Below are 57,671 nucleotides of genomic sequence, written 5' to 3'. Positions count from 1 at the left end.
AATGCGGCGGCCGCACCGCGCGCCAGAGCTACCCGGCGGTGTCCCCGTACGTGATCGCCGTCGGCGGCACCACGCTGTCCACCAGCGGCAAGACCGGCTACCTGTCGGAAAGCACCTGGAACGGCGGCGGCGGCGGCCCCAGCTACACCGAGAACGCTCCGGCCTGGCAGACCAACGCCGGCGTGCTGACCATCTCCAAGACCAAGCGCGGCGTGCCCGACGTCTCCTTCGACGCCGACCCCAACAGCGGCGCGCTGGTGCTGGTCAACGGCGGCCTCTCGCAAATCGGCGGCACCAGCCTGGCGGCGCCGCTGTTCACCGGCTTCTGGGCGCGGATAGAATCGGCCAACGGCAACAACATCAACTCGCCGGCGCCTTCCATCTACAAATACTTCAAGGCCAACCCAGCGCTGTACCACGACGTCACCAGCGGCAGCAACGGCGCCTACAGCGCCGCCAAGGGCTGGGACTACACCACCGGCTGGGGCAGTCTGAACATCGCCAATCTGAACGCCTTCATCGCGCGGACACCTGGTTTTTAAAGCAGCGCCCTCTCGCCTTGAGCCCCGGCCCGCCGGGGCTTTTTTGCGCCCGCCGCCGCCGGCGGCTAAGATGGGACCACTTCGCGCCAAAGATAAATCGCCATGAAAATCCCGCCCGCCGCCGCCATCCATCTGCTGCACCGCTGCGTCCACGCCAGCCTGGCCAGCCACAGCACCCAACTGGCCGGCTACCCCTACGCCACGCCGATACCCTGCGTGCCCGACGCCCTCCACCGGCCCACGCTCTGCCTCAGCGCGCTGGCCGAGCACAGCAAGAACCTGCAAGCCGATCCGCGCTGCAGCGTGGCGCTGCTGGACCCAGAGGCCGCGTCCAGCCAGAGCGGCTCGCGCCTGACCCTGCTGGGCGACATGGAGCCCTTCCAGCCCACGCCGCTGGAGCTGGCCCGCCACCTGCGCTACCAGCCGGAGGCCGAAGACTGGCTGCGGCTGGACTTCGCCTTCTACCGGCTGCGGCCGCAACGGCTGCGCTATATCGAGGGCTTCGGCCGCATGGGCTGGCTGGAGGCGGAACAGTGGCTGGACGGTCCGACGCTGGAGCCGGAACGGGAAGCGGAACTGCTGGATCGGGCCGCCGCGCTGCCCGCCGGCGTCCGGCTGCTGGGCGCCGACTGCCACGGCATCGACTACGAGAGCGCCGCCGCGCGCCGGCGCCTGGCCTTCCCCGCCGCGCTGGAAAGCGACGAACTGGCCGCCCGCTGGCCGGAACTGATCGCCGCGCTGGCATGAAAAACGGGAGCCGCCGGCTCCCGTTCCCTCATCCCTGGCGGCGCCGTTCCGGCGCGGCCGCTCACTTGAACAACATATGGCCCAGCTTGCTGGCCTTGGTGTCCAGATAACGGTCGTTGTGCGGATTGCGCCCCACCTCCAGCGGCACCCGTTCCACCACGTCGATGCCGGCGCTGCGCAGGGTTTCGATCTTGCGCGGATTATTGGTCATCACCCGCACCCGCGACACGCCCAGCTGTTCCAGCATGTGGCGGGCGATGCGGAAATCGCGCATGTCGGCGGGAAAACCCAGACGCTCGTTGGCTTCCACGGTGTCGGCGCCGCCGTCCTGCAGCTGGTAGGCGCGGATCTTGTTGATCAGGCCGATGCCGCGGCCTTCCTGACGCAGATACAGCAAGGCGCCGCGGCCTTCGGCGGCGATGGCGGACAAGGCCGCCTCCAGTTGGAAACCGCAGTCGCAGCGCAGCGAAAACAGCGCGTCTCCGGTCAGACACTCCGAATGCAGGCGCGACAGCACCGGCTCGCCGTCGTCTATCGTGCCCAGAGTCAGCGCGACATGCTCGCGGCCGCCCTCCTCCTCAAAACCATGCATGGTGAACTCGCCCCAGGGGGTGGGCAGCTTGCAACTGGCTATGTATTCCATCCTCGGCTCATCCGCGCTGAGCTCGACAGCAGGCAATGACATTGTTTCTCCACTAGATTTAGCGCCTGTCGCGGCTGAAAACCCGCGTCCACAGGCCCTAATGAGCGCACCTGAATCCGCGCGCGATAATCTTGATTAACTGTGGTCGGCTTCCGGATTTTCAAGCGCCAGCGGCAAGGCGGCGAAGGGCTCGGCCAGCACGATGGCCAGCGCGGTCAGCCACACCAGCCGCTCCGGCGTGAAGAAGCCGGCGCTGGAGGCCTCGGCGTCCAGAATGCCCAGCACATTGTCGTCCTGGCCCAGCACCGGCAGGCAGACCTCGCTCATCACCTTGGGGTCGCACTCGTAATAGCCGCCGCCCTCGGCACGCCAGGCTTTGACGTCCTCGATCAACACCGCCCAACCGGTCAGGCCCACCCGGCTGTTGTTGCTGTATTCGGCGAAGGCCTCGGTCAGCGGAAACTCGGCGCGGCTGGGCACGCCCTGATAGGCCAACTTGACCAGCTTGGCCTGCTGGCCCTTGCCTATCTTGCGGTAGACGCCCAACCAGTCCGCGCCCACCTTGTGGTTCACCGACTCCACCAGCGCGTGCAGATTGCGCAGCGCCGTCGCCGCCTCCGGGCTTTCGCCGCCGAACAGCGGCGCCAGGTCGTAAGGCTCGTCGGCCAGTTCCTCGAACAGGGAGCAGCTGCCGTCCTCGCTCAATTTGGGCACCCGGTAGCGGTACAAATCCTGGCGCGCCGCCGGCTTGTCCGCGTTCAACACCGCGGACAGGGTCAGCACCGCGATCTGCAACTCGGTGCGATCCAGTGCCAGGCTCTGCTCGCGCAGATAGTCGGCCAGTTGGCTTACGGGTATCATGACTGTGCTCCTGAAGGCGGCCGCGCCGCCCGATGCGAATGAATATCGAAACCCAGCAGGATACCAAAAACCGCCCCGCGCTGGCCAACCCCAGTCCAGAATACGACACCATGCCCGCCATCCATATCCCTTACCCGCCCCTCGTGATCAAAGCCGGCGCGCACGCGCGCAAGCTGCTGGCCAGCCAGGGCCTGCCCGCCGCCAGCGTGGCCACCCTGCCCGGCGCAGCCGGCGGCCCCAAGGCGATAGGCATCACCGGCCTGGACCAGGCGGTGTTCGAATGGCTGAACCGCAGCCCGCGCCGGCGCGAGCTGGTCGGCGCCTCCATCGGCGGCTGGCGCTTCGCCTGCGCGATGCAGGCCGACCCGCGCCAGGCGCTGGCCCGGCTGGCGGAGCGCTACACCGCGGAAACCTACGCCGCCGACATCGGCGTGGCCGACATCACCCGCCAGACCCGGCTGATGCTGGACGAGGTGCTGCCGCCAGCGGCGCGCGCCGAGCTGATCGATCACCCGCGCTATCAGCTTAGCCTGTTGCTGGTGCGTTCCCACGGCCTGCTCGCCAGCGAGGCGCGGGCGGCGCTGCTGGGCGGCCTGGCCTTGAGCGCCGCGCTCAACACCGTGTCGCGCGGCCTGCTGCGCCACGCCTTCAGCCGGGTGATCTGCCACGATCCGCGCAGCGCCTTGCGCTTCAAGCCCGAAGACGACATCCCCACGCTGTGCCAGCCGCTGGGAACGGACAATCTGGACGCCGCGCTGATGGGCACCATCGCCATTCCCGGCGTGCTCAACGGCGTACAGCTGCCGGGCGCGCCGGCGGCCACTTACCGCGACGGCGGCCTGACCGACTACCATCTGGACTTCCCCTTCGCCCAGGGCGACGACATCGTGCTCTACCCGCATTTCACCGATCGCATCGTGCCTGGCTGGTTCGACAAATTCCTGCCCTGGCGCCGGTCCAGTCCGGCCCACCACGCCAACACCGTGCTGATCGCGCCGTCGCGCGACTACCTGGCGCGGCTGCCCGGCGGCAAACTGCCGGACCGCAAGGACTTCCACCGCTACCTGGGCCGGGACGAGCAACGCCAGCGCTTCTGGCGCCAGGCCACCGCCGAGAGCCAAAGACTGGGCGACGCCTTCATGGCGTGGCTGGAGCGGCCGGATCCGGGCCAGGTTCAAGCGCTCTAAGAACGTGTTTACGATCTCGCGAGCAAGAGCGAGACAAGGCGAAAACGACCGAAAAAGCGGAGTGTACGGTTGGTACATGAGCATTTTGAGGGTGTTTTCAACGCTGTATCGCCGAAGCGCAGCAGATCGTAAACAGGTTCTAAAACAAAAAGAGCCGGGAATCTCCCGGCTCTTTTCATTCATACCTCAGACACGCCTCAACCGGCGCGAGCCCAGCACTCCTCTTCCGACATATTCACCGGCGTCGCCAGCAACTGCACCACCACGTCCCGCGTTTGCGCGCCCTTGCGCACGCGCACGGTGATCTGGTCGGCCACGCCCGGCTGGTCCTGATCGCGGCGGTAGTTGAACGCGCCGTGGTCGGCCATGATGGCGCGGCCCAGCTTGGGACCGGTCACCAGGCTATAGCCGTCCGGCGCGCCCACGCCTTGCAGCTGGCCGCGCAGGCAGCGCACAGGGCTGGAATAGCTGAGCTTGGCCAAACCCAGTTGCGCGTCTCCGCCGCCCGGTTGCGAAGGCTGCGACGCGGCCGGACCCAACGGGCCTTCGCAGCGCAGCGCGGCGCGCTTGGCCTTGAAGTCGTAGTCGGTGGCCGCGCAGTTGAGCGCCATCATATTGTTGATGCCGCTGCCGCGCAGCAGGCTCTGCAAGGCGGAGTCCAGGGTCTTGTCCAGTTCCTGGCGCGCCAGCGTGGCGGTGCCGGAACGCAGCGGCAACGCGCCGTCGCATTCGAAGCGGCGCAGCGCGCTGCGCTCGCCGTCGGCCCAGACGCGGCACGCCACCGGCAGATGGCGGCGCATCGCGCCTTCGATCGCGCCGACGTCGCCGGCCTGCCATTGCGCCTGCTTCAGCCAGTCCACGCCCTGCTCGGTCGAAGTATTGCCCAGCTGGCCGGCGCGCTGCGCCTCCACCTGACGGCCCACATAGTCATGGAAGCCCTGCACCAGGCCGGCGTCGCGGCCCATTTCCGCCACCAGCGCGTCGAAGCGCTTGACGTCGTCGGCGCGCAGCGCGGCCAGGATCTCGGCGATGCGGCCCGGCTGTTGCTGGTTCAGATAGTAGAACCACAGGGCGGAATGGCTGTAGAAGTCCCAGCCGTCGCTATAGCTGGAGCGCATGATGCGGGACGGTTCCAGATAGCTTTGCGGCCAGCCATTGGCCACCACGTCCACCACGTGGCCGCGCACCTTGATGCCGTCGCGCGAAGTGCTCCAGGCCATGAACTCGGCGAAGCCCTCGTCGTACCAGGCCATGCGGCGGTCGTCGCGGTAGAACTCGGAGCTGCCCCACATGCCGGGCTGGATGAAGCGGCCGGACAGATAGTGCACGTACTCGTGGCGCACCAGCTCTTCCAGGCTCAGATAGCTCTCGCGCGGCACTTCGCGCTGGAAGGTGTAGAAGGTGCCGTCCTTCTCGATGTAGATGCCGCCGTTGTCGGTGGACAATTCATTGAGCAGGCCCTGGAAGCGCTGGTAGGCGGTCTTGCTGCCGTAGATCACCATGCGCAGCTTGGCGTTGCTGTCGCCCGTCACCGGCTGGCTGATGCCGCTGACCCGGCCCAGTTGCGCCTGCACCTGCTTCATCGCGTAGTACAGCGGTTCCACCTCGGCCAGCGCCAGCGGGGTTTCGAACACCAGATTGCCGTTGTCGAAGCTCCAGCTGTGCGGGAACAGATGCGTTTTCAGCTCCTGCTCGGCCTGGCAGATGCCGTAGCGCTCGCACGGCACCTTGCCCAGCTTCTTCAAGGCGTACACCGCTTCCGCCCACGAGGCGCCGAACTTCTCGCCGCCCAGCAAGCCGGCCACCGCGTCTTCCGCCAGCTTGGCGGTGCGCGGGTATTGCATGAAGCGGCCGGTTTCGCGCACGGTGTTCAGATACATTTGTTCATCGGCGAAGGCCGGCTGGCCGGCGCGGGTCAGCCCTGCCAGGCTGCTCGCCAGCGCGTCCAGTTGACCGGCGCCCGCCTTGTCGGCGAAGCCCTCGGTGTAATGCATATTGAACAGCGTGGTCTGCATCGGATGCAGCGCGATGCGCGCCCAGTTGTTCTTAGCCGCGGCGTTGTAGCGGCCGAAGAAGCGCTGCAGCAGCGGCAGCGCGTATTCCTGCTTGCGCACCGAATCCGCCAGGATCATGGTTTCCGCCACCGACTGGCGCAGATCGGTCGCCAGATACCAGGCGTCTTGATCGCCGCTGCCGTCGCGCACAGGTTCACTCCACAGCGCCGGATTCTCTGCCAGCGCGCTCACCGCCTGCATCACCGGCTCGTCCACCGGACGGCCGTAGTCGCCCACTTCCGCGGCGTGGCTGTACTGGGTGAAGTAGCCGGCCTTCAGGAACACCGCCAGCGGCCACAAGCCGTTGGCGCTCTTGCCGTCCCAGTTTTGCGCGCGGGCGCGGGCTTCGGCCGCCACTTCGCGCATATTCGCCGGCGACACCACTCGGTAGGTGAAGGCGTCCGCCTGGAACAGGCGGTTCATGCAGCTGCCCTGCACGCTGGCGACATAACGCGCCAGCGCCGCGCCGGACAACTGGCCCAGCTTGGCTTCCTCGCAGGCGGCGTATTGCGGCGCGGCCGCGGCAACCTTGGCGCGCCGCGCGCCGGTCTGCTGCATCGGCCCTTGCGGCTTGGCGCCGGGGCCGGCGCCGTCGGCCGGTGCGCCGGGCGGCAGGCCGTGCGGGTAGGACGGTTTCTCCGACAGCGCCGGAGAATGCGAGGAGTGGCCGGCCTGCGGCAGATTGGCCTGCGGCGCCGGCTGGTTGACCGTTGTTTTTTCGGAATCGCTGACGCAACCGGCCAATAAGGCGGCGGCCATCACGGAAAGACTCAGTGCGCGCACGCCGCTGAGCGAAGCTGTTTTTATCATGACGCTATCCAAGACATTAATAATGTCGCATCAATATTCAGATGCGCATTTCAAATCATATAGAATAGCCATCGTCATGAGAATTCAGTTTAAAATAAAACCGCCAATTTAAACCATAATTACAACATTGGTATTTTTACCCTGTTTTTCGCCGAAAAAAGGGCGTAAAAAAAGCCGCGCAGGCGGCTTCCATAAAGTTTGTTGCCAAACCGACTAATGCATCAATGCCTGGCTTCGCGCGCGGCGGCCATCACGTCGTAATCGAACAGACGGTTGGCGTCTTCCTCGTCATAGACGTAATGCTGGTTGCAGTAGTCGCAAACGATTTCCACGCTGCCCTGCTCCAGCAATACCTCGCCCACCTCCTGGCCGCCCAGCATCTTCAGCATGTCGCCGACGCGCTCGCGGCTGCAATTGCAGGCGAAGCTCACCGTTTCCTGATCGAACACCCGCACCGTTTCCTCATGGAACAGCCTATGCAGCACGTCCTCGGCCGGCAGGCCCAGCAGTTCGTCCGCTCTCAGCGTGGCGCCCAGCATCTGGATGCGCTCCCAGCCCTCCGGATCGCCGTGGCCTTCCGGCAGCTTCTGCAACAGCATGCCGGCGGCGGTTTCGTCGCTGGAGGCCAGAATCAGCCGGGTTTCCAGCTGCTCGGAGCGCAACATGTAGTTCTCCAGCATCTCGCCTATGCTGTCGCCTTCCAGCGCCACGATGCCCTGCCAGGTTTGCGCCTTGTCCACGCGCGGCTCCAGCGTCACCACGAAGCGGCCGTGCGCGCCCAGCAAGGACTGGATGGAGGCGTCGTCGGCAATGCCTTCGTCCCACTTGGCGGTGGCGCGGATGGTGCGGTCGTTGTTGCACTCCACCACCGCCAGCTTCAGGGCGCCGGCGCCGTGAAGCTGCAGGATCAGCGCGCCGTCGAACTTGAGATTGGCGGCCATCAGCTCGGCCGCCGCCATCATCTCGCCGACGATCTTCTTCAAGGCCGGCGGATAGCTGCGGCGGGCCAGCACCTGCTGCCAGGCGCCGTCCAGTCTCACCAGCGCGCCGCGCACCGGCGCGCCGTCGAACAAAAATCGTTGCAATCTGTCTTGTGTGCTCATGCTGTGTCTTTCTTATCCTTGTCCGCCGCCAGTTCTACGGTATAGACCGTCATCGGCATCGAAGAACTGACGTCGAATTCGCAGCCGGCGCGCACGCCGATTTCGGCGATCTCGCGCGCGCTCAGCGCCTGGTCGTACACCGCGTACATCGCGCCCATCGCGAACTTGCGGCCGGAGCCTATCGCCCAGATGCGGGAGAACTCGTAGATCTCGCGCATCGGGTAAACCCCGAAAATGCCGTGACGGTTGGCGATCACCACCATCATCTGGCTGGATTCGTACGGATCTTCCTCATCCTCTTCCGGACGCAGGTAGAAACCGTCCTTCAGCTTGGGATGCAGCTTGCGGAAGGTCTCGAAAATGCCCTGGCGGCTGCTCAGGTCCTTCTTCTTCAATTCCTTCAGCGCGCCTTGCAGCACCAGATCGTGGGCGGCCGAGCCGGAGATGGCCAAATAGCTGTCCCCGTGCTGGAAAATCTTGTTGTGGAAACAATCATAGCCGGCCAGCAGCTTCTGGTCGTCGCCAAAAGTGGTCTGGCTGTCGGCTGCGATCGCGATCTGATCGCCCTTTCTTACCGCCACGATGGTAGTCATCCCTGCGCCTTTTTCGTCGATGGCGGCCCCGGGGTCGACGGCCGCGCAAAACCGCCTATTGTATCGGCTTACGCCCGGCAACCCAAGCCTTGCGCCCACGGCCGGTCCGGAAAAAGGTGGGGATCTCCGGCGCGAATCTCAAGACCGCTTCGCGGCCGCGACGGGATGACAAAGCGGGTTTTTATCGATACAATGATATTGATTCTCATTTACAAAATAGCCATGCAATTCCACGCTCAAGACTTTCCCATCGTCTGGCTGGATCGCCGCCGCCCGGATGGACAGCAGCCCACCGACATCTTCGCCACGCTGGACCAGCTGCTGCTTCAGCAGCGCCCCTTCGTCTTCATCGCCAGGGAACCGGCCCCGACCGAACTGGACCTGCACGCGCGCATCATCCGCAAAATGGCGGCGCTGTGGGTCAAGGACAACCGGCTGCAGATCCGCCAATTGATACGGGGCACCATCGTGATCGCCCCGCAGGCCGATCAACAGCTGTATCTGGACGAGTTCGCGCCGCGCTTCGAAAAGTTCTGGGGCTATCCGCTGCGTCACCGGCCGGACTGCGACGCGGCCATTAGCCTGGCGGCGGAACTGCTGGCCGGTCCGCCCGTCGCCGGTCAGGCGCTCAGGCGTCGCGCAATTCGAAATCGTGGCTGATATCGGCGGTCTTGCCCAGCATGATGGAGGCGGAACAGTACTTCTCCGCCGACAGCCTGATCGCCCGCTCCACCGCGTCGGCCTTCAACTCATGGCCGGTCACCACAAAATGGAAATGGATGCGGGTGAACACCTTGGGCTCCTCCTCGGCGCGCTCGGCCTCGATCTCCACCCAGCAGTCGCTGACCCGCTGCCGCGACTTCTTCAAAATGGTGATCACGTCGTAACTGGTGCAGCCGGCGGTGCCCAGCAACAACAGTTCCATCGGCCGCGGCCCCAGATTCCTGCCGCCGCCCTCCGGCGCGCCGTCCATCACCACCGCGTGGCCGCTGCCGCTCTCGCCCAGGAAACACACGCCGTCCACCCACTTCAGCCTGGCTTTCATCGCTCCCACCTTTCACCGTCAAGCTATCGAAAACGGCTAGCCTAACATCCCGATTTGGGCGAACAAAGATTCACCGGTAAAATAGAAAGATTGTCCCGCTATATTCCGAGCTGCGCCCAAACATGCTGGTACTAGGTATTGAATCTTCCTGCGACGAAACCGGAGTCGCGCTGTACGACACAGACGGCGGCCTGCTGGCCCACCAACTGCACACCCAGATGGCCATGCACGCCGAATACGGCGGCGTGGTGCCGGAGCTGGCCAGCCGCGACCACATCCGCCGCGCCATTCCGCTGACCGAGGCCTGCCTGGCCGAAGCCGGCAAGACCCTGGCCGACCTCGACGCCATCGCCTACACCCAGGGCCCGGGCCTGGGCGGCGCGCTGCTGGTGGGCGCCAGCGTGGCCAACGCGCTGGCCTTCGGCCTGAACATCCCGGTGCTGGGCGTCCACCACCTGGAAGGCCATCTGCTGTCGCCGCTGCTGGCCGAGCCCAAACCGGAGTTTCCTTTCCTGGCCCTGCTGGTTTCCGGCGGCCACACGCAGTTGATGGCGGTGCGCGGCGTCGGCGACTACCAGATCCTGGGCGAAACCCTGGACGACGCCGCCGGCGAAGCCTTCGACAAGACCGCCAAGCTGCTGGGCCTGCCCTATCCCGGCGGCCCGCTGCTGTCGCGGCTGGCCGAGGAAGGCGACCCTGCCCGCTTCACCCTGCCGCGGCCGATGCTGAATTCCGGCGATCTGGACATGAGCTTCTCCGGCCTGAAAACCGCGGTGCTGACGCTGAGCAAGCAAGTGGCGGACGCCGACGGCCAGATCGACGAACAGACGCGCAAGGACATCTGCCGCGCCTTTCAGGAAGCCATCGTCGAAGTGCTGACCAAGAAATCGCTGGCCGCGCTCAAGCAGTGCGGCATGAAACGGCTGGTGGTGGCCGGCGGCGTCGGCGCCAACAAGCAACTGCGCGCCGCGCTGGACGAGGCCGCGCGCCGCCGCCGCTTCGACGTGTTCTATCCGCCGCTGGCGCTGTGCACCGACAACGGCGCGATGATCGCCTTCGCCGGCGCCATGCGGCTGCAATACGCGCAAGCCCCCGGCAGCTACTCGATCAAGCCGCGCTGGGACCTGTCCAGCCTGCCGGCGGTTTGAACCTGAAAATCTTATCGCCGCGAAACGACGCGAACGACATCAAGCATTGCGGCCAGCCTGGCCTGGCCTCGCCGGCTTTTGCCTTTGCTGACGTTTCGCGGGTTTCGCGGCCAAAACAACCATGATCCAGCTCAAGAACCTCAATCTGCGCCGCGGCCTGAAAGAATTGCTGCTAGGCGCCAATCTGACCCTCAACCCCGGTTACAAGACCGGCCTGACCGGCGCCAACGGCGCCGGCAAGTCCAGCCTGTTCGCGCTCCTGATGGGCGAACTGCACGCCGACAGCGGCGACGCGCTGCTGCCGCCGCACTGGACCATCGCCCACGTGGCGCAGGAAACGCCGGCGCTGGAACGCTCGGCGCTGGACTACGTGCTGGACGGCGACCATGAGCTGCGCCAGCTGGAGCAAGGGTTGCTGGACGCCGAAGCGCGCCACGACGGCAACGCCATCGGCCATCTGCACGGCGAGCTGGCGCGCATCGACGCCTACGCCGCGCCGGCGCGCGCCGGCAAGCTGCTGACCGGCCTGGGCTTCGACGTCGACGCCCAGCAACGGCCGGTGGCCAGCTTCTCCGGCGGCTGGCGCATGCGCCTGAACCTGGCGCAGGCGCTGATGTGCCGTTCCGACCTGCTGCTGCTGGACGAGCCCACCAACCACCTGGACCTGGAAACCGTGCTGTGGCTGGAGGACTGGCTGCAAGGCTATCCAGGCACCCTGCTGATGATTTCCCACGACCGCGACTTCCTGGACAGCGTTTGCGACCACATCGTCGAAGTCGCCAACCAGGATCTGACGCTGTACACCGGCAATTACAGCCAGTTCGAAGTGATGCGCGCGGAAAAGCTGGCGCGCCAGCAAGGCGAATACGAAAAGCAGCAACGCCAGATCGCCCACCTGGAATCCTTCGTCAACCGCTTCAAGGCCAAGGCCTCCAAGGCGCGCCAGGCGCAGAGCCGGGTCAAGGCGCTGGAAAAGCTGGAGCGCATCGCGCCGGCCCACGTGGCCTCGCCGTTCGACTTCCACTTCGACAGCCCGGACAACCTGCCCAACCCGCTGCTGAAGCTGGAACAGGCCGATGTCGGCTACGGCGACGCCACCATACTCGGCGGGCTCAACCTATCGGTGGAGGCCGGCGCGCGCATCGGTCTGCTGGGCGTCAACGGCGCCGGCAAGTCCACCCTGGTCAAACTCTTGTCCGGCGACCTCCCCCCGCTGCGCGGCGAAGTCGTCAACGCGCAAACGCTGAAGATAGGCTATTTCGCCCAGCACACGCTGGAAACCCTGCGCGAAGACGAAACGCCGCTGCAACACATGCAAAGACTGGCGCCCACCACGCGCGAACTGGAGCTGCGCAGCTTCCTCGGCGGTTTCAACTTCCGCGGCGACGCCGCCACCGACCCGGTGGGCCCGATGTCCGGCGGCGAGAAGGCGCGGCTGGCGCTGGCGATGATAGTCTGGCAAAAGCCCAATCTGCTGCTGCTGGACGAACCCACCAACCACCTGGACCTGGAAATGCGCCACGCGCTGACCATGGCGCTGCAGGACTTCAGCGGCGCGCTGATCGTGGTGTCCCACGACCGCAGCCTGCTGGAAGCCACCACCGACGTTTTCTGGCTGGTCAGCCACGGCAAGGTGCAAGCCTTCGACGGCGACCTGGAAGACTATCGCCAATGGCGGCTGACCCTGCTGGCCGACGCCGGCAAGCCCTCGTCCGGCGACGCCCAGGGCCTGAACCGCAAGGAACAGAAGCGCCAGGAAGCGGAAGCCCGCCAGCGGCTGTCCCAGCTGCGCAAACCGCTGCAGAACAAGCTGAACAAGCTGGAAAAGGAGTTGGACCAGCTCAGCGCGGCCAAAGCCGAGCTGGACGGTTTCATGGCTTCCGCCGACGCCTACGAGGACGCCAACCGGCAAAAGCTGGCCGACGCGGTGCGCCGCCAGGGCGAAGTGGCGACCCGGCTGGCCGAAGTGGAGGAAGCCTGGCTGGACGCCCAGGCCGAACTGGAGGCGCTGGAACAGGCGGAATGACGGCGGCGACGGCCCGGGTTTTCCACAGCAATCGCCGGATAACTTTGTGGATAACCCCGGCTGGACGCCAAAAAAACTTTTGCAATTAGCCACTTGCCTCTTACGCTTATAAAAAAGGCAAAACCCGGGAACTTTCCCACCTTGCCAATGGGCAAATCTGGTGACAGCATGTGGATAAAACCGGCAACTCCATGATTGCAAAACACAAATGACTGCCGCCCATTTTTTGAGCAAGACCGCGTTCCGCCTCCCCCGTCGCCACGCCCGCCTGTCGCCCATCCGGCTCGTTCTGCTCGCCGGCCTGCTGCTCGCCGGCGCAGCGGCCGCGGAAGCGCCCATCCGGCTCAACACTCACCAGCAAGCGCCGCTGTCCTTCCGCAAGGACGACGGCGACGCCGACGGCCTGGCGGTGCAAGTGGTGCAATGCGCGCTCAAGCAACTGCAGCGCCCCTACTCCATCGCCTTCCTGCCCTGGCCGCGCGCGCAATGGCAGGTGCAGCACCAGCAGGCCGACGCCTTCTTCACCGCCACGCCTTCGGCGGAGCGCGACGGCTACGCGGTGCTGTCCGCGCCCATCCTGCCCTACGAGCGACGCTGGTATCTGCTGAAGGACAATCCGCAGACCCCCACCAGCAACGACTTCAAGCGCCAGGGCCGCACCGCCGCCTTCAACGGCTCCAATATGGACGACTGGCTGCGCGAACACGGCTACCAGCTCACCTCCACCCCGCCCAATAGCGAGCAACTGGTGAAAATGCTGCTGAACCGCCGCGTCGACGCCATTCTCGGCAACGCCTACGTGGTGGACGCGCTGATCGTCAAGATGGGCGTGCAGGAACAGCTGCGCAGCGAGCTGGCGCAAAGCCTGCCCTTCGGCGTCTACTTCGGCAAAGCCTTCCTCGCCCGCGAATCGCCGCAGTTCCTGTCGCAATTCAACCGCGCGGTGCAGGCCTGCCGCGCCAAATGAAAAAGCCGCCAGAAATGGCGGCTTTTGTTGGCACCGGGTCTTGACGGATCAGACCGGCGCCGGCTCCTTCATCAGCAAGGCGCTCAACTCCGCCAGCTTGCGCTTCAGTTCGCGACGGTCCACCACCATGTCCACCGCGCCCTTGCTCAGCAGGAACTCGGCGCGCTGGAAGCCTTCCGGCAGCGTTTCGCGCACAGTCTGCTCGATCACGCGCGCGCCGGCGAAGCCGATGCGCGCCTTGGGCTCGGCCAGCACCACGTCGCCCAGGAAGGCGAAGGAAGCGGACACGCCGCCCATGGTCGGATCGGTCAGTACCGAGATGAACGGCAGTTTGGCGTCGGTCAGCAGCTGCAAGGCGGCGCTGGTCTTGGCCATCTGCATCAGCGAGTTCAGACCCTCCTGCATCCGCGCGCCGCCGGAAGCGGCCACGCAGACGAAGGGCGCCTTGGCTTCCACCGCGGCGCGCACGCCGCGCACGAAGCGCTCGCCCACCACCGAGCCCATGGAGCCGCCGATGAATTTGAATTCAAACGCGGCCACCACCACCGGCATCGATTCGATGCTGCCCTGCATCACCACCAGCGCGTCGTCCTCGCCGGTGTCGCCCTTGGCGGCGGTCAGGCGGTCCGGGTACTTCTTGCTATCCTTGAACTTCAGGATATCCACCGGCTTGACCTCTTCGCCCAGCTCGCGACGGCCTTCTTCGTCCAGCAGCAGGTTCAGACGTTCGCGCGCGGTCAGCGGGTGGTGGTGATTACACTTGGGACACACCTGCAGATTGCTCTCCAGATCGGTGTAATACAACACGGCTTCGCATTCCGGGCACTTGCTCCAAAGCCCCTCCGGTACCGCGGAAGGTTTGTCGGCGCGGTTGTCGCGCTTGATCTTCGGCGGCAGGAGCTTGTTCAACCAGCTCATGCTGACTCCTTGATTCTTGGGCCCGCCGCCAAACGGCGGGCACAGTAAAACGGGGGCTGAGCCCCCGCAGTGTTCTATCGGATGGCGGCCTTCAGTTCGGCCACCAGACGGGTTAACCGCTCTTTGGCGGTTTCGGGTGTCGCCGCCTCAATTTCCTGCACCAAACGGCTGCCCACCACCACCGCGTCAGCGGCGGCGGAGATAGCCTTGGCGGTCGCGCCGTCGCGAATGCCAAAGCCGACGCCGATCGGTACGGTCAAATATTCTCTAAGGGCAGCAATTTTACGCGCTACGTCGTCAATGTCCAGATGCCCGGCGCCGGTCACCCCCTTCAGAGACACATAATAGACGTATCCGCGCGCCAGTTTGGCGATTTCCGCCACACGTTGCGGCGGCGTGGTGGGCGCGATCAGGAACACCGGATCCAGGCCGTTGGCGATCAAGGCCGCCGACAGATCGGCGGATTCCTCCGGCGGGCTGTCCACGGTCAGCACCCCGTCGACGCCGGCGGCCTTGGCCGCGGCGGCGAAGTCCTGGTAGCCCATGGCGAACACCGGGTTCAGATAGCCCATCAGCACCACCGGGGTGCGGTCGTTGTCGCGGCGGAACTCCGCCACCAGCTGCAGCACCTGGCGCAAACCCACTTTGTGGACCAGCGCGCGCTCGGAGGCGCGCTGAATCACCGGGCCGTCGGCCATCGGATCGGAAAACGGCACCCCCAGCTCGATGATGTCGGCGCCGCCCTCCACCAGGCCGTGCATCAGCGACACGGTCAGCTGCGGCGACGGATCGCCGGCGGTGATGAAGGGAATCAGCGCCTTGCCGCCGGCCAGCGCTTCGAAACATTGGGCGATACGTGACATAGCGCCTCCTTACAGGGTGATGCCGGCGAGGCCGGCCACGGTGTTGATGTCCTTGTCGCCGCGGCCGGACAGATTGACCAGAATCACCTGGTCCTTGGCCATTTTCGGCGCTTCCTTGACGGCCCAGGCCAGCGCGTGGCTGGACTCCAGCGCCGGGATGATGCCCTCGAAGTGACAGCAGTCGTGGAAGGCGCGCAAAGCCTCGTCGTCGTTGATCGCCACGTAGTCCGCGCGGCCGATGTCCTTCAGATAGCTGTGCTCAGGCCCCACGCCCGGATAATCCAGGCCGGCGGACACCGAATGGGTTTCCACCACCTGACCGTTCTCGTCCTGCATCAGATAGCTCTTGGCGCCGTGCAGCACGCCCAGCGGCGCGCCGCCGGAAATCGGCGCCGCGTGCTTGCCGGAGGCCAGGCCCAGGCCGCCGGCCTCGACGCCGACCATGCGCACGCCGTCCACGCCGATGTACGGATAGAACATGCCGATGGCGTTGGAGCCGCCGCCGACGCAAGCCACCACCACATCCGGCTGCCGGCCGATGACTTCCGGCATCTGCACCTTGGCCTCTTCACCAATTACCGACACGAAATCGCGCACCAGCATCGGATAGGGGTGCGGGCCGGCCGCGGTGCCCAGGATGTAGAAGGTGCTGTCGATATTGGTCACCCAGTCGCGCATCGCCTCGTTCAGCGCGTCCTTCAGCGTCTTGGAGCCGGACTCCACCGGCACCACGGTGGCGCCCAGCAACTTCATGCGGAACACATTGGGCGACTGGCGCTTGATGTCCTCGGCGCCCATATACACCACGCACTCCATGCCGTAGCGCGCCGCCACGGTGGCGGAGGCCACGCCGTGTTGGCCGGCGCCGGTTTCGGCGATCACCCGCTTCTTGCCCATACGTCGCGCCAGCAGCGCCTGGCCGATGGCGTTGTTGATCTTGTGCGCGCCGGTGTGGTTCAGATCTTCGCGCTTCAAGTAAATCTGCGCGCCGCCCAGTTGCTCGGACCAGCGCTTGGCGTGGTAAACCGGGCTGGGGCGGCCAACGTAGTGCTTGAGCTCGTGGCGGAATTCTTCCCAGAACGACGGGTCGGCCTTGACGCGAGCGTACTCGTTTTTCAGCTCGTCCAGCGCCGCCATCAAGGTTTCGGCGACATAGACGCCGCCATGCGGGCCAAAATGGCCCTGGGCGTCCGGCAGGTCATAACGATCCATGTCTAACTCCTGATATGAATGCCGCCATTCTGGCGACATCTTTGATTCCTTTGGACGCCTCCACACCGCTGGAGACGTCGACCGCGGCCGGGCGCACCTGCGCCACCGCCGCCGCCACATTGCGTTCGTCCAGGCCACCGGACAAAATCAGCGGCAGAGGCAAGGCCTTCGGCAGCAAGCTCCAGTCGAAGGTGGCGCCGGTGCCCCCGTGCGCGCCTTCGACGAAGGCGTCGGTCAGCACCGCGCGCGCGTCCGGATATTGCGCGGCGATCTCGGCCAGGTCCATGCCCGGCCTCACCCGCACCGCTTTCAAATAAGGCCGCTGGAAGGAACGGCAAAAGGCCGCGTCTTCCTCGCCGTGGAACTGCAGCATGTCGATCGCGCATGCCGCCAGCACTTCTCGCACGTAGTCCGGCTCCGGATTGACGAACAAGGCCACCACGCTGACGAAGGGCGGCAGCGCCGCGATCACCGCGCGCGCCTGCTCGATGCCGACATGGCGCGGGCTTTTGGCGTAAAACACCAGGCCGATGGCGTCGGCGCCCAGCCGCGCGGCCTCGGCGCCGTCTTCCGGCCGGGTAATGCCGCAAATCTTGATTCGGGTCGTGCCGCCCACGCTTATCTCCACAAGGCCAGTCGCGCGGCGTCCGCCTGCGACGGCAAATCGTATGTTTCCGGGTAGCCCACGCCGGTCAGGTACAAGCCGTCCGGCATGAAGGTGGGCGGCGCGAAGGTGCGGTCTCGCGCCGCCAGCAAGCCCGCCATGTCCTCGGCGCGCAAAGCGCCCTTGCCGACGTAAACCAGCGCGCCGACGATATTGCGCACCATATGGTGCAGAAAAGCGTCCGCCAGCAGATCGAAGCGGATCAGGCCGTCCTGCTCGCTGATGTCCAGCCGCTGCAAATCCTTGAGCGGCGATTTGGCCTGGCATTCCGAAGCGCGGAAACTGGAAAAATCATGCCGCCCCAGCAAATGGGCGGCCGCTTCCCGCATCGCCGCCACGTCCAGCGCTTGATGAAACCAGCCCATCTTGCCGGCCAGCAGACAGGGCCGCACCGGACTGGTCAGCAGGAAATAGCTGTAACTGCGGGAAAACGCCGAAAAACGGGCGTGGAAATCTTCCGGCACCTCGCGCGCCCACACCACCGCCACCTCCGGCGGCAGCAAGGCGTTGACGCCGCGCACCCAGGCGTTCGGCGGCCGCTGCGCCGGGCTGTCGAAATGCACCACCTGCATCGCCGCGTGCACGCCGGCGTCGGTCCTGCCCGCGGCCACGGTGCCGATGTCGGCCGCGCCGGCGATCTGCGCGATCGCCTGATTCAATCTGTCCTGCACCGTATTGCCATGCGGCTGAGTCTGCCAGCCGGCGAACGCCCGACCGTCATACTCGATGCCGAGCGCTATCCTCATGCCCACACCTTCTTCATACACCGACGCGGCCCGCCGCGTCGTTTCAGCAATAAAGCACTCACTCTACCTTATCCTGCCCGGTTTGCGCCATGACCAAACGATGACGTTTGCTGCGAACGCACGAGAAAAGCGGCCAACCACGGCATAAGACGCCTTCGACGCAAAACAAAGGGGCCGGCTCGCGTCAAGCGCGCCGGCCCCTTCCTCTTTCGCGTGCGCGACGGACGCCTTAGCGGCCCGCCTCCTTCATCAAGGCGTCCGCGGTTTCCTTGTCGCCCATCTCCAGATACAGCTTGGCCAACTCCATCTTCTCCTCGTCCGGGCTCGCCGCGGCCGCCGGCGCAGGAGCGGCGGGCGCAGGCGGTGCGGCTACTGGCGCCGCTGCCGCAGGCGCTGGCGCTGGCGCGGGGGCGGCCGCAGGCTCGACCGCCGCGGGCGGCTGCGCCGGCGCTTCCGCCGCCGGTTCGGGCTTGGCCTGGGCGAACAGCGGGTGGCCGGGCGCGACGGTCTGGCCGATCTCGCACACCCTCATCCATAAGGTGCTGTCCTTGCCGAACACGCCCTTGGCGGTGGTGGCCTCGGCGATGAACATCTGCTTGTCCTGCTGAGTGGACAGCACTTCCAGCAGTTTGTAGCGCAGATCCTGCCGCATCGGCTCGTGAGCCAGTCCTTCGCGCAGGATTTCCAGCGCCTGGTCGTCGCGGCCGTAGGCCAGGTAGACATCGGCCTCCGCCACCCGGTCCACCGAGGACAAATCGATGCCGTCGCCCTTCTTCAAGGAGCTCATCAAGGTCGTCAACGGTCCCAGCATCGAAGCGCCGGTGGCCGTGCCGCTCAAGGCCGGCGCGGCGGGCTCGACCTTGCCGCCGCCCTTGCGCTTGCGCCGCGCCAGCAGCAGGGCCACCAGGCCCAGCGCCGCCGCCGCGCCGCCCAGCTTCCAGCGCATCGACTCGTCGGACAAGATCGCGCCCAATTCGTCCGTCCAGCTATCGGCCGCCGTCGTGGCCGGCGGGGCATGGCCTTCGGCGGGCTTGGCCGCCGGCGGCTCATGCGGCGCGGCGGGTTCGGCGTGCGGCTTCTCAGCGGGCTCCGGCATCGCCGCCTGCGGCGCAGAGGCCGCCGCGACCGGCATAGAACTGACCGCCGCCACCTTGGGTTCCGGCTTAGGCTCCGGCTTGGTCTCGACCTTGGGCTCCGGCGCGGCCTCGGGTCCGGGCTCTCTTTCCGCCGGTGCCGGCGCGGGAGCGGCGGCCTTGGCCGCCGCCTGACGCTGGTAATCCTGGATTTTCTGTTCCAGCGCCTTGGCTCGCTGTTCGGCTTGCTGCAAGGCTTGGTCCTGCCGCTGCAGCATCTGCTGCAAATTCCGCTCCTGCTGCGACGGCGCGGCCGCTGGCCGCGTGGTTTCTCCGGCCGGAGCCGGTTTGGACGCCTCTTTGGCGACAGGCGGATGCGCCGGCTGGAGCGGCGCGGCTGGTTTGGCCGTCGGCGCGGCCTCTATAGGCTTGTGTTCCTGCGCTTTGGGTTCCGGCTGCTTGTGCTCCTGCGGTTTGTGCTCCGGCCTCGCGGCCTCCGGCGGCTTGCGTTCCGGCGGCTTCTGCGCCGGAGGCTGATGTTCCTGCGGCGCGCGCGCCTGGGGTTTGCTTTCAGGCGGCGCGTTTTTCTGAACCACGTGAGCCTCGGGCGACGCGGCCGGCCGCTTTGGCTCCGCGGCCCGGACAACGCCCTGCCCGCGCAATTGCCATTCCGCCGGGTACTCCAGGGCCACGCCGGCGCGCAGGCGATTGGCGTCGCCGGAGATAAAGGCCTCGGGATTGTCCTCGAGCAACTGCTGCGCCACCGCGCCCGCCTCGCCGCCACCGCGCACGCGGCTGGCGATGCCGGACAGGGTGTCGCCTTTCAGCACCCGATACACTTTCAAACCCTGCGTTTTGGCGGCGGAAGCCGGTTTGACCGCCGAATGGGGGTCCAACAACACCGAATAGTTTTTCTGCGCCTTGAGCTTGCCCGCCGCCACTTCCAGCCGGAAGGCCAGCATCGGCTCCGTCACCGGCTGCTCGGTGCGCAGCTGCACATTGAAGCGGCCTTTGGCCACTTTTTCGACATGAGGCACGATGGAGGCCACCAAGCGCATCTGCTGAGCGCTGGGCTCCCCCTGGGCCGCCACCGCGAACAAGGCCAGACGCGGCGGCTCCGCCTGATCCAGGGCGCTGCCCTGCAAGGTCAGCTCCAACAGCAAGGGCTCGCCCAGACGCGAACGCAATCGGGCGTCGCTCAGCCCCAGCGAATCCAGCCGCGGCGAGACATCGACGCCGGCCAGCGGCTTCTTGCCCTCCTCCCGCGCCGGAGCGGGCTTGTTGCGCGGCCCGTCGCGGCGATAGTCCACCTCGAACTCGCGCACCAGCCGGCCCGCCGGCCAGCTCAGATCCACGGCGAAACGCAGCAGCGGCTCCGGATAGCTGGCGGCGCCCTTGACTTGGATTTTCTGAACATTGCCGTCCGGCTTGCGGACAATGGAGAACTGCAGGCTGCCGGCGGAATTGCTGTACGTGGACAGCAGCGGATAACGGTTGCGGTCGGCCAGCCCCACCAGCACATTGTCGGAAGGCTCCTCGTCCACCACAGGGATCTCCGCCAGGAAAGGCTCTCCATCGGCGGACAACACCCGGATCGGCCCCAAGCCGGCCGTAGCGGCCGCCGCCAGGCCCAGACCGGCCAGCAGCGACGCGATTTGACTCATGCGTGTCTTGAAAGACATGAACGAATTTCCCCACCCTCATTCTTCGAAGCCGTCGCGTCGCCGCTCACCAAGGCTGGCGACCGGATCGTAAACAGGCTCTTATAACGTTTTAATTATTGCAACGAAACAACACAACAGCCACTTAGCGAAGATAAATCGAGCATCCGCGCCTCATTGCATCCTACAGATGGCCAAAAAAGCCACACATTGACCTGTTTTTCGCCTAAAAACCACGCGGCGGCGCCGGATCGTCAAGCGGCGGGAGGAGTCGCCCCATCCCGCCGCGCATCGTCTCTGCCTGCCGCTCAGGCGCTGATCGTGGCCAGCAAGGCCTCGGCCTCGGCCTTGAGCGGGCCTTGCGCCTCCGCGATCAGGTCCTGCAACACCTCTTTGGCCCCGTCGCGGTCCCCCATGTCCAGGTAGACCTTGGCCAGATCCAGCTTGGTGGCCAGCGGATCGTCCAGCACCGACATGCCTTCGGCCTGCGCCGCCGGAGCCTCCGCTTCGGCGGCCGGCGTCTCCGCCAGCATGTCCTCGTACAGGGACTCGAACCCTGCCGGCTGGGCAGCCGGCGAGGCCGGCGCTTCGGCGGCCGCCGGCGCTTCCGCCGCCATGCCTTCCAGGTTGAAGTCGAAGTCCAGCAAATTGTTTTCCGCCGGCGCCGCTGGCGCGGCCTCCGCCTTGGCTTCCTCCGCCGGCGGCGTCATCTCCGCGTCCAGATCGAAGTTGAGCAGATTGGCTTCTTCCGCCTTCTTCTCCGCCTCGCCCTGGGGCTCGTCGAACAAGGCGGCCAAGGGGTCGTCCTGCGGCGCGGCCGCTTCCGGCGCGGCGGCCGGTTCGAACGGAAGATCCGGCTCCGGCGCCGCCGCCGGCTCGGACTCGCCGAACAGCTCCTTGTCCAGATCGATGCCGCCCGGATTGGACGCCGGCGCGGGCGCGGCCTCGATGTCCTCGCCCTCGCCGTCCGACAGATAGAGCGAGTTGGTCGGGTCTATGGAGCGCCCCATCGCCGCGGCCTTGGCCCATATCGGCCCATGGCCGTCGAAGGTGGCGTGCATTTCCCGCGCCAGCTTTTCAAAGCTGGCGACGTCCGGCCGCGCCGCGTAGATTTCCATCAGCTTCAGCCTCACCTCCTGGCGCGACGGATCTTTGGCCAGCGCGTCCTTGAGGATGTCCTCGGCCTGAACGTCGCGGCCGTAGGCGATGTAGACCTCGGCTTCCGCCACCGGATCGACCTCGGCCGCGTCGATGGCGCCGGCCGCCTGGGTGAAATTGCTCATGAAGGAATGGCCGCCGCCCACCGACGGCGGTTCCATGCCGGAAGACGCGCCGCGGCTCAAGGCGGCGCTGGTATTGTTGGCGGACAGCGACAAGGGCTTGCCGCCCTTGCGCCGGCGCGCCAGCAGCAGACCCAGCGCGCCCAACAGGCCCACGCCGGCCACGCCGCCGCCCACCAGCGGCAGGTGGTCGATGATTTTGTCCAGCAGCGAAGGCTCGGGAGGCGGCGGAGGCGGCGCCGCCGGCTTGGCCGCGGGTTTGTGTTCCGCCGGAGCGGGCTTGGCCGCGGGCGCCGGGGCCGGCGCGCTGGCGGCGTGCGCGGGAGCGCTGGCGGGCTCGGCCGCCGCCGCGGCCGGAGCGGAACTGGGACTGGCCGCCGGCAAGGGCTTGCCCGCCTGCAGGGCCTTCAGTTGCTCCTCCAGCGCGCTGATGCGCGCTTCCGCGTTCTTCAGCGCCTGCTCGCGGGCCGCCACTTGCTGTTCAAGATCGGTCAGCTTGCCGCCGCCCGCTTCGCTGGGCACCAGCTTCAGCACATCGGAGCCGGCCTTGGCTTCGCCCGCCGGCGCCGCGGGCTGGCCGCCCAGGATGCTGGCCACCTGAGCGGCGCTCAGGGATTTGATCTTGCGGCTGGTCGGCACTTTCAGCACCGCGCCCAGCTTGAGGCGGCTGACGTCGCCGTCGACGAAAGCGTCCGGATTGGCCTGGGCCAGAGCGGCCATGGTCTGGTCCAGCGTGGCGCCGCGCGGGCGCACCTTGCCGGCCAGGCCGCGCAGGGTGGAGCCGGACTTCACTTTGAGAATGCCGGGCTGCGGCCGCGCGATGGGCGCGGCGTTGCCGCGATAGCGGCTGGACAGATTGTTGTCGGCGTAACTGGGCACGTCCTGCACGATATTGGAGGACGGCGAGGCCATCGAGTAGTTGCTGGGATCCAGCAGCACCGTGTATTCGCGCACCGCGCGGCCGGAGGAGGTCTTGGCCTCCACCACGAAGCGCAGATAGGGATCGTTGATCGGCCCGGAAGAACTGATGCGTATCATCGCTCCGCGCGAGCTGGGCGCCACGCTGAAGCGCAGCGAGGACAACACCGTGGCGTAATCGACATTCAAATCCTGGAACGTGTCCGCCCCGGCCAGCCCTATTCTGGCGCTTTCCAGCTCCGCCGCCCGCACCCCGGTCAATTCGATATCGGCGCGAAACGGCTCGCCCAGATTGGACCTGACGTTGATTTTCCCCAGCCCTGCCCAGGCGCTGGCGGAGCAGGCCAAAGCCACCGCCAGAACGCCGATTCTGATTTTTGCCTGATGTGTCACTGTCAACCTTCCGGCACGGTTTATCTTGATTTTATTTGCGCTGGCCCCAGCGGGCGCAGACGGTAACTGTTGCAATCTTAGGCCCTGCCGCTGTTTTTAGCTAGATTTCATAATGACGCCGTTTGCGCGCGATTTCCGCCGCCGCCATGAAACAGGGCGGCACTCTCGCGAATGCCGCCCTCTGTCCGCGCCGCGCGCGGCTTCAGCCAAACAGCTGAAATCAGATCAAGCCATTCTGCCTTAACAGGGTTTCGGCGATATTCACGCAATTGAGCGCCGCGCCCGCTTTCACATTGTCGGCAGCCAGCCAGAAACTCAGCGTCCGGCCCTTGCCGCGCAAGCGGCTGACCCACACCGCCTCGTTGCCGGTGGCTTCCATCGGCGTCACATAGCCGCCCAGCTTGTCCGCGGCCACCACTTGCAAGCCTGCCGCAAGCAGGCGTTTGCGCGCTTGCTCCATGTCAAATTCATGTTCGAATGCCGCGTTCACCGCCCAGGCGTGGCCGAAGAACACCGGCACCCGCACGCAAGTGGCCTCCACTTGCAGCTGCGGCAGCGCCAACAGCCGCGTCAGTTCGCGCTCCAGCGAGCGCTCCTCTTCGGATACGCCGTCGGCGTCCAGCGCGCCGATCTGCGGCAACACGTTGAAGGCGATGCGCTTGTCGTAGACCCGGCTTTCGGCCTCGCGCTGGGAGAACAGCGCCGTGGTCTGGTCCGCCAGTTCCTCCATCGCCGCCTGGCCGCTGCCGGACACCGATTGATAGGTGGCCACCGAAACGCGCTGCAAGCCCAGCGGACGCAGCGCCGCCAGCGCCAGCGCCAGCGGCGTCACCGTGCAATTGGGCACCGCGGCCAGCGCGGCTTCGCCGGCGTCCGCCAGCAGCGCGCCGTTGATGGCGGGAATCACCAGCGGCACGCTGTCGTCTTCGCGGAAGGCGGAGCTGAAGTCCACCACCGCCGCGCCGGCCGCGCGCGCCTGCGGCGCGTATTCGCGCGCCAGTTCGCTGCCGGCGGCGAAGATGGCCAGCGCCACGTTTTCAAAGGAGAAACCGTCGATGGGATGCACGTCCAGCTCCAGGTTGCCGTAGGCGGCGGTTTCCCCTTCCTTGTCCGCCGCGTCCACGGCGAAGACGCGGGACACCGGCAACTGGCGCTGGGCCAGCAGTTCCAACACGGCCTGGCCCACCAGGCCGGTGGCGCCGACAACGGCAAGCTGAATAGAATTCGACATCGCTTTACTTTCTCAATCAATCATTTCAAACAGAATACCGCGCGCAAAAAAAGGGCACGTCTCAGTGCCCTTGTTCGCATCGCCGCGCGCTTGGCGCGCGGCTAGGCAGTAGGAACCCGTCAAAGCGGGCCCCAGGCTGCCGCCATTCTACCCTGTCAGCGCTCGATCAGGATACGCAACATGCGGCGCAGCGGCTCGGCCGCGCCCCACAACAGTTGGTCGCCCACGGTGAAGGCGGACAGGTATTCGCCGCCCATCGCCATCTTGCGCAGACGCCCCACCGGCGTGGCCAGCGTGCCGGTCACCGCCGCCGGGGTCAGCTCGGCCATCGAGGCCTCGCGGGTGTTGGGCACCACCTTGGCCCAGGGATTGGCGGCGGCCAGCATGGCTTCGATCTCGTCCAGCGGCACGTCGCGCTTGAGCTTGATGGTCAAGGCCTGGCTGTGGCAGCGCATCGCGCCCACGCGCACGCACAAGCCGTCCACCGGCACCGGATTGGCGGAGCGGCCCAGGATCTTGTTGGTTTCCACGCCGCCCTTCCATTCTTCCTTGGACTGACCGTTGCCCAGGTCCTTGTCTATCCACGGAATCAGGCTGCCGGCCAGCGGCACGCCGAAGTTCTGGCTGGGGAAATCGTCCGCGCGCAGGAAGTCCGACACTCTGCGGTCGATGTCGAGGATGGCGGAAGCCGGGTCCGCCAGCAGGCCGGACACCTGGGCGTTGATCGCGCCCATGCCGGACAGCAGTTCGCGCATATTCTGAGCGCCGGCGCCGGAGGCGGCCTGGTAGGTCATGGAGGTGGCCCACTCCACCAGATCGTTCTGGAACAAACCGCCCAGCGCCATCAGCATCAGCGACACGGTACAGTTGCCGCCGACGTAGTCCTTGACGCCGCGAGCCAGGCCCTGCTCGATCACCGCCTTGTTGACCGGATCCAGGATGATGATGGCCTTGTCTTCCATGCGCAGCGCGGAAGCCGCGTCCACCCAGTAACCGTTCCAGCCGGCGGCGCGCAGCTGCGGATAGACGGCATTGGTGTAATCGCCCCCCTGGCAGGTGACGATCACGTCCATGGACTTGAGTTCGGCGATGTCCTTCGCGTCTTTCAGCGCCGGGGTGTCGCGGCCGATGTCGGGGGCTTTGCCGCCCACATTGGAGGTGGTGAAGAACACCGGCTCGGCGATCACCGCAAAATCGTTCTCTTCGCGCATGCGCTGCATCAGCACGGAACCCACCATGCCGCGCCAGCCAACAAAACCTACTCTCACTGGGGTTTCTCCTGGTATCTGTCTGTCAAATCGTCGCGCCCGCCTGCGCGGCGGGCTGCTGTAATGTTGTCACCCCATTGTGCAGCGCGGGAAAGCGTCAGGCAATGGGGTATTTCGTTTTTATTGTATTCAAATCAGAACAGACGGTTCGCCAGGCTCCGGCCAAGCGATCCGTCCAGGCTTGGAGCCATCTTACAGCGCCGACACCACCGCATCCCCCATCGCCGAGCAGCTGACTTTTTCGCAGCCGGCCTCGTGGATGTCGGCGGTGCGCAGGCCGCGCGCCAGCACGGTCTTCACCGCGTTTTCCACCCGCAGCGCCGCGTCTTCCAGGCCGAAGGTGTAGCGCAGCATCATCGCCGCGGACAAGATGGTGGCCAGCGGATTGGCCAGGTTCTGGCCGGCGATGTCCGGCGCCGAGCCGTGCGAGGGCTCGTACAAGCCCTTGTTGTTTTCGTCCAGCGAGGCCGACGGCAGCATGCCGATGGAGCCGGTCAGCATCGAGGCCTCGTCCGACAGGATGTCGCCGAAGATATTGCCGGTCACCATCACGTCGAACTGCTTGGGATTGCGCACCAGCTGCATCGCCGCGTTGTCCACGTACATATGGGACAACTCCACCTGCGGATACTCCTTGGCCACGTCTATCATCACCTCTTTCCAGAACTCGGTGGTTTCCAGCACATTGGCCTTGTCCACCGAGCACAAGCGCTTGTCGCGCTTCATCGCGATGCCGAAGGCGACATGGGCGATGCGGCGCACCTCGCCCTCGCTGTAGCGCATGGTGTTGTAGGCCTCGCGCTCTCCCAGCTCGTTGACGGCAATGCCGCGCGGCTGGCCGAAGTAAATGTCGCCGGTCAGCTCCCGCACAATCATGATGTCCAGGCCGGACACCACCTCGGGCTTCAGCGTGGAAGCATTGGCCAGCTCCGGGTACAGGATGGCCGGGCGCAGGTTGGCGAACAGGTTCAAATCCTTGCGGATGGCCAGCAGGCCGCGCTCCGGCCGCAGCGGACGCTCCAGCTTGTCGTAGGCCGGGCCGCCCACCGCGCCCAGCAACACCGCGTCGGATTCGCGGCACAGCTTCTGGGTGAATTCCGGATACGGCTGGCCAAAGGCGTCGTAGCCTGCCCCGCCCAAGGGCGCCTGCTCGGTTTCGATCGGCAGGCCGTCCTTGCGCAGCACTTCCAGCACGCGTTGCGCCTGGGCGATGATTTCCGGACCGATGCCGTCACCCGGCAGAATGGCGATTTTCATGGTGTTTTCCTTTTCAGTCTTGATGACCGCGCCGGGTCAGCCGCTCAACCAGCGCCCGCTCGCAACATTTGAATACGATATAAGCCGCCATCGCGGCATAACCGGACGCCAGCAGTTCCAGCAACTGGCGCAGCGCGCCGTCCATCGCCGCCTGCCAACCGGCGTCCAGCCACAGCTTGAAATTCAATTGCAACAACAGCGCCAGATTGACCGTGCCCGCGCCGAACACCAGAAAGCTCAAGCCCAGCAGCACGAAAGCCCAGCAGGGATGGCGATGCAGCCAGGCCATCGCGCCACGCCGGTCCTCGCCGCGGGCGGCGCTCATGTTCTGGCCCACAGCACCATCACGTCGGAACTGAAGCTGCCGTCCGCCTCAATGGTGAAGTAATCGCGCACCTCGCTGCCCATCCGCTGTTGCAGCAGGCGGATGGCAGCAGCCATCTCCGGCGGCGTGCGCATGCGCGCGGTCCAGGCGTCGAAGGCCAGCCGCAGCCGCTGACGGCGCAGGCTGTCTACCGCGAAGCCGGCCTCGGCCAGCATCGTCAGCCATTCGCCAGCGCTGTAATTGCGCACATGGCTGGAGTCACGTAACACTTCCACCGCCTGCAAATGCGTGTCCAGCAAGGGCTGCCCCGGCGACATCACGTCTATCAGCGCCAGCCGACCGCCCGGCTTCAACACCCGCCGCGCCTCGCGCAGCGCCAGGCCAACGTCGCTCCAGTGGTGGGCGGAATAGCGGCTGAACACCAGGTCGAAGTCGCCGTCGGCGAAGGGCAGGCGCTCCGCTGCGCCCTGGCGCGTGCTCAGATTGTCCAGCCCGCGCCGGGCCGCTTCCGCCGCCACCACCTCCAACATGGCGGCCGACAAATCGTAAGCCACCACTTCCCGCGCCGCCCCCGCCACCTGGAAGCCGACATGACCGGCGCCGCAGCCCAGGTCCAGCACCCGCGCCGCGCCATGCTCCGCCGCCGCTTGGCGCAATTCGGCAAACTCCGCGCCTTCCGCATGCACCTGGCTGCTCAGATAGGCGGCGGCCTGGCCGCCGAACTGCTGCTCGACGTGCTGTCTATGTCCGTGACCGCCCTGCTGTAGCGTGCTCATCCAGCCTCCTCCGCTCCCGTCGTTCAGGCGAACAGCCACGGCTGCTCGCCGCGGCGCTTGGCTTCGAAAGCCTTGATCTCGTCCGCGTGCCGCAAGGTCAGGCCGATCTCGTCCAGGCCGCCCAGCAGGCAATGTTTGCGGTGTTCGGTGATGTCGAAGGAGAACAGCTGCCCGGCCGGCGTGCTCACCGTCTGCGCCGCCAGGTCCACCGTCAGCTGATAGCCCTCGGCTGCCGCGCATTCGCGGAACAGCTGATCCACCGCGTCCGCCGCCAGCACGATGGGCAGCAGGCCGTTCTTGTAGCAGTTGTTGAAGAAGATGTCGGCGAAGCTGGGCGCGATCACCACGCGGAAGCCCTGGTCGTCCAGCGCCCACGGCGCGTGCTCGCGGCTGGAGCCGCAGCCGAAGTTCTCGCGCGCCAGCAACACCTGCGCGCCCTGATAGCGCGGCAGGTTGAGCACGAAGTCCGGGTTCAGCGGCCGCTTGCTGTTGTCCATGCCCGGCTCGCCGTGGTCCAGATAACGCCATTCGTCGAACAGATTGGGGCCGAAGCCCGAGCGCTTGATCGATTTCAAGAACTGCTTGGGAATGATGGCGTCGGTATCCACATTGGCGCGGTCCAAGGGACAGGCCAAACCGGTCAGAGTGGTAAATGCTTTCATCGTCAATGCCGTTTCCGGGCGCTAGCGCCCGCCTTCATTAGAGAGTGCGAGGAGACAACCGCCCCGGCTGACGCCGGGGGCGGGCCGCCGCATCACATTTTGTTGGACACGTCCTTGGCGGCGTTTTCAATCGCCTGCCCGCCCTTGGACACGTCCTGGCCCACGCCCTTCACCGTATTGCAAGCGCTCAGGGTCAGCGCGGCCAGTACCAACAACAGCAGTTTTTGCATGATTCTCTCCTTGGAACGGTTACAACGAACGCACATCGACGAAATGACCGGTGACGGCGGCGGCCGCCGCCATCGCCGGGCTGACCAGATGCGTGCGGCCGCCCTGACCCTGGCGGCCCTCGAAATTGCGGTTGGACGTGGACGCGCAGCGCTCGCCCGGCAACAGGCGGTCCGCGTTCATCGCCAGGCACATCGAGCAGCCCGGCTCTCGCCACTCGAAACCGGCGGCCAGGAACACCTGGTCCAGGCCCTCGGCCTCCGCCTGCGCCTTCACCAGGCCGGAACCCGGCACCACCAGCACCTGCTTCACATTGGCGGCCTTGTGGCGGCCCTTGGCCACGCTGGCGGCCTCGCGCAAATCCTCGATGCGGCTATTGGTACAGGAGCCGATGAACACGATGTCCACCGCGATGTCGTGGATGGGGGTGTTGGCCTGCAAGCCCATATAGCTGAGCGCGCACTCGATGCCGCTCTTCTTCACCGGATCGCTTTCCCGCGCCGGGTCCGGCACCGCGCCGTCGATATCCACCACCATCTCCGGCGAAGTGCCCCAGGTCACCTGCGGCAGGATCTCCTCGGCGCGCAACACCACTTCCGCGTCGAAGGCCGCGCCCGGATCGGAACGCAAGGTGCGCCAATACGCCACCGCCTGCTCCCACTGCTCGCCCTTGGGCGCGAACGGCCGGCCCTTCACATAATCGATGGTCTTCTGATCCACCGCCACCATGCCCGAACGCGCGCCGGCCTCGATCGCCATATTGCACAAGCTCATGCGGCCTTCCATCGACAGGCTCTCGATGGCCTCGCCGGCGAACTCGATCGCATAGCCGGTGCCGCCGGCGGTGCCCATCTTGCCGATGATGGCCAGCGCCACATCCTTGCCGGTGATGCCGCGGCCCAGCTTGCCGTCCACCCGCACCAGCATATTCTTGGATTTCTTGGCCACCAGACACTGCGTGGCCATCACATGCTCCACCTCGGAGGTGCCGATGCCATGCGCCAGCGCGGCGAAAGCGCCGTGAGTGGACGTATGGCTGTCGCCGCACACCACCGTCATGCCCGGCAGCGTGGCGCCCTGCTCCGGCCCCATCACGTGCACAATGCCCTGGCCCTTGTCCTTGAACGGGAAATACGCCAGCGCGCCGAAGGCCTTGATATTGGCGTCCAGCGTTTCCACCTGCTGGCGCGAGATCGGGTCCTTGATGCCCTCGTCCCAATGATCGGTGGGCGTGTTGTGGTCCGCGGTGGACACCACCGAATCCACGCGCCACAGCGGGCGGCCCGCCAGCTTCAGCCCCTCGAACGCCTGCGGGCTGGTCACCTCGTGCACCAGGTGGCGGTCGATGTACAGCAAGGCCGTGCCGTCCGCCTCCTGGCGCACCACATGGCTGTTCCATAATTTGTCGTACAAGGTCTGTGCGGTCATGGTGTTTGCTCGAATCCGGTTATTCAACTTGAGACTGCCGCCGACGCCGCGGGTTTCCGCGCATCGGCCACAGGACTTTGTTCCGTGGACTTATCTTGGAGCCAAACTTTCCCGGCAACAAGCCAGTTGCTTATACTAGTAGCGATACTAATACCCAGAGCCCTGCCCCCATGACCGCCAGCAAAGACAGCGCGCCGCTGGGCCAATTCATCCGCGCCCACCGCGAACGGCTGAGCCCTGAACAAGCCGGCCTGCCACCCGGCCAGCGCCGCCGCGCCAAAGGCCTGCGCCGCGAAGAAGTGGCCGCGCTGTGCGACATCAGCACCACCTGGCTGACCTGGATAGAACAGGGCCGCACCCAATCCGTGTCCGCGCCCACCCTGGCCCGGCTGGCCGAGGCGCTGCGCCTGACCGCCGCCGAGCGCGACTACCTGTTCAACCTGGCAGGCCTCAAAGACCCGGAACCGGAATGGCGCGGCCCGTCCGAACAGGCCAAGGCGCTGTTAAAGCAGGCCACCGCCCATATCGACTCCCCGGCCTACGTGCTGGACGCCGAATGGCGCGCCGTGGCCTGGAACCCGCCGGCCCAAAGGCTGTTCCGCGACTGGCTGGGCCGGCCGGACTCCAGCCGCAGCCTGCTGGACTTCATCTTCCTGGCACCGGAAGCGCGCAGCTTCATCGACCAATGGGCGGAACGCGCCGGCCGCATCGTCGCCGAGTTGCGCGCCGATCTCAGCCCGCGGTTGAATCAGCCCGCCATGGCCGCGATGATTGCGGAGCTGGAAGCGAAAAGCCCGGAATTCCGCCAATACTGGCAACAGCAGGACGTCCAGGGCCGCGAGGGCGGCAGCCGCGTGTTCCACCACCCCAGCGCCGGCCGCATCGAGCACCAGCAGATCACCCTCAAGCTGGCCCAGGCGCCGGAGTACAAGCTGGTGATGCTGCTCTGAGTTCATGCCGGGGACATGGCCATTTCTTTATATTGAACGCTCCCGGGTTTGGGCACACTGCGCCGCACCAACAAAAAGGCGGCGCTAAACGCCGCCCATACCGCCTCAGGAGCGCTTATGAAAATTTCCGACCTATTGCTCAGCTGCATTCACCCGCGTGGTTCCGCGGACCCGGACACCCCGCCGCAAACCGCACTGGCCGGCGAACTCAAACGCGCGCAGAACAGCGACGCCAACGCCGCCCTGCTGCGCGCCGCGCCCAGCCCAAGCGCCGCCCGCTCCCGCGCCCACGACAGCGCGCTGAACCAGGCCAGACGCCGCTTCGCCACCGCCGCGCCCGCCGGCGTGGACCCGGCGTTCAAACCCGCCCAGCAACGCTTCGCCCACTGGCTGAACCAGCAACCGCTCAATACCTGGCGCCAACTGCTGCACAATCACCAAGCCCGCGAAGTGCACGCCTTCATCGACGCCCACACCGAAGACATGGTGCGCCGCGATCTGGCGAGGACGCCCGGTGCGGACGCCAAAGCCCTGATCCAGACTTACCGTGAAGCCATGATCGCCGCCGCCGCCCAGCTCCACCCGCAACAAGCCGAGCGCTTCCTCCAGGGCGGTGTCAGCACCCTCAGTCAGCAACTGGAGCAACTCAGCCAGCAGGCAGGGCTGGACTGCAGCAATAAACGCCCGCTGCAACAACAGGCGCTTCAGGAACTGATACACGCCACGGCGGACCAAATAGCCGACGCGCTGGAGCAGACCAAACCGCAACTGCTGCGCAAAGCGTTGGAGCAGGCCAGCAACGCCTACCAGGCGCACCCGGCCGCCACCCGCCGGCAAGCCGCTTGCCAGGCCGCCGCCCAGACCTTTGCCGGCGAACGCGAAGCCAATGACCAGAACACGCTGGGGCTGTCTCTGCGCCGCGCCGGCGGCACCCGCCTCAGCCGCCGTCATTACGACTCCATCCGCCTGAGCCGGGAAACCTTCGCCCAACGCCGGATCACCCTGGGCAAGCGCGCCAACTAAACCAGTCCTAAAGCCCCACCCAGCGCCCACCGCATCGCCGGCGGCTGGGACCGGGGCGGCTTGGCCGCAAGCCCAAGCCCAAAACTCGGCGGCCGCGCGCCCTTGACCCGCCCCGCCCGCGCCGCCACAATCGCCTGCGTGCCGATCCACATCCGGCACTGGGACTGGAACCCCATGTTTCTTTGAGAATAGGCATTGCCCGCAACAGGCAATGCCGATGAGACGCGCGCGCCAGTACGGCGGGGGCGGATCATAGGTGCGGCCAACGCCGTACCGGTTTCTTGAAGAGCCGGAGTTCCAGCCTGTGATCTCGCTCCCGCCACCCGACTGGAACCGGACAACGGGTCACTTAGCATCTTCAAGGAGATAGCAAATGTCTCATGAACTTCCCCCGCGCCGTCATTACCGGCCCAAGCCTCACGAAACCCAGGCCACGCAGCTGCCCTTCGTCCGCCACCTGCCGCAACGCGGCCAGCCCCACCATTGGCAGATGCCGCCCGCCGACGACTACGTGGACGCCTGCGCCTACGGCCGCGAATGCGCCGCCCATCTGGCCCAATACCTGAAAGACAATCCGGACCGCCACAACAAGGGCCTGCTCGGCAAGATCGCCTACGACATCGACTTCCGCGACCCTCACCATGCCCGCGGCTATTGGGTGGGCTTCTTCAACTACGCGGAGCAGTTGATGGTGCTGGGCGCGCTGCGCTGCGACGTCTTCCAGCACGTGGACAGCGTGCACGCGCTGCAACGCGCGCTAATCGCCAAAACCGAGCTGGAAGGCAAAACGCCCGGCCGCAATAGCTAAGGCGTAAAAAAGCGGCGCGCCGGATTGGCGCGCCGCTTTCAAATTCCCACCCATTAAAAAATCTTAACCCCAGCCATTCAAACCTCAAAACCATAAGATTTATATCTCACAAGAAACACAACCCAAAAGCAACATTTTCCTCACAAAATCAATCGCCGCAACATTAAAAATGGCGAACTCAAAGGAACGCCATTTTCAACGCACACCCAACACCTCAAAATCTAAGCAATCGGCCTACCTTGCAAATTCACGCCCCCAAAAAAGCCATCAACAATACTGACGAACAAAGAGGTCGTTAATCTCAGAATTATCCAAAATACTTTGAACCTCAAAGTCCACCACATCAGAAATACAAACAACACCCCTCAACTCAGCGGGCAGATCATCAATGGAGGAACTCACTGTCGGCGCTAGAAATTTAAAATAATCCCCCATCTCAACTTCGCCTTGGTAGCCAACGGGAAAATCTTCCCCCTGAAAACTACCCTCAACCGCATGATAAAGATAGAATCCATGCTTAATTGGAACACTCAAATCCGAGCCTTCCGGAACTCTGCCAAACGACTGCAATAGGCTTGCCTCTACCTGCCCCCTATCAGCCAACCCTTTATTGTTGCACTTAGAATAAAAAACCAATTCATAACTTGCTTCCGGGTGATGAAAGTCGTGCTGAAATCTCTCCGACTCGCCCCAAACCAATTCATTCAGTTCATCCAAACGACTTTCCACATCATCAAGTCGCAGCAAACTTCTAGGTAAGTTTCCAAACCCATTATTAACCATCATAGCTATTCGGCCATGCTTATCCATGCAGAACCAAGTAAATATCGAGCCAAACCCCGGTTCCCAATCACTATTCAGCGTCATTGCGCTCGCTCTCCTTTTGGCCAAGTTCTTTGACAATTTCCGCAAGTAGAAATAATCGCTTTTTCTTCCATAACACCTCCATTTTTCAAAATCGTCAGTGGACGAACAGCCTGGGTAAATTCAATACTTTCTGGCCGAACCCCCTGGCGGATCAGCTTATCTGCTGCAGATATTTCCGCGCAAGCACCCACCCTGTTCGAGCAAAGGCTTGTAAATTCTCCAATTGTAACACCAAGCCGCTCTTCCACATACTTTACTGTAAGCGGACTAAGATCCTCTGCCTTCCTAAAACCCGAGCTATAACCTATCGCAACCTTACCAGTCTCAGGATCAAATGCAGCAATCATTGTCGCTATTTTTGACGCTTGATTCTTAGACGGAATAGCATTTACTGCATCTAATAATTGTTGATTAGCATGGGCAGTTAGCTGAGACAACTTAGCGGTGTCTCCAGCCACACGCAGTCCAGCAATTTTCTTTACCGCATCTTCAAGAACTATAGCAGCTTCCGCTTTCTCTCCTGCAGCTTCCAAAGCCCTATACTTCTCAACCGATTTTATAAGTGCAGCTCCACCAACCCCTAATCCAGTAGGTAATGCATCGCCCGCAGCTACTTCTCCTAACGAGATAGCTAACTCATTTAGGCATAACGGATTGCTCATACACGCTCTAGCCGCTGCAATAGCTGCGGGAGTGCCTTGAGCCGTTAGGAAGGCGGCAGCCAGCACCAAGCCTTGGGAGCTGCCCTTCTGATTTGCTTTCTCAACTAATGCTCTGATTCCACGACTTTTCCCAGCATAGAGATACTGGTCTACAGTACTATCCCCAAACTGGTTATTTTCCAACTCCGTCTTCGCCGCATTCACCGTAGTCGCGGCGGTGTCCGCTCCGCCTATGGCGGCCGACAAACCCGCCAGCAAGCCGCTCACCAGGCTTTCTCGTTGCAACTTCTGTTCCGCCGTCATGGTGTCCGGGCTGGTTTTTTGCAATGCGTCCAAAGCATTGTTCAACGCCACCGCTGCGGCGGCCCCGGCGGCTCCCGCGCCGCAACTCTGCCCGCTGGCGCTGGCTCCGCCGCAGGCCAGCGCCGCATGCAGCACGGCGCGGACAATTTCGCCTTCCGGCGTTTTGGCGCCGCTCTCCATCCCGTCAACCAACGCTTTCACCTGCTGAGCGCCCAGCCCTTGCAGATAGGCGATGCCGGCGTTTTGCGCCATGCCGCCAAGGCCGTTGGCCACATTGCCGCCGATGCCGGCGGTGACCGCAGTGAGGATCTGGCTGTAGGCTCCGCCTGGCGCCCACTTGGCGGCATCGCCCGCCTTCGCTTGCAGGCGTTCCTTCTCCGCATCGCTCTTGGCCGGATCCTTTTGCGCTTTGTCCGCTTCCTCTTTCGCCGCCTTGGCCTCCGCGGCCTTGGCGGCGGTGAACACGCTGACCTGCTCGGTCAGCGCCTGCACCACGGCGAAGGTGGTTTGCAATTGCTGCTTGTCGAACTTGTCCTGCAGGGAATTTGCGCCGTCCCTGTCGCTGCTGACGTCACGGTTGAGCGCCGCGGCGGCTTGCTCCGCCGTCTGGCCGGTCAAGGCTTGCTGGCCGGCGCTGTCGGCGATGCTCAGTTTGCCGCCGCTGACGCCGGCGCGGGTGACGCTGTCCGCGCTCTCATGGGCTGCTATCGCGCCGAAGGCGTTGGCTCCGCCTCCGTTGCCGAATTGCTGAGCATGGATATCTTGCCCGCCCACAGCGTCCATGGAGCCAAACTTGACGTCTCCACCCTTCATGCTGCCGCTGCCACCCAGGCTGATGCTGCTGCCGCTGTAGTTGGCGTGGTTTTGCACATCGCCGACGGTCAGCGTGCCGGTGCTCAAACTATTCTTGCCGTCCGCCACCGCCTTGTCGCTGCTGGCGATGACGCCGCCCGTGAGATGGGTATTGCCTTTGACCGCCACTTGGAAGCCGCCGTCTCCGGCCTTGAGGCCGGACTGGTTCTGCACACTGGCGTAGTCGTTGTCCATCTTTTGCTGGCTGTAACTGCCGCTGGCGCTGAAGCCGAGTCCAACGGTGACGCTGCCGCCCAGGCTCTTTCCGCTGCTGTGGTACTGGTGCAGGTCTTGCTGGCTCTGGATGTCCAGATTGCCGCCGACATTGGCCACGATCTCCCGGCCACTCGCCTCCGCGCCCTTGAGCACGGCGTCCCCGCCGGATTGCAGGGTCAAGGTATTGCCGGCGTTTACCGTGGCGTGGCGTTGATCGACCGTGTCTCCGCTTTCGCGGCCGAAGGAGTGGTTGGCGTTGGCGGTGACGCCAACACTGAAGCCCCCCTGGCCGAAGGAAGCGCCGATGCCCACGCCCCAGCCGGAGCCGCTGTTCTCGCCGCGCAAGCTGCTGCTGTCCTGCGCCGACTGCAGCGCAACTTGATTGTCCGCCTTCAGCGTCGCGTTGCTGCCGGCCTGCAATTGACTGCCGACGATATCGATATTGGAGTCCTTGCCGCCGCCGCTGGCCTGTATCAGCAGATCTCGCCCCGCCTCCAGCCGGGTGTCGGTATGCGTGAGGGACTGGCTTTCCTGCTTGCTGTCGCTGCGGTTGGCGCCGATGGTGACGCTGGCGGACACCAGTTGACCATCAGCCGCCGCCTGAGCCGCTTTATACCCGTTGTACGCGGCCAATGCGGCGGTGCCCGTCGCCAAGGCGCGGGTGCGCGAATCGGCACTCTGCCCGCCCGCCGCCACCTGGCCCATCTTATCCACCGCATCCAGCGCGCTGAGCACAGGGCTGCTGACTCCGGCGGTGACGCCCCATTGGTCCATGTGATGGGTTTCGACGCGGCTATCCTGATCCACGCCGGGCCGGATTTGCACGGACTTGCCGCTCAAGGTCAAATCCTGCCCCGCCGCCAACTGGGCTCCGGCCACCCGCACCGCGTCGGCGGCGCTGAGCGCGACATTGCCTTGCAGGCTGGTGATCTGACTGAGGGCTGCGCTTTGCTGACTGCCGCTGCCCGACGCCTTGTCCTCTGTGTGCTGGACACCGACCGTGGCGGAGTGATTGCCGCCGCCGACATTGCCCAGGGTGAAGCCCTTGTTGTCCTGACTGAACTGGTAATGAGCGGTGGCGGCCAGCACGTTGACGCTGCCTTGATCCGCCGCCACGGTCACGTCCTTCACCCCCTGCAACGCAGAGCCCACCACATTGACGTCGCCGCCCAGACTGACCACCCGGATTTGCTCACCGCTAACCTGGCTGGGGTTGAGTTGCTGGTCGTTCTGCCTGCCGTTGCCGTCTTGCCGCGCCTGGTTGTACGGCGTGAGCGAGGTGCCACTATGGTTGGGCACGCCCTCCAGCGCGCGAACCAGATCGCCAAGCTGCGGCGTGTACAAAGAGGCGCGCGAAGCGTGGCTGTAGCTGCTGAAACTGTCTTGCCTGTCGTTGACGCCCGCCAGAATGTCGACATTGCCCTTGGCGAACAAGTCCACCTTGCCCCCGGCCTGCAGGCTGGAGCCGATGACGGACAAGTCTCCATTGCCCGGCAGTTGCTCCGGCTTGCCGCTGGCCAGCAGCTTGATGTCGCCGCCGGCCAGGATGGCGCTGCCCACGCTGCTGACGGTGCGGTTATGTTGCTGATAGCCCTGCTCCAGCGAGGAATAGGACATATCCTGGCTGCTGCTGGACAGCGCGAAGGCGGAGATCTCCGCGCCCACGCCCTTGACCAGACCAAAACCGTGGCGGGTGCTGACGATCTCTTTCAGGTTGTCGAAAGTGTCCTTCAGCGTATTGACGGTTTTCATGGAGAAGCCGCTTTGCTTCTCCACATGGCTGCGGTCCACCACCATGACGTCCCGGCCATCCTGCACCAGCACGGAGTTGGCCCCCACCGCCACGTCGCCGTTCAAGGCGCTCAGGCTGCTGCCCTGCACCAGCAGCTTGCCGCCGGCCTGCACCGTTAAATCGCCCTTCAAGCTGCCCACCAGGCTCTTGCTTTGACTCTGGGTGGTGCCTTGGGCGTTCATCGCGTCGCTCAGCTCTTTGCTGCCTATCATGAAGCCGCCCCAGCCCGTGCCGAAGAAACCGGACTTCTTCTCGTAGTGGTACTGGAAGCTTTGGCTGGCGTTGGTGCCGGCCTGGACGCGGATGTCGTTGCCCGCTTGCAGCGATGCCGTGTCCGTGCTCGCCACCTGACTGGCCTGGATGTCCAGATCTCGCCCGGCGCTGACGGCGACCTTGTCCGCCGACAGATTGCTGCCCACCTGGGTGGCGCTCTGATGAGAACTGATGTCCACCGTGGTTTTCTTGCGCATGAAGCCGCCGGACGAACGCACCGTCTTGCTGTAATCGCTGTGCAGATTCGCCACCGAACCCAAGCTGACGTCGCGTCTCGCCGCCAGCGTGGCTTCGCCGTCGCTGGACAGGCTGGCGGCCTGGGCTGCGATGTCCCGGCCTGCCAACAGCGTTAGCCCCGTCTCTCCCCGCAGCGCGCTGCCGTGCTGGGTGAGGTCGTAATTATTGTGGACATCCTGGCCCCAGCTGTTGTCGCTGCGGTTTTCCGTGGCCACCGCGCCCAGTTTGATGTCGTTGCCGGCGGACAGGCCCAGCTTGCCGCCGCTGAGCAGGCTGGCGCCGTTCAGCAAGGCGTCGCCGCCGGCTTGCAGTTGCAAGTCGTTCTTGCCGGAGAGACCGGCCACGGTCAGGGAGTCGGTTCGCCAGTTGTGACTGCTGCCCCCGCTGCTGCCGATATCTTGCTTGGTGTTGGCCTCGCTCTGTAGCGTCAGTTGCTTGCCTGCCAGCGCCAGCAGGCCGCCGCCGGCCTGGGCTTGGGAGCCGTTGAGGGCTAGATTGCCGCCGGCTTGCAGCAGCATATCGCCGCCGGCCTGCAGCTGGGTGGCATGGCGGATCTGGTCCAGCGTCGAGTACGCGCCCCAACCCCAGCCATTCCAGCTACCCTGGCCTTGCTTGCTGTCCAATGTGGATTGCAGGGTCAGCTCATTGCCGGCCACGGCCAGCAGCTTGCCGCCGGCCTTGACCTCCGCGCCGCTAAGCGTGAGATCGTGCCCAGCGTTGAAACCCAGGCTACCGCCCACTTGCAGCGTGCTGCCGACATGGTCGACCTGCTGGTAACTGTACTGGCTGCGGCCAGTGTTGCCCGCATGGCTGTAACGGTTTTCGCGGCTGGCGATGTCCAGATCGCGGCCAGCTTGCAGTTGCGCGTCGCCGCTGACCTGCAGCTGCGCGGCTTGCAGCTTCAAATCATTGCCAGCCTGCAGCTGCAAGCTGCCCGCCTGAATCACGCTGCCGGCCTGGCTGTGTTGCTTGTCGTCGCCAACAAGCAGATCGTGGCGAGCGCCAAGGCCCAGGTCGCCGCCCGCCAGCACTTTGCCGCCTTCGATGCGGATATCGTTCGCCTGCGCCAACAGGCTGTTGTCCGCCTTCAGCGTGCCGCTGTTGATCAGCGAGCCATCGGCCAGCAACGCCATATGGCTGCCGGCCAGCACCGCACCCTGGCCGCGCAGCGATTGCTCCTGCGCCTTGGCCAGATAGACCACCGGCACCAGCACGTCGTGGCCGTCGACATTCTGCTTGACCAGCCACACCATGTCCGCAGTAAGGCGGGACATCTGCTCCGCGGACAGCGCCACGCCCGGCGTCAATTGGAATTGCTTGGCGTATTCCGCGCCCTGGCTCATCAATTGCTGGTACTGCTGCGTCGCGTTGGCGTTGCCGCCGATAAAGCGCTTGCCGGTCAGCTCGGTCACCGCGCGGCTGACCAATTGCTGCTCGTAGAAACCATCGCCCAGGCGTTTTTCCACGCGGCTGGGGTCGTAGCCCAATTGTTTGAGCAGGTAGTCTGACGAGATGAAGTTGTTGTACTGGGTGAAGCGCGGGTCGGTTTCCACCAAGTAAGGTTGTTTCGGCGCCGGGCGCGTCTGGAACAGGCCGTTATTGGGCAGGCTGTAGCCGTCGGCCACCGGGTTGGCCGCCTTGGTGCCGGCGGACTCCAGCAACACTTGCTGCGGCAACACCGAGGTTTTGGTCCCGTCCCACTGCGCGCCGGCTTGGCTGCCCACAGCGGACTTTTGCAGCTCCACCGCCGCTTGCGCGCCAGTCGATTGCCCAGCCAACGCTTGCGCGGAGGCAAGGGCATCCAACGGCTTGCCGCCCAGCTTCTTGCCCGCGCTGGCCGCGTCGCCATCGGCTTGCGTCAAAACCTTGCCCGCCGCGGTATTTACCGCCGCCGCTGCGGGCTGGATATTGCCGGTAGTTAGAGAGATGTCGAGTTGCGAAGCCTTGCCATTGGAAATGGTGGGGGCTTGTAGCGTGAGTTTTTGGCTGGTGCTAATGGTAGCGTCCAGCGAGGCTATGACTTCAGTACGCGTTGCGACAGTTACAGCCCCCACTCTACCGGCAGGAAAAACAGCTTGAGTCGTTTCGGTTACTGTCTTCAACAGCTTCTGACCAACATTATTTACTTGATTCCCTGCTACCAAAATCAAGTCACCACCAGCTGAAATTGAACTATATTTATTTAAAACATCTGAAGACTGAATAGACAAATCACCCGCCACCGACAGCCTCGCCCCCGCCCCACTCCCAGTTGCCACATCAGTCTTAACTGAAACCGAATAATTCCTTGCCATTTCACCAGGAACACCAACCTCATCCCTACCAGCCACTGAAATAGGCAGCGGGTAAATATTTATTTTCTGCGCAGCTCCATAACCATCAACAACCCCACCAGACATAAATGACTCTGCCACACCATAGCCAAAAACCATTGGATCTAGGTTACCTGACAACAGCTGACGTGAAGTAGTCGGTAGAATATGTTTTTTAGGATCATAACCTGGCAAATAATAATAACCTGCCTGCCAACCACTCCCCACCTTTAGAAAATAAGGAATTGACACTGCCTTGGAACCGGCAGAACCCCTAACAGTAATATACTTTCTTTCCTCGTCAACCGACACCACTCCACTCAAAGAAACAAAGCCAACATAGGATATACTGCGGTCGCATTGACCAGCGCCATCCTTCCCACAGCTCACATGCTCATAAACTACAGAAGGAAGCAGATATAATGTCTTTCTATAGCTCTCAACACTTTCTTTACTTGGCAGCACTTCTATTGGATTCGCCTCATTACTCACTCGCCCCGCATCAATAAACATATTGCCATCGGACTGCAAAGTCGCCACATGATTAATCACCTGCCCTGCGGCCGCTCCGGCCTTGCCGATGCGCATATCACCCTGGCTATACAACCAGCTGCCGTCGTGATTATTCAGGGTTTGCCCGATATCCAGCGCCATATTGCCGGCAGAGGCGATCAGACCCTGGCTGCCGCCGTTGTCCAGGCTGGCGGCCTGGATGGAGATATCGCCGCCGGTGATGGAGTGGGTGTTCAACACGCTGGCGGCGTTCAGTTGCAAGGCGCCGGCGCTGAGCTTGCCGCTATTGCTCAGCGCCTGGCTCAGCGCAGCGCTGAGTTTGCCCCCGGCGTTGACCTCGCCGCTATTGGTCCAGCTGACGCCGTTCAAGACCAAATCGCCGCCGGCCTGCAACTGGCCGCTATTGATCAGATTGCCGCTGCTGCTGATGCTGAGCTTGCCATTGGCCTGCAACTTGCTGCCCGCAACATGGATGAAGTCGCTGGCCAGAGTCAGGCTCAAATCCTTGCCGGCCAGCAAGGAGCCGGAATTACCCAGGGTCACGGTGTCTATACCCAGGCTGCCCACGCTCAGCAGGCTGCCGCCGGCATTGTCCAGTCCTTGCGCCTTGATCCGCCAATCGCCGTTGCCGGCGATCTGGCCGCCGTTGCTCAATTGCCCGCTAAGCGTCACGCGGCTGTCGCCGCCGCCCAGCGCCAACAGCTTGCCCCCATGGTTGAACAAGCTGCCGCTGTCCAAGCTCAAGGTGTGGCCGGCCTGGATCAGGCCGCCGGCATTGTCCACGCTGGCGCTGTTCAACTTCAAAGCGCCGTTGCTGCCCAAAGCGCCCTGGCGATTGTCCAGCGCTCCGCTCGCGCTGAACTGCAAATCGCCCTGACTGCTGAGCGTGCCGCCGGCATTCAGCAAGTCCGCCGCCGTCACCTGCAGCTGGCCGTTGGACAGCACTTTGCCCTGCCGGCTATTGTCCAGCTGGCCGCTTAACTCCAGCTTGGCCGCGCTGTCACCGGCCTGGCTGAGCAGACCTTGCTGGTTGTTCAGCTCGGCGGCTTTCAGCTGCAGTTGCCCGGCCTGGATCTTGCCGCCCTGGTTCTGAGCCAGTTGCGCCACTTGCACGTCCAGCTTGGCCGCGCTTTGCAAAACGCCCTGGCGGTTGTCCAAGGCCAAGGCGCTCACCTCCAGACGGCCATTGCCGGCCAACAGGCCTTGAGCGGAGTTGTCCAGCGTCCCGCCGATGGTGACCTTGCCGTCGCCGGCTCCCAGCGCCTTGATGCTGCCGCCCTGATTGCCCAGGCTGACCGCGTGCAGTTGCAGGGATTCGGCCTGCACCGTGCCGCCTTGGTTGTTCAAGGCCGCGCCCAGCTGCAATTGCAGCCCCTGCCCGCTGACCAAGGCGCCGCCCTGATTGTCCAGGCCTTGGGCCAACTGTAATGATTGTGCGCCCAGGCTGCTCAACGAGCCCTGCTGATTGTTCAGCGATTGGGCCGCAAGCGTCAGGCCGCCGTTGCTGAACAAGGTGCCTTGCTGATTGTCGAGACGCTGGCGCACCTGCCATTGCGCCATGGACTGTCCCAAGTGGCGGATTTCGCCACCCTGGTTGCTGAGCCTGTCCGCTTTCAGATTCAGGTCTTTGGCGACGATGTGGCCGCCGTCGTTGTTCAAGCCGGCTTGTTTGCTCAGATTCAGCTGCGCGGCCGATTGCAAAGTGCCGCCGTGGTTGTCGATGTCGGTGGCGTTGATATCCAGCTGTGCATTGCCGGCGATCTTGCCCTGGTTGTTCAACTGGCCGCTGATCTCCAGGCTGCTGGCGGTGTCCTTGCCCAAGACCAGAATCTGGCCTTGGTCGGCGTTGTTGACGCTGGCCGCCGTCAGTTGCAGATCCTTGCCGGCCTGGATCAGGCCTGCGCCGTTCTCTAGTTGCCCAGCCGTCAGCTTGAGCTGGCCGTCGCTGCCCAGCAGGCCGTCGTTGCGCAGCACCTCGCTGGCGCTGAGAGTGAAGCCTTGCGAGCCGATCAGGCTGCCCTTGGTGTTGTTCAGCTGTCCCAGCTGGGCGTCCAGCTGTTGCTGAGCGAAAACTTCGCCGCCCTGGTTGCTGAGCGTGACCGCCTTCAGGCTCAGATCCTTGGCGACGATATGGCCGCCGTCATTGTTCAGGCCGGCTTGCTTGTTCAGATTCAGCTGCGCGGCCGATTGCAAAGTGCCGCCGTGGTTGTCGATGTCGGTGGCCTTGATATCCAGCTGTGCGTTGCCGGCGATCTTGCCCTGGTTGTTCAACTGGCCGCTGATCTCCAGGCTGCTGGCCACGTCCTTGCCCAAGGCCAGGATCTGGCCCTTGTCGGCGTTGTTGACGCTGGCCGCAGTCAGTTGCAGGTCCTTGCCCGCCTGGATCAGGCCGACGCCGTTCTCCAGCTGGCCGACCGTCAGCTTGAACGTGCCGTCGCTGCCCAGCAGCCCGTCGTTGCGCAGCACCTCGCTGGCGCTGAGGGTAAAGCCTTGCGAGCCGATCAGGCTGCCCTTGGCGTTGTTCAGTTGCCCCAGCTGGGCGTCCAGCTGCTGCTGGGCGAAGACTTCGCCGCCCTGGTTGCTGAGCGTGTCCGCCTTCAGGTCTAGGTCCTTGGCGACGATATGGCCGCCGTCATTGTTCAGGCCGGCTTGTTTGCTCAGATTCAGCTGCGCGGCCGATTGCAAAGCACCGCCGTGGTTGTCGATGTCGGCGGCCTTGATATCCAGCTGTGCGTTGCCGGCGATCTTGCCCTGGTTGTTCAACTGGCCGCTGATCTCCAGGCTACTGGCGGTGTCCTTGCCCAAGGCCAGAATCTGGCCTTTGTCGGCGTTGTTGACGCTGGCCGCCGTCAGTTGCAGATCCTTGCCGGCCTGGATCAGGCCTGCGCCGTTCTCCAGCTGGCCGACCGTCAGCTTGAACGTGCCATCGCTGCCCAGCAGGCCATCATTGCGCAGCACCTCGCTGGCGCTGAGAGTAAAGCCTTGCGAGCCGATCAGGCTGCCCTTGGCGTTGTTCAGTTGCCCCAGTTGGGCGTCCAGCTGCTGCTGGGCGAAGACTTCGCCACCCTGGTTGCTGAGCGTGACCGCCTTCAGGACCAGGTCCTTAGCGACGATGTGGCCGCCGTCATTGTTCAGACTGGCTTGCTTCGCCAGCTTCAACTCGCCGGCCGACTGCAGCGTGCCACCGTGGTTGTCGATGTCGGCGGCCTTGATATCCAGCTGTGCGTTGCCGGCGATCTTGCCCTGGTTGTTCAGCTGGCCGCTGATCTCCAAGCTGCTGGCGGTGTCCTTGCCCAAGGCCAGGATCTGTCCCTTGTCGGCGTTGTTGACGCTGGCCGCAGTCAGTTGCAGCTCCTTACCCGCCTGGATCAGGCCGACGCCGTTCTCCAGCTGGCCGACCGTCAGCTTGAACGTGTCGTCGCTGCCCAGCAGCCCGTCGTTGCGCAACACATCGCTGGAGCTGAGGATAAAGCCTTGCGAGCCGATCAGGCTGCCCTTGGCATTGTTCAGTTGCCGCAGCTGGGCGTCCAGCTGTTGCTGGGCGAAGACTTCGCCGCCCTGGTTGCTGAGCATGCCCGCCTTCAGGTTCAGATCCTTGGCGACGATGTGGCCGCCGTCGTTGTTCAAGCTGACTTGCTTCTCCAGCTTCAACTCGCCGGCCGACTGCAGCGTGCCGCCGTGATTGTCGATGTCGGCGGCGTTGACACTCAGCCCGGCATTGCCGGCGATCTTGCCCTGGTTGTTCAACTGGCCGCTGATTTCCAGGCTGCTGGCGGTGTCCTTACCCAAGGCCAGAATCTGACCTTTGTCGGCGTTGCTGACGCTGGCCGCCGTCAGTTGCAGGTCCTTGCCCGCCTGGATCAGGCCCGCGCCGTTGTCCAACTGGCCGGCCGTCAGCTTGAGCTGGCCGTCGCTGCCGAGCAGGCCGTCGTTGCGCAGCGCGCCGCTGGCGTTCAGCTCCAGGCCTTGCAAGGCGGTCAATCGCCCTTGCGCGTTGTCGAGCTCCGCCGTCTTGATCTCGGCTTTGGCGTCGCTGTGCAGCTTGCCTTGTTCGCGGTTGTCGATTTTGTCCGCGCTCACTCTCAGCGTATCCGCGCCGGCGTGGCTGATTTCGCCATGTCGGTTGTCGATGGCCGCCGCGTCCACGGTCAGCGTTTTGCCCTGGCTGGCGATCACGCCGTCGCGGTTGTCCAGCAGCCCTTGCACGTCCACCAAGCCGGCGGCCGCGCCGCTTTGCGCAATCAGGCCGCCGCGGTTGTCCAGCGTCTTCGCCTGCAGTTCTAGCTGTCCGGCGCTCAACGCGCCTTGCCGCAGCTGGATCCCCTCGCCGGCTTGCAAGCGAGCCAGGCCCTTAGCGCCCAGCTTGGCTTGCGAGGCGTTCAAATCCCCGTCCGCCGTTACCCGCAAATCGCCGTGGCTGGCGCCTACAACCGCGCCCTGCAACAGGGCCTTGCCCGCCTGAATGCTCGCATCGCCGCCGGCCAGCAATTCGCCATGGAAATCCAGACCCGCGCGGCTGCGCAGCGTCAGCGCGCCGGTCTCGCCCAATTTGCCGTCGACTTGGGCGCCGGCAGCCACGCTGCCCTTGCCCGCCACCGCGGCCGCTTCAATGTCGAGCGCGCCGCCCGCCGTCAGGCTGCCGTCCAGCTGGGCCGCGCCGACGGCGGCCACTTGCAGCGCGCCCTGACTGCGGGTCTGGCCGCCGTGCTCCAGCTTGCCGCCGCTATTGAGCTTCATATCTTGCTGACTGAAGGTCTTGCCCTTCAGCAACAAGTCGCCGGCGCTGGTCAACTGCAGATCGCCGGCGCGCGCGGCCATTTCGCCTTGTTGATTGACGCCCACCCCGGCCTCGGTGCCCACCAGGCGGATGGCGTTGGCGTACATGCCGCCCAGTTGCGCCACGTCCAGCGCGAAGGTCGGCGCGGCGGAGCCGTCGGCCGCCAATGGCCGCGCCTGCAGGGTGCCAGCGTCCACCTGATTGCGCCCCAGCACCAGATCCAGTTGCTTGGCGTGCAGCTCGGCATTGACTTGCAGCGCGCGGCTGATGATGGCGAATTTATCGACATTGCCGGCATTCAAGCCGGCGCCGCTGATGCTGACGGCGCCGCCGTTGACCTGGAAGCCGGTCAGCGCGCCCTGGGCGTTGAGTTGCGGCGCGCCGGTGCTCAGCATCGCTTGCTGGGTGTTGATGAAGCCGCAACCGCTGCAGCTGATGCCCCACGGGTTGGCCACCACCACTTGCGCGCGCTGGCCGGCCACTTCCAGATAGCCGTTCAACTGCGAGGGGTTGGCGTGGGTGACTTCGTTGAGGATGATGCGGGCGCTGCCGCCGGCCAGATTGGGATTGCCGCCGACATAGCCGGCCAACTGGGTATTGACGACTTGCGCGCTATTGTTGAGCACCACCCCTTTGGGGCCGACGTTGAACTGCTGGTACTGGTTGTGGGATACGCCAGCGGCGGTGGGCGCGGCGATCTGCACCACCGGCAGCCCGCTATTGGCCTGAATCACCGTCGGCCGCTTGCCGGCCGCCGCAGCCGGATCGGCCACGATGTCCGCCGCCAGCGCGACGCTGCCCAAACCGACGCCCACCCACAGCGCGCACAGTTTGAAGCCGAAGCCGCGCGCGGCGGCGAATCTCGCCCCCGCCGCAGTCTGGCCGCGGCCGCCGCCCTTGCCCTGCCCGCTTGCGGTTTCCTGCACCGCCATCAGTTGGCCGCGCGCTTGATTGAAGATGATGCGATAGAGTGTCTTGTTCATGATGGCGTCGTCGAAACGGGACAGGGCCCGGCCTTGAACGCACGCTCAAGGCCGGGGCTCGGCAAAACGGGCTTATTGCCAGAGCAGGGTCAGATTGAAATGGGTGATGGCGGGCCGGTTCCAGCCTTGCGGCTGGCGCATCGCGCGTTCGTGGCTGAGCTCGGCGCTGAGCTTGCCCGCCAACTGCGCGCGCAGGCCTGCGGCCCAGCCGGAAAGGCTGCGACTGGTATCGTCGGCGTAAGCCGGATGCGATACCCGGCCGGCGTCCAGGCCCAGATAGCCTTCCAGTTGCGCGCCGGCCGGGGCCGGCAGCGGCGCGCTCAGCTCATTGCGCCAGTACAGGCCGCCTCGGCCGCTGAGGCTGTTGCTGTTGAAGCCGCGCACGGTGTAACGGCTGCCGATGGAGAACTGCTCGGACGGCAGCAGCGGGTCGGCGCTGTACTGGCCGCGCAGCTCGCTGCTCCAGCGCCAGGTTTGGCCGCCCAGGCGCAGCGGCAGCTGCAAGGCCAGCCGGCTTTGGAACAGTTCATGGCGGGCGGTGAAACCGGCGGCGGCGGTTTGCGCCTCGTTTTGCGCGCCCCAGCCGCCGATGCCGCGCTGATAGCCCAGCGAGGCGTCCAGCACCGCTTCGCCCAGATAGCGGCGATGACTGAGCTCCAGGCCGGCGATGGTCAGATCGCGGCGTTGCGGCGCGATTTCCGCGTCCTCGATAAAACTGCGCGAGGCCTTGCGGGTCAGGCTGGCCTTGAGTTCGGTCTTGCTGCTCTGGTCTCGATGCAGCAAGCGCGCCAGCGACAGCTGGGTATTGCGGCTGTGGCCGCTGGAAGAGAAAGACTGGTTAACCGCCTGCACCGTTTGCCGGTAGGCGAACGCGCTATAGCTGGCGAACGCGGTCCAGTCGCCCCAGGGCAGCAGCCAGGACACGGTATGCGCCTGGCTCAGCGGATGGGCGATATGCTCGGCGTCCTGGCTCCAGGACAGGGACAGCAGGTCGTTGAAGCCGGTGGCGCCGCCCAGCAACAGGCTGGCGTTGCTCTGCAGCCTGCCGGTGGCGGGCTGGCCGCTGTCGTCCAGGCTCAGTTGCCCGGTCAGCTGGCGCGCACGGCTGCGGCTGACCGCCACATCGCTTTCGCCCGGCTGTTGTCCAGGCACGATTTCCATCGTCGCCTGCTGGGTGGGCACTCGCCCCAGTTGTTCCAAGCCCTGCTCCAGCGCGCGCACATTGAGGATGTCGCCGGCGCCCTGCGGAAAGGCGGAAGCCAGGCCGCGGTCGCCCGGCCCGTCCTTAAGCCGGATTTGATGGATGCGCCCCGGCACCACCGCCAGCCGCAAGCGGCCCTGCCCCAGGTTCTGCTCCGGCAGATACACCCGGCTGGTGACATAGCCGCGCTCCACCATCGCATTGCTCAGCTCCGCCACCACTTGGTCCAGCTGAACCAAGCCCAGGCATCGGCCTTGCCAGCGAGCCGCCGCCGCGGGCAGCCAGCCGCGCCAGGCGACGGGCATGCCCTCCAGCTCGATCCGCTTCACCTCGAAGCACGCCCCTTGATGCGGCTCAGCCACAGCGGGCGCGGCGACAGGATTGAGAGGGGATGGGGATTGCAGCACGTCAGGCCGCCGTTGCAGCTCTTCCCGTTGCTGCTCCAGCTGCTGTTGCTGATGCCGAAGAATTTGTTCGTCCAGCGCGGAAGCTCCGGCGGCGGGAACAAGAAAGCCGCCCAAAACGGCGGCCTGAATCAAGGTATGGTTCACGGAGGCTTAGAGTGATTATTTTAAATTATTTAAATGGTATTTATGTTCGCATTTTAAATAATGACAATCACAAGGTAACTACGTGAAAATACGTAATTCATGAAAAGAGGAAGCCGTTGTCTTGACCCTTGTCAACCGCACCTCAGGTGCATCGCCGTTCCATGCTTTCCACTCCACAGCGTCATGCCACGGATAACCGTGGCCGAATACGGCATCAAGGCTTTGCATTGTCGTCATACAAACGATGCCACATCCAACGCCACGTCATCGTGCGCTCTTCCGATGCCGGCATGCGGACAAATTCAGGAGCCGCGACCCAACGGCCATGAGCATCGGCACCGGCTATGTCATAACGAAAGAAGTAGTCCGGCTCAAACCCCATCCTTAAATCGGAAAGGATCAGCCGACGCGCGCCATCCTCGCGGCGCTGCGGACGCACTCCGACGAAGCCCTGTGTAAACCATAACAATCGTTGCAACTCTGGGACAGGACCCAGCTGCGCCAGGGCCCGCCTATCGCTGGCGTAATAAACAAACGACATCGGCCCTTGGTCTGCGAGCAGCGAGCGGTCGCCAATCCAATAGCCATCCGGCGCCATCACAATCACACGCCAAAGCAAGGTATTGAACGGCAACGGCGTGGAAAACCTAGGCGCATCTTGCAACCCCATGACGCTCAATCTTTGCGCCGCGACCCGATCGACCCAGCCTTTGGCAAGCACACTCCAGAGCAAATAGGAGGAGCTGAGAAACAGGCCAATCACCAGCCAACGGCGAGCGGGCAAACCGGAATACTCATCAATCCCCTGCTCCCCCGCCTTGCGGGGAGACAAGCGCCAGGCCGCGACCACACCAAGCAATAACGGGAACGTGTACAAGGGATCGATGATGAAAATCGTCGCCCACATCGTGGGAGGAACCGGCAAGGGCCACAGCAGCTGCGTGCCATAGACAGTGAATGCATCCAGCAACGGATGCGTCAGCAAGACCAGCCAAGTTGCCCACAGCCACCTCAAGGGAGCCCTTTGGAATAGCTGGCTGCGACGACGCAACCACCACCACAACCCAGCTCCAAATACCGTCAGCATCAAGAGAGAGTGCGATGGACCACGGTGCCAGGTCACCTCAGTAACAACATCGCGGGCCATCAGGCCCAAATAGATCACATCAAGGTCAGGCACAGTGGCAAGCACACCACCCACCAGCAAGGCTGGCCGCCGCTGGCTGGCTGGCGCAATCAGCGCGGCGATGCTGCTGCCCAGCATGATCTGAGTCAATGAGTCCATCACGCCCTCCCAGGCATCAAGCCAAGTGCGTACTTAGAGCGGCTAACAAAAATCAGTTCCTCGGCTGAGGCAAGGCGCGCCGACGCAGGCAGTACTTGAGTACGGCAAGTCGGCGCAACGCAGCATCAGGAATTTTGTTAGCCGCTCTTAGCCACGGCCGGCAGCCTGCTTCCTAAGCCATGGGTCATACAACCATTGCTCGGTCTTGCGGCGACCAAGAAGAAAAGACCACTCCAGATCGCGCTCGAACAATATGGGTTTCTCATCGCTGCCGACAACAAGCCAAAACCAGCGACCATCCACCAGGTTGCGGGCCTTGAACTTCATGCCGGAAAGCTGGACAGTTTCTTTGCGGCCCGCTCGTACAATGCCCATCGGTTCATCATGCGGAGCAATCGACGAAATTTGCATACTGCTTAGCAGCTCAGGCGCCAGCTCACGCAGAAACAATCTGGCAAGCTGTTCAGTGCGTTCGCGGGATGGCAAAGGTCTGCCCACGGGATCCAAGGAAATATTGGCAAAGCCCTTCAGCTTGCCGTTGACGGCAATCACCGTACTGAAATGCTCGCCCCCCAAGCCTGCATTTCGCCCATCGCGCCGCTCATAGCGGGTGAGTATGGCCGGTTCGCCATCCAGGCTCACCGTCCGGCGACTCGTTTGACGATGGGTTTCAGGCGCAGCCCCCATGCCACGCTCCAATGTGGCGGCCGATGCCTGCAACACGAGCGTCGACAGGACAAACGCCAAGACCGCGCAGAGTCTAGGTACCGGCCCCATAAGCAAATGCCTTGAATCGGACCAAACTGATAACGCGTAAGATCGCCCGACGTTCATGGATGTCTCCCGGATGAAGCCAGCGCCGCGCTACCCGCCACGCAGGTGGCGGCCACAAGCAAAGCTACCGCCAACCCAGTCAACAGCAGGGTGAAACTCCCAACCCACGCCGCAACGAGCGGCCCCATACTGGCGCCGATGAACAGGACAAAGCCGTTGAGCGCCATCCCTCCGGCGCGGTTGGGAACAGCCAAGGCGCCATACTGTGTAATCATCGATGGGACGGCCAGCGCAATTCCAATGACAAAAACCAGGCTGCTGATGGCGATGCCAAACAGGGAGTGCGCTAAGGCTGCTTCCAGCGCCAGTCCCGCGGCCGCCAGCGCATAGCCGATACCGGCGACAAGCGGCATGCCGACTCGGGCGGCCAGTGGCCCTGCCAACAGCGCCGCGAACATGCCAGGCAATCCAAATAAACGCAGCAGAATCACTTTACCCGGGTCGAGGCCAAGCATGCTCAAATGCGGCCCCAACGCCGTATACATGGCAACAAACGACAAGAGCAGCACTATGTGCGCGCAGGACAGCAGCAGCACCGCTGGCCGCCCGGCAATGCCCGCCAATGCCAAGAAGCGACGCCCCAAATGCCCCTCTACCGGAGGACGAACAGGCTCTTTGACCATCGCAGCAGTTAACGGAATCGCAACCGTCAGACAAGCTCCTGTCACTAAGAACACCCAGGCCCAACCCCAATGCCATGCCACCCAGGCCGCCAGCACCTGCCCAAAGATACCCGCCACAAGAAACGCCGTAGACATAGCGCCAATCACGAGTGCGCGGCGATGTACCGGCACAGACTCGGCAAGGTAAGCCAAAGCAACCGGGGAGAAACTAGAGGCCGCGAAACCTTGCACCGCCCTCAACACTGCCAGCCAGGACAATGATGGCGCGAGCACGCAAGCATAGGTGGCAACTAACAAGGCAGCCAAGCCGGCCAACATCACGGAACGGCGACCATACTGGTCCGACACCGGCCCCCAAATGAGGAAGCCGCCGGCGTAAGCCAAACTAAAACTTGTAGCCAGCGAAAACGTGACCGTTCCCGTCGTTGCCGCACTAAAATTCTGACCAACTTGCGCCAGCAGCGGAATCGCCAAATAAAGCTGGGTCAGTACGAGCAAAGCCGTCACCACAAGCAGCATGACGACGCCGGTAGTCGCGACTTGATCTTGCTCAAACGGAACCGGCATCCCATCAGGAACCGCCACCGCCGTCGCACAGCCGACTTGCTTACCCATGGCGCCGGCCCTCCTCAATCGGCAACACGCTGCCGCAGATCATCGAATGCGCCTGACGTGTTGTATGCAGCGCCCAGAATCGCTCGGCGATGTCCACCGGTGCAACCGTGTTGCTTTTGCCGGTTCCGCCCGGCGTTCCCGCGACGAAACCGTTAACGATAACTTCGCCCACGTGAATACCGCGTGGCGATAAGGCCTGAGCCAGAATGCCGGTGGCCTTATGCTGGGCGGCCACACTGATCGCCAGCGCTCCATAGTCAAAGGCGAAGGAATCGATCCAAGGTTCGTCCAGCGCCATGATGCCGCTGGTTGCAAGCACCGTGCCGCCACATGCTTCCAGATCCGCAAGACAGGCCCGGACAGCGGCGAGATAGCTAAGCACGCGGATGTCAAAACTCTTGCCAAGCTCCGCAAGCGGCGCGGACAGCAAGTCGCCTTCGGCATCGAGAAAGGCGTTCCAGTGCAAAACGCCAATCGGTCCCAGCGCCGTGCGTACCTCGCGGACAACATGACGCACCTTCTCCACATCACTCAAGTCGGCAACGAAGGACCGGGCCTGGATGCCCTCCCTCGCCAACTCCCGCTCCGCCGCCGCCAACCGTTGCGCGCTGCGCGCAAGCAACGCAACGGGATGCCCAGCCCTGCCAAAGCGGATGGCAACTGCATGGGAAATGCCTGGACCGTAGCCACAAATGACAATGACTCTCTTCATTGATCAGTCTCCAGTTAAAATCCAACCGCAACGTTGGAGTTGATCTTAGTATCATTCTCCGGAGAGCACAAGCAAAGGGAAGACATAAGCAATGGCATGGGATACCGAAGGGACAAAACGCAGGATTCTGGAAGCGGCAGTCACCGAGTTCGCCCGACTCGGCCCCGATGGCACAACGGTGGAGAGGATCGCCAAATCGGCCGGCGTGAACAAGGAACGCATCTACAACTATTTTGGCGACAAACGCGCGCTTTTTTCCGCAGTACTACGCTGTGAATTAGCCAAGGTGGCGCGTGCGGTACCGGTCACGTCCCTCACCGCTGAAGAAATCGGCGAGTATGCCGGCCGTGCTTATGACTATCATTGTGAGCACCCGGAGCTCAGCCGCCTCATGCGCTGGGAGGGCCTCACTTTCGATGGAGAGGTGCCCGACGAAACACAGCGACAGGAGCACTATGGCTATAAAGTTCAGGCAGTGGCCGAAGGACAGCGACAAGGCAAGATCACGCGCGCCTTGGAGCCCGATCATCTGGCGTTTCTGATCTTGGCTTTGGCCGGCTGGTGGTCGGCGGTCCCCCAGGTGGCGCGCATGCTCACCGGCATGGATGGCCCGCAAGAACATGCCAGGCGACGCGCCTCGGTCGTCGAGGCTGCCCGGCGTCTGGCTGCCACGCCGTGACAAGCGTCCGCATCCATCAAGCTTGGCGCAAACCCTGGGTAGACAAAGCGGCAGGACGCCGGACACCCACGCTTACCCCCATAGCCGCAACGGATTCACACACCAACCCAAACCACATCCATTCCAGCATGAAATAAAAAAACCGGAAGCCTCGCTTCCGGTTTTTTTGTCTGCCGCGCCCTGTCCGGCTTAGGCCAAGACAATGCTCTCCAACTCCGGCAAGACGATCTTGTGGTCCTTGCTGTACTGGTAGTCGTGGAACACGTGCTCGGCGCTGAGCAGCTGATAGCGGCCGTCTTCGCGCCGGACTGTGGTGTCTTTGAGACGGTAGGCGTTGTGGCCGCAGGTCCAGCAGTCGAAATTGCGCATCTGCGTGCACAAACAGGTCTTGTCCCATACCTTGATGCGGCGCTCGCCCGGATGGGCGGCCACTTCGCGGTTGTAAGCCTCGATATAGGAACAGCCGCCCTTGGCGTCCAGCAGATAGCCGTAGGCTTCGCAATTGGGACGGATGCCGTCGCCGATGGCCGGACAGTGCTTGATCATGCGCATCGGATAGCCGGTGGGCGACAGCTGATTGACTTCGATGTCGTCCTCGTTGGCCTTGAAGTATTCCTGCTGCACTTTCTCCGGCAGGCCGCATTCGCGCGCCACGGTGAAGCGGGTGGCCACCTGCACCGCGCCGGCGCCCATTTCCAGGAAGTTGGTCGCATCGCTGCCGGTGAACACGCCGCCGGCCGGAATCAGCGGAATGTCCAGCTGCTCGGCTCGCAGCCAATCGCGGATTTCTGCGACGATGGCGGCCAGGTCGTATTGCGCCCAGTCCATGCCGAAGCCGAGGTGGCCGCCGGCCAGCGGGCCTTCCACCACCACGTAGTCCGGCAGACGATTGCTGCGCGCGCTCTTTTTCAGGAACAACTGCAGGGCGCGCAGCGAGGAGACGATGATGCCGAGCTTGGCGTCGCGGAAGCGCGGGTGGTCTTCCATCAGCGCGAAGGAGCCTAGGTGCAGGCCGGCGGCCAAGGTGATGCCGTCGATGCCGGCGTCCAGCGCGGCGTGCATGCGCGTGCGCAAGGTTTCCTTGGGCGCGTTCATGGTCAGCTTTTCCATGCAGTTGATGAAGACCAGGCCATCGCCGCGTTTGGCTTCCATGGTCTTGCCCACATGCATGCGGGTGGCTTCGGCCAGCAGACCCAAGTCGAACTGCACGACGGATTTGTCGCTGTTCTCGACATTGAATTTGTACTGCTTGAGCTTGTCCTTGACGTATTTGGTGTTGAAGCGACGGTCGGTCACCGTAGGCACCATGGCGTCGGAAATATGCCCCACGCCGCCCAGCCTGGCCGCTTCCAGCGCCAGCGCCGAGGTGGAGATGTCCACGCCCATGCCGCCTATCATGATGGGCACCAGCTCCTGCTTGCCCAGCCGCAGTCTGAAATCGTCAACGCACTTCATTAAATCAGCCTATCTCTCCTGAATGCTGGCCGGCATTATCCCCCGGCCTTATGGGAAAATCCATTTTTTTAGAGTTTTTGCTCCGAGCCGTCTACTCGCTCGGCCTCCACGCTCAAGCCACTATGCGCCCGCCAGATTGCAGCCGTGCTACGCCCCGGCCCATGGAAAAAGCCGGGAGGTCCCGGCCTTTCCTTATCCAAGCGGTTTTCAACGCCGCCTCGCCGAAGCGCGGCGGACATTGAACCGGCGCTTACCAGATGCGGATGCGTTCGTCTTTCGGTTTGAACATCTTGTCGCCGGGTTTGACTTCGAAGGTTTCGGCGAAGGCGTCGCTATTGCTCGCTGCGCCTATGGCGCGGAACTCCCCGGGCGAATGCGGATCGGTCACCAAGCGCGACAACAAGGCCTCGTCGCGGATCTTGGTACGCCACACCTGGGCGAAGCCGTAGAAGAAACGCTGATCGCCGCTCATGCCGTCCATCGTCGGCGCGGGCTTGCCGCCCAGCGACAGCTGGTAGGCTTTATAGGCGATTTGCAGGCCGGCGTTGTCGGCGATGTTTTCGCCCAGCGTCAGTTCGCCGTTGATGTGCTTGCCCGGCAGGGGTTCGTAGCCGCTGTATTGCGCCACCAGCTTGCCGGTCAGCTGATCGAAACGGGCGCGGTCTTCCGCCGTCCACCAATTGCGCATATTGCCGTCGCCGTCGAACTGGCTGCCCTGATCGTCGAAGCCGTGGCTGATTTCATGGCCGATCACCGCGCCGATGCCGCCGTAATTGGCCGCGTCGTCCGCCTTGGCGTCGAAGAACGGCGGCTGCAGGATGGCGGCCGGAAACACGATTTCGTTCAGCGAGGGGTTGTAATAGGCGTTGACGGTTTGCGGCGTCATCCCCCACTCCTCGCGGTCCACCGGCTTGCCCAAGCGGGCCAGCATGCGGCGATATTCGAACAAGGTGCCGCGCTTGATATTGCCCACCAGGTCGTCGCGCTTGATCTCCAGGCCGCTGTAGTCTCGCCACTTGTTGGGATAGCCAATCTTCAACATGTATTTGGACAGCTTGTCCTGGGCGGCCTCTTTGGTGGCCGGGCTCATCCAGCTGAGCGTGTCTATGCTCTGGGCGTAGGCCTTCATCAGATTGCCCACCAGCGCTTCCATCTTGGCCTTGTACTCCGGAGGGAAGTAAGCCTGCACGTAGAGCTTGCCCAGGGCTTCGCCCAGATTGCCTTCCACCGCCTTCACCCCGCGCTTCCAGCGCGGCTGCTGCTCCAGCGTGCCGGCCAGCGCCTTGCCGTGGAAATCGAAACGGGTCTGCGCCAGGGTGCTGTCCAGATAGGGCGCGTAGGCGTCCAGCGTCTGCGCCGCCAGATAGTCCTGCCAGTCTTGCAGCGGCAGCTCGGCCGCCAGCTTGGCCCAGGCTTGCGCATAGCTGGGCTGGTTGACGTTGACGGCGCTGACGCCGCCGGCCTCGGCCGCGTCCAGGAAGGCTTGCCAGTCAAAGCCCGGCGCCAGCTTTTTCAGCTCGGCCACGCTCATCTTGTTGTAGGTTTTTTGCGGATCGCGGTTCTGCACCTTGCTCCACTGGGCTTCCGCCAGCTTGGTTTCCAGTGCGAACACCCGCTGGGCTCGCCGCTCCGGTTCGCTGTAGCCGCCCAGCTTGAACAGCTTGGCAAGATAGGCGCGGTAGGCCTGGCGCGCCTTCTCGAAACGCGCGTCCTTGCCCAGGTAGTAGTCGCGGTCCGGCAGGCTCAGGCCGTTCTGATACAGACCAGCCAGGTATTGACGCGCGTCCTTGGCGTCCGCCTCAACGTAAAAAGCCAAAGGCTGTTGCACGCCCAAGCCCTGAGCCGCGCCCATCCATGCCGCCAGCGCGCGCTTGTCCTTCAGGGCGGCGATTTCCGCCAGATCTCCGCGCAGCGGCGCCAGGCCCAGCTTGTCCAGCGCGGCCTCGTCCATGAAGCTGTGGTACAGATCGCCGATCTTTTGCGCCTCAGCCGAGGCGCCCGGCTTGGCGGCGGCCTCCTCTATCAGCTTGCGGCTGCGCTCCTGGCTCAGGTCGCGCAATTGCTTGAAGGCGCCGTCATTGTCTTCGGACGCCGGCAGCACCGCGTGCTTGACCCAGGCGCCGTTGACCGCGTGATAGATGTCGTCTTGCGGACGCACCGCGTTGTCGAAATGCCGTTTGTCGATGCCGGACACGGCGCTGGCTTGCGCTTGCCAAGCCAACAGCAAGCTGGCGGCCATCAGGGCTAACTTCATTTTCATCGGGGTTCCTTTCACTCCATTTCTCTGCGGCCCTGTTTTCCTTGTTTTGGTTCCGGTGAAAATGCCGGGCCGGCTCACAATGGCAAGATAAAGGCAGCCCGAAGGCTGCCTTTTCCTCACAAGGGGTCAAACGTCAATTTCATGACAAAGACAAGGTATAGATTAATACAAGCTATATATAAGGAGTGCTTTGGCCAGACCGGCGGGCTCACTGCACAAACTGCTCGGAGCCCACGATGCCCAACTTGGTCACCCCCAA

The 57,671-nt window shown here is 64.1% G+C and carries 41 protein-coding genes (1 of these 41 running past the window's edge); 11 read left to right on the top strand and 30 right to left on the bottom strand.

The features are described 5' to 3' along the window. Positions 1-542 carry the end of a S53 family peptidase gene (locus JW897_RS18675; RefSeq protein ID WP_205467243.1) on the top strand. Its footprint begins 1,087 nt before the window's first position, so 542 of the gene's 1,629 nt are visible here — the last part of the coding sequence; its start codon lies beyond the left edge, outside the window; it ends in the stop codon at positions 540-542. A gap of 102 nt (positions 543-644) precedes the next feature. Continuing rightward, positions 645-1,289, top strand: coding sequence for a HugZ family pyridoxamine 5'-phosphate oxidase (locus JW897_RS18670; protein WP_205467242.1), 645 nt, complete (start codon positions 645-647; stop codon positions 1,287-1,289). A 61-nt stretch (positions 1,290-1,350) separates the two neighbouring features. Here the strand turns inward: JW897_RS18670 and ribA are convergent, their stop codons facing one another. Together ribA and JW897_RS18660 are read right to left on the bottom strand one after the other, a co-directional pair. Continuing rightward, on the bottom strand, positions 1,351-1,932 hold the full coding sequence (ribA, locus tag JW897_RS18665; protein ID WP_048412180.1) for a GTP cyclohydrolase II: 582 nt from the start codon (positions 1,930-1,932) through the stop codon (positions 1,351-1,353). A gap of 135 nt (positions 1,933-2,067) precedes the next feature. Next, entirely contained in the window at positions 2,068-2,793 is a 726-nt protein-coding gene (locus tag JW897_RS18660; protein WP_205467241.1) for a GAF domain-containing protein, read from the bottom strand. 38 nt (positions 2,794-2,831) lie between these two features. Here JW897_RS18660 and JW897_RS18655 point away from each other — a divergent pair, with 38 nt between their 5' ends. After that, positions 2,832-3,980, top strand: a complete 1,149-nt coding sequence (locus tag JW897_RS18655; RefSeq protein ID WP_240352293.1) for a hypothetical protein — start codon at positions 2,832-2,834, stop codon at positions 3,978-3,980. Between the two features lie 197 nt (positions 3,981-4,177). On the opposite strand, the gene JW897_RS18650 is transcribed toward JW897_RS18655, so the two are convergent. The 3 genes from JW897_RS18650 to JW897_RS18640 form a co-directional block, all read right to left on the bottom strand. Beyond that, positions 4,178-6,844: a collagenase gene (locus tag JW897_RS18650; RefSeq protein WP_205467240.1), complete on the bottom strand. Its 2,667-nt coding sequence runs from the start codon at positions 6,842-6,844 to the stop codon at positions 4,178-4,180. A gap of 221 nt (positions 6,845-7,065) precedes the next feature. Beyond that, positions 7,066-7,947, bottom strand: coding sequence for an Hsp33 family molecular chaperone HslO (hslO, locus tag JW897_RS18645; RefSeq protein ID WP_048412182.1), 882 nt, complete (start codon positions 7,945-7,947; stop codon positions 7,066-7,068). Beyond that, entirely contained in the window at positions 7,944-8,540 is a 597-nt protein-coding gene (locus tag JW897_RS18640) for an Ntn hydrolase family protein (protein WP_048412183.1), read from the bottom strand. Before JW897_RS18640 ends, hslO begins: the two co-directional genes overlap by 4 nt. Before the next feature lie 222 nt (positions 8,541-8,762). Between JW897_RS18640 and JW897_RS18635 the strand changes: the two genes are divergently transcribed. Beyond that, positions 8,763-9,200, top strand: a complete 438-nt coding sequence (locus JW897_RS18635; RefSeq protein WP_205467239.1) for a hypothetical protein — start codon at positions 8,763-8,765, stop codon at positions 9,198-9,200. Here JW897_RS18635 and JW897_RS18630 read toward each other — a convergent pair. Further along, a complete protein-coding gene (locus JW897_RS18630) occupies positions 9,169-9,585 on the bottom strand; it encodes an OsmC family protein (RefSeq protein WP_019102622.1) in 417 nt (138 codons plus the stop codon). The two genes, JW897_RS18635 and JW897_RS18630, sit on opposite strands and share 32 nt — an antisense overlap. A gap of 122 nt (positions 9,586-9,707) precedes the next feature. On the opposite strand from JW897_RS18630, the gene tsaD reads away from it, so the two are divergent. From tsaD to JW897_RS18615, 3 genes are all read left to right on the top strand, one after another. Further along, positions 9,708-10,733, top strand: a complete 1,026-nt coding sequence (gene tsaD / locus JW897_RS18625; protein WP_205467238.1) for a tRNA (adenosine(37)-N6)-threonylcarbamoyltransferase complex transferase subunit TsaD — start codon at positions 9,708-9,710, stop codon at positions 10,731-10,733. A 121-nt stretch (positions 10,734-10,854) separates the two neighbouring features. Beyond that, entirely contained in the window at positions 10,855-12,759 is a 1,905-nt protein-coding gene (locus JW897_RS18620) for an ATP-binding cassette domain-containing protein (RefSeq protein WP_019102620.1), read from the top strand. Positions 12,760-12,967: 208 nt separating this feature from the next. Then, positions 12,968-13,726, top strand: coding sequence for a substrate-binding periplasmic protein (locus tag JW897_RS18615; RefSeq protein ID WP_205467237.1), 759 nt, complete (start codon positions 12,968-12,970; stop codon positions 13,724-13,726). 48 nt (positions 13,727-13,774) lie between these two features. On the opposite strand, the gene accD is transcribed toward JW897_RS18615, so the two are convergent. The 15 genes from accD to leuC form a co-directional block, all read right to left on the bottom strand. Beyond that, on the bottom strand, positions 13,775-14,644 hold the full coding sequence (gene accD, locus JW897_RS18610) for an acetyl-CoA carboxylase, carboxyltransferase subunit beta (RefSeq protein WP_048412187.1): 870 nt from the start codon (positions 14,642-14,644) through the stop codon (positions 13,775-13,777). A 74-nt stretch (positions 14,645-14,718) separates the two neighbouring features. Continuing rightward, the gene (gene trpA / locus JW897_RS18605) at positions 14,719-15,507 is read right to left on the bottom strand and encodes a tryptophan synthase subunit alpha (RefSeq protein WP_205467236.1); all 789 of its coding nucleotides are present in this window, start codon (positions 15,505-15,507) and stop codon (positions 14,719-14,721) included. 9 nt (positions 15,508-15,516) lie between these two features. Next, complete coding sequence (trpB, locus tag JW897_RS18600) at positions 15,517-16,719, bottom strand: tryptophan synthase subunit beta (RefSeq protein WP_205467235.1); 1,203 nt, start codon at positions 16,717-16,719, stop codon at positions 15,517-15,519. Next, entirely contained in the window at positions 16,706-17,335 is a 630-nt protein-coding gene (locus JW897_RS18595) for a phosphoribosylanthranilate isomerase (RefSeq protein WP_205467234.1), read from the bottom strand. The genes trpB and JW897_RS18595 overlap by 14 nt, the downstream gene beginning before the upstream one ends. Positions 17,336-17,337: 2 nt before the next feature. Next, positions 17,338-18,129, bottom strand: coding sequence for a tRNA pseudouridine(38-40) synthase TruA (gene truA / locus JW897_RS18590; protein ID WP_205467233.1), 792 nt, complete (start codon positions 18,127-18,129; stop codon positions 17,338-17,340). 229 nt (positions 18,130-18,358) lie between these two features. Next, the gene (locus JW897_RS18585) at positions 18,359-20,866 is read right to left on the bottom strand and encodes a type IV pilus assembly protein FimV (RefSeq protein ID WP_205467232.1); all 2,508 of its coding nucleotides are present in this window, start codon (positions 20,864-20,866) and stop codon (positions 18,359-18,361) included. Positions 20,867-21,171: 305 nt separating this feature from the next. Beyond that, entirely contained in the window at positions 21,172-23,454 is a 2,283-nt protein-coding gene (locus JW897_RS18580; protein ID WP_338030580.1) for a motility hub landmark protein FimV, read from the bottom strand. Positions 23,455-23,674: 220 nt separating this feature from the next. Next, positions 23,675-24,685: an aspartate-semialdehyde dehydrogenase gene (locus JW897_RS18575; RefSeq protein WP_048412193.1), complete on the bottom strand. Its 1,011-nt coding sequence runs from the start codon at positions 24,683-24,685 to the stop codon at positions 23,675-23,677. A 155-nt stretch (positions 24,686-24,840) separates the two neighbouring features. Further along, entirely contained in the window at positions 24,841-25,953 is a 1,113-nt protein-coding gene (gene asd, locus JW897_RS18570) for an aspartate-semialdehyde dehydrogenase (protein WP_205467231.1), read from the bottom strand. A 192-nt stretch (positions 25,954-26,145) separates the two neighbouring features. Further along, positions 26,146-27,210, bottom strand: a complete 1,065-nt coding sequence (gene leuB, locus JW897_RS18565) for a 3-isopropylmalate dehydrogenase (protein WP_048412195.1) — start codon at positions 27,208-27,210, stop codon at positions 26,146-26,148. Between the two features lie 13 nt (positions 27,211-27,223). Beyond that, positions 27,224-27,535 carry a hypothetical protein gene (locus JW897_RS18560; RefSeq protein ID WP_205467230.1) on the bottom strand — a complete coding sequence of 104 codons (312 nt, stop codon included), beginning with the start codon at positions 27,533-27,535 and terminating at the stop codon, positions 27,224-27,226. After that, positions 27,532-28,311 (bottom strand): class I SAM-dependent methyltransferase, encoded by a 780-nt coding sequence (locus tag JW897_RS18555; RefSeq protein ID WP_205467229.1) that lies wholly within the window; start codon positions 28,309-28,311, stop codon positions 27,532-27,534. The genes JW897_RS18560 and JW897_RS18555 overlap by 4 nt, the downstream gene beginning before the upstream one ends. A gap of 23 nt (positions 28,312-28,334) precedes the next feature. Further along, complete coding sequence (gene leuD, locus JW897_RS18550; RefSeq protein ID WP_205467228.1) at positions 28,335-28,973, bottom strand: 3-isopropylmalate dehydratase small subunit; 639 nt, start codon at positions 28,971-28,973, stop codon at positions 28,335-28,337. A gap of 92 nt (positions 28,974-29,065) precedes the next feature. Next, positions 29,066-29,203 carry an entericidin A/B family lipoprotein gene (locus JW897_RS18545; protein WP_081544472.1) on the bottom strand — a complete coding sequence of 46 codons (138 nt, stop codon included), beginning with the start codon at positions 29,201-29,203 and terminating at the stop codon, positions 29,066-29,068. Positions 29,204-29,222: 19 nt separating this feature from the next. Beyond that, the gene (gene leuC, locus JW897_RS18540) at positions 29,223-30,629 is read right to left on the bottom strand and encodes a 3-isopropylmalate dehydratase large subunit (protein ID WP_205467227.1); all 1,407 of its coding nucleotides are present in this window, start codon (positions 30,627-30,629) and stop codon (positions 29,223-29,225) included. Positions 30,630-30,799: 170 nt separating this feature from the next. Between leuC and JW897_RS18535 the strand changes: the two genes are divergently transcribed. The 3 genes from JW897_RS18535 to JW897_RS18525 all read left to right on the top strand — a co-directional run bounded on the left by JW897_RS18535 (position 30,800) and on the right by JW897_RS18525 (position 33,410). Further along, a complete protein-coding gene (locus JW897_RS18535) occupies positions 30,800-31,579 on the top strand; it encodes a helix-turn-helix transcriptional regulator (RefSeq protein ID WP_205467226.1) in 780 nt (259 codons plus the stop codon). Between the two features lie 117 nt (positions 31,580-31,696). Next, on the top strand, positions 31,697-32,602 hold the full coding sequence (locus JW897_RS18530; RefSeq protein WP_205467225.1) for a hypothetical protein: 906 nt from the start codon (positions 31,697-31,699) through the stop codon (positions 32,600-32,602). 373 nt (positions 32,603-32,975) lie between these two features. Beyond that, complete coding sequence (locus tag JW897_RS18525; protein ID WP_205467224.1) at positions 32,976-33,410, top strand: hypothetical protein; 435 nt, start codon at positions 32,976-32,978, stop codon at positions 33,408-33,410. Between the two features lie 267 nt (positions 33,411-33,677). On the opposite strand, the gene JW897_RS18520 is transcribed toward JW897_RS18525, so the two are convergent. The 7 genes from JW897_RS18520 to JW897_RS18485 form a co-directional block, all read right to left on the bottom strand. Then, positions 33,678-34,277, bottom strand: coding sequence for a hypothetical protein (locus JW897_RS18520; RefSeq protein ID WP_205467223.1), 600 nt, complete (start codon positions 34,275-34,277; stop codon positions 33,678-33,680). Continuing rightward, positions 34,274-47,197, bottom strand: a complete 12,924-nt coding sequence (locus JW897_RS18515) for a hemagglutinin repeat-containing protein (RefSeq protein WP_205467222.1) — start codon at positions 47,195-47,197, stop codon at positions 34,274-34,276. Before JW897_RS18515 ends, JW897_RS18520 begins: the two co-directional genes overlap by 4 nt. A gap of 72 nt (positions 47,198-47,269) precedes the next feature. Continuing rightward, positions 47,270-48,949, bottom strand: coding sequence for a ShlB/FhaC/HecB family hemolysin secretion/activation protein (locus JW897_RS18510; RefSeq protein ID WP_205467221.1), 1,680 nt, complete (start codon positions 48,947-48,949; stop codon positions 47,270-47,272). A gap of 214 nt (positions 48,950-49,163) precedes the next feature. Next, a complete protein-coding gene (locus JW897_RS18505) occupies positions 49,164-50,234 on the bottom strand; it encodes a metal-dependent hydrolase (protein ID WP_240352292.1) in 1,071 nt (356 codons plus the stop codon). A 147-nt stretch (positions 50,235-50,381) separates the two neighbouring features. Continuing rightward, the gene (locus JW897_RS18495) at positions 50,382-50,981 is read right to left on the bottom strand and encodes a hypothetical protein (protein WP_205467218.1); all 600 of its coding nucleotides are present in this window, start codon (positions 50,979-50,981) and stop codon (positions 50,382-50,384) included. A gap of 83 nt (positions 50,982-51,064) precedes the next feature. Then, positions 51,065-52,306, bottom strand: a complete 1,242-nt coding sequence (locus JW897_RS18490; protein WP_205467217.1) for an MFS transporter — start codon at positions 52,304-52,306, stop codon at positions 51,065-51,067. After that, entirely contained in the window at positions 52,299-53,018 is a 720-nt protein-coding gene (locus JW897_RS18485) for an SDR family NAD(P)-dependent oxidoreductase (RefSeq protein WP_205467216.1), read from the bottom strand. The genes JW897_RS18490 and JW897_RS18485 overlap by 8 nt, the downstream gene beginning before the upstream one ends. Positions 53,019-53,109: 91 nt before the next feature. Between JW897_RS18485 and JW897_RS18480 the strand changes: the two genes are divergently transcribed. Then, positions 53,110-53,697, top strand: a complete 588-nt coding sequence (locus JW897_RS18480) for a TetR/AcrR family transcriptional regulator (protein ID WP_205467215.1) — start codon at positions 53,110-53,112, stop codon at positions 53,695-53,697. A 189-nt stretch (positions 53,698-53,886) separates the two neighbouring features. Here JW897_RS18480 and JW897_RS18475 read toward each other — a convergent pair whose 3' ends face one another. Continuing rightward, a complete protein-coding gene (locus JW897_RS18475; RefSeq protein ID WP_205467214.1) occupies positions 53,887-55,152 on the bottom strand; it encodes a nitronate monooxygenase in 1,266 nt (421 codons plus the stop codon). 250 nt (positions 55,153-55,402) lie between these two features. Next, complete coding sequence (locus tag JW897_RS18470) at positions 55,403-57,412, bottom strand: M13 family metallopeptidase (RefSeq protein WP_240352291.1); 2,010 nt, start codon at positions 57,410-57,412, stop codon at positions 55,403-55,405. Between the last annotated feature and the right edge of the window lie 259 nt (positions 57,413-57,671).

The organism is Chromobacterium alkanivorans, assembly GCF_016937655.1.
In the GTDB taxonomy this organism is placed as follows: domain Bacteria; phylum Pseudomonadota; class Gammaproteobacteria; order Burkholderiales; family Chromobacteriaceae; genus Chromobacterium; species Chromobacterium alkanivorans.
The sequence above is the reverse complement of the archived record's forward strand: the minus strand, read 5'-3'. Positions and strand labels throughout refer to the sequence as shown.

What these genes read in the sequence shown, in the direction of transcription:
- leuB (WP_048412195.1), bottom strand. Translation starts at nt 27,210, where the DNA reads ATGAAAATCGCCATTCTGCCGGGTGACGGCATCGGTCCGGAAATCATC.
- JW897_RS18635 (WP_205467239.1), top strand. Translation starts at nt 8,763, where the DNA reads ATGCAATTCCACGCTCAAGACTTTCCCATCGTCTGGCTGGATCGCCGC.
- hslO (WP_048412182.1), bottom strand. Translation starts at nt 7,947, where the DNA reads ATGAGCACACAAGACAGATTGCAACGATTTTTGTTCGACGGCGCGCCG.
- JW897_RS18640 (WP_048412183.1), bottom strand. Translation starts at nt 8,540, where the DNA reads ATGACTACCATCGTGGCGGTAAGAAAGGGCGATCAGATCGCGATCGCA.
- JW897_RS18470 (WP_240352291.1), bottom strand. Translation starts at nt 57,412, where the DNA reads ATGAAAATGAAGTTAGCCCTGATGGCCGCCAGCTTGCTGTTGGCTTGG.
- trpA (WP_205467236.1), bottom strand. Translation starts at nt 15,507, where the DNA reads ATGTCACGTATCGCCCAATGTTTCGAAGCGCTGGCCGGCGGCAAGGCG.
- JW897_RS18525 (WP_205467224.1), top strand. Translation starts at nt 32,976, where the DNA reads ATGTCTCATGAACTTCCCCCGCGCCGTCATTACCGGCCCAAGCCTCAC.
- ribA (WP_048412180.1), bottom strand. Translation starts at nt 1,932, where the DNA reads ATGGAATACATAGCCAGTTGCAAGCTGCCCACCCCCTGGGGCGAGTTC.
- JW897_RS18520 (WP_205467223.1), bottom strand. Translation starts at nt 34,277, where the DNA reads ATGACGCTGAATAGTGATTGGGAACCGGGGTTTGGCTCGATATTTACT.
- JW897_RS18555 (WP_205467229.1), bottom strand. Translation starts at nt 28,311, where the DNA reads ATGAGCACGCTACAGCAGGGCGGTCACGGACATAGACAGCACGTCGAG.
- JW897_RS18660 (WP_205467241.1), bottom strand. Translation starts at nt 2,793, where the DNA reads ATGATACCCGTAAGCCAACTGGCCGACTATCTGCGCGAGCAGAGCCTG.
- truA (WP_205467233.1), bottom strand. Translation starts at nt 18,129, where the DNA reads ATGAGGATAGCGCTCGGCATCGAGTATGACGGTCGGGCGTTCGCCGGC.
- trpB (WP_205467235.1), bottom strand. Translation starts at nt 16,719, where the DNA reads ATGGATCGTTATGACCTGCCGGACGCCCAGGGCCATTTTGGCCCGCAT.
- JW897_RS18630 (WP_019102622.1), bottom strand. Translation starts at nt 9,585, where the DNA reads ATGAAAGCCAGGCTGAAGTGGGTGGACGGCGTGTGTTTCCTGGGCGAG.
- JW897_RS18585 (WP_205467232.1), bottom strand. Translation starts at nt 20,866, where the DNA reads ATGAGTCAAATCGCGTCGCTGCTGGCCGGTCTGGGCCTGGCGGCGGCC.
- JW897_RS18505 (WP_240352292.1), bottom strand. Translation starts at nt 50,234, where the DNA reads ATGGACTCATTGACTCAGATCATGCTGGGCAGCAGCATCGCCGCGCTG.
- accD (WP_048412187.1), bottom strand. Translation starts at nt 14,644, where the DNA reads ATGAGCTGGTTGAACAAGCTCCTGCCGCCGAAGATCAAGCGCGACAAC.
- JW897_RS18475 (WP_205467214.1), bottom strand. Translation starts at nt 55,152, where the DNA reads ATGAAGTGCGTTGACGATTTCAGACTGCGGCTGGGCAAGCAGGAGCTG.
- JW897_RS18480 (WP_205467215.1), top strand. Translation starts at nt 53,110, where the DNA reads ATGGCATGGGATACCGAAGGGACAAAACGCAGGATTCTGGAAGCGGCA.
- leuC (WP_205467227.1), bottom strand. Translation starts at nt 30,629, where the DNA reads ATGACCGCACAGACCTTGTACGACAAATTATGGAACAGCCATGTGGTG.
- JW897_RS18535 (WP_205467226.1), top strand. Translation starts at nt 30,800, where the DNA reads ATGACCGCCAGCAAAGACAGCGCGCCGCTGGGCCAATTCATCCGCGCC.
- JW897_RS18515 (WP_205467222.1), bottom strand. Translation starts at nt 47,197, where the DNA reads ATGAACAAGACACTCTATCGCATCATCTTCAATCAAGCGCGCGGCCAA.
- JW897_RS18545 (WP_081544472.1), bottom strand. Translation starts at nt 29,203, where the DNA reads ATGCAAAAACTGCTGTTGTTGGTACTGGCCGCGCTGACCCTGAGCGCT.
- JW897_RS18490 (WP_205467217.1), bottom strand. Translation starts at nt 52,306, where the DNA reads ATGGGTAAGCAAGTCGGCTGTGCGACGGCGGTGGCGGTTCCTGATGGG.
- JW897_RS18620 (WP_019102620.1), top strand. Translation starts at nt 10,855, where the DNA reads ATGATCCAGCTCAAGAACCTCAATCTGCGCCGCGGCCTGAAAGAATTG.
- JW897_RS18485 (WP_205467216.1), bottom strand. Translation starts at nt 53,018, where the DNA reads ATGAAGAGAGTCATTGTCATTTGTGGCTACGGTCCAGGCATTTCCCAT.
- JW897_RS18530 (WP_205467225.1), top strand. Translation starts at nt 31,697, where the DNA reads ATGAAAATTTCCGACCTATTGCTCAGCTGCATTCACCCGCGTGGTTCC.
- leuD (WP_205467228.1), bottom strand. Translation starts at nt 28,973, where the DNA reads ATGAAAGCATTTACCACTCTGACCGGTTTGGCCTGTCCCTTGGACCGC.
- JW897_RS18670 (WP_205467242.1), top strand. Translation starts at nt 645, where the DNA reads ATGAAAATCCCGCCCGCCGCCGCCATCCATCTGCTGCACCGCTGCGTC.
- JW897_RS18655 (WP_240352293.1), top strand. Translation starts at nt 2,832, where the DNA reads ATGAATATCGAAACCCAGCAGGATACCAAAAACCGCCCCGCGCTGGCC.
- tsaD (WP_205467238.1), top strand. Translation starts at nt 9,708, where the DNA reads ATGCTGGTACTAGGTATTGAATCTTCCTGCGACGAAACCGGAGTCGCG.
- JW897_RS18650 (WP_205467240.1), bottom strand. Translation starts at nt 6,844, where the DNA reads ATGATAAAAACAGCTTCGCTCAGCGGCGTGCGCGCACTGAGTCTTTCC.
- JW897_RS18560 (WP_205467230.1), bottom strand. Translation starts at nt 27,535, where the DNA reads ATGAGCGCCGCCCGCGGCGAGGACCGGCGTGGCGCGATGGCCTGGCTG.
- JW897_RS18615 (WP_205467237.1), top strand. Translation starts at nt 12,968, where the DNA reads ATGACTGCCGCCCATTTTTTGAGCAAGACCGCGTTCCGCCTCCCCCGT.
- JW897_RS18575 (WP_048412193.1), bottom strand. Translation starts at nt 24,685, where the DNA reads ATGTCGAATTCTATTCAGCTTGCCGTTGTCGGCGCCACCGGCCTGGTG.